Source organism: Amycolatopsis sp. WAC 04197 (assembly GCF_003947475.1).
Taxonomy (GTDB): domain Bacteria; phylum Actinomycetota; class Actinomycetes; order Mycobacteriales; family Pseudonocardiaceae; genus Amycolatopsis; species Amycolatopsis japonica.
This window is the reverse complement of sequence record NZ_QHJK01000002.1, coordinates 1,072,107-1,127,377: the sequence shown is the minus strand read 5'-3', so window position 1 is coordinate 1,127,377 and position 55,271 is coordinate 1,072,107. Positions and strand designations below refer to the sequence as shown.

Below are 55,271 nucleotides of genomic sequence, written 5' to 3'. Positions count from 1 at the left end.
GTGCTCGGCCAGCGCCCCGAGGGCCGCCGCCTGCTCGACGACGAAGGCATCTCCGCCGACAGCGACGAGGCCACGAAGATCGCCGAGGAGATCCGGCTGGAGGACTCCGAGCTCGCCGCGGTGATCGAGGAGAACGCGCCCGCGCTCGAGATCAAGAACCTCGTGCTGGAGTACCCCGGCCGCCGCGGCCAGGCGAAGAACCGCGCGGTGGACGACGTCTCGCTGAGCATCGCCAAGGGCGAGATCGTCGGCCTGGTCGGCGAATCCGGCTCCGGCAAGTCGACCGTCGGCCGCTGCGCGATCCGCCTGCTGACCCCGACCGCGGGCAGCGTGTCGATCGCGGGCAAGGACATCACGAACATGTCGAACAAGGAGCTGCGCCCGCTGCGCCGCTACTTCTCGATCGTGTTCCAGGACCCGGCGTCCACACTGGACCCGAAGATGACCATCGGCGAATCGATCGCCGAGCCGATGGTGCTGCACAAGTTCCTGCAGGGCAAGGCCCTGAACGAGCGCGTGGCGTCCCTTTTGGACAAGGTCGAGCTCGGCGGCCACTACCGCAACCGGTACCCGCACGAGCTGTCCGGCGGCCAGCGCCAGCGCGTCGCCATCGCGCGGGCGCTCGCGCTCGACCCGGCGCTGCTGATCGCGGACGAGCCGACCTCGGCGCTCGACGTGTCGGTGCAGGCCCGCGTGCTGGACCTGTTCCTGGACCTGCAGCGCTCGCTGCAGTTCGCCTGCCTGTTCATCAGCCACGACCTGGCGGTCGTCGACCTGCTGGCCGACCGCGTCGCGGTGATGCAGCACGGCAAGCTGGTCGAGGTCGGCACGCGTGACCAGGTGCTGCACTCGCCGCGCGAGGAGTACACCCGTCGGCTGCTGTCGGCCGCCCCGGTCGCGGACCCGGTGCTGCAGGCCGAGCGGCGTGCGGCCTGGGAGGCGGGCAAGCTGGCCCCGGTGGCCGACTGACGCTTACGTGAAGGCCCCCTTCGCCGCGCTAGACGCGGTGAAGGGGGCCTTCGTGTATCTGGACGGCACTCGCGTGTCTGGAGCCGTGTCACGCGTGATTGGAGCCGTATCTCGCGTGTCTTGAAACGCGTGAAGGCCCCCTTCCCGCGGCTGAGCCGAGGGAAGGGGGCCTTCACGCGCTAAAGGGGCCTTACGCCTTCATCTTGCGTTGCCGCGGGTCGAAAGCGTCCCGCAGGCCGTCACCGATGAAGTTGATCGTCAGCGAGATCAGCACCAGCACGATGAACGGGCCGAAGAACAGCGCCGGCCGCGCCTGCAGCTGCGCGTAGTTCTCGAGGATGACGCGGCCGAGCGAAGTGTCCGGCAGCTGCACCCCGAGCCCGATGAAGGACAGGGCCGCCTCGATCAGCACGGCCTGCGCGATCGCGAGGGTCGCGTTGACCGTGATGAGGCCGACCATGTTCGGCACCAGGTGCTTGAACACGATGTGGAACGTCCCGGCGCCGGACGCGCGGGCGGCGTCCACGAACTCGCGCTGGGACAGCGACATCGACTCCGCCCTGGCGATACGGGCGATCGGCATCCAGCCGAAGGCCGCCAGCACCATCGCGACGATGTACCAGCTACCACCGCCGAACACCTTCGCCAGGATGGCGGCCGCGGCGATCTGCGGGACGATCAGGAACAGGTCCGTCACGCGGGAGATCGCCGAGTCGGTGAAGCCGCGCAGGTACCCCGCCATGGCACCGAAAACGGTACCGATGGTGGTGGCGACGAGCGACACGATGAGCGCGATCAGCAGCGAGTACTGGGTGCCGCGCAGGATCTGCGACACCATTTCCTTGCCGACCTGCGTCGTCCCGAGCGGATACTCCGCACTGGGCTTGGCGAAGGACGGGAAGGAGCTGTCCTCGTAGCTGTGCGGCCAGAAGATCGGCATGATGATGACCGTCAGCACGAGCAGCAGCAGGACGCCGGTGCAGATCATGGCCAGCTTGTGCCGCAGGAACTTGCGCAGGACCAGCTTGCCCTGACTCTGGGGCTCGGGCAGCGCCTCTTCCGGGAGCGTGCCGTCGGCGGACTTGGAGCCTTCCGCCGCGATAAGGGAGTTCAAGTCAGCCAACGCGAATCCTCGGGTCCAGGATGCCGTACATCAGGTCGGCGATCAGGTTGGCGATGATGATGCTGCTGGCGATGAGTACCAGCCACCCCATCATCACCTGCGTATCGCTCTTGGTCACGGCTTCGACGAGCAGCTTGCCCATGCCATTCCAGTTGAACACCGTCTCGGTGATGATCGCGCCCGAGAGCACGGCACCGAAGTTGACGGAGAACAGCGTGGTCACCGGGATGAGCGCGTTCCGGAAGGCGTGGCGGAAGATGACCCGGCCGTTGGCGAGTCCCTTCGCACGCGCGGTCCGCACGTAGTCCGCGTTCAGCGTCTCCAGCATCGAAGCGCGCTGGAACCGGCTGTAGGCGGCGAAGCTGATGGCCATGATGGACAGTGTCGGCAACAGATAGGCGCCGACGTAACTGGCCAGGAATCCGCCTGGACCGTCGAAATTCAGCGATTCCGGACTCGTGGTGCGGATCCAGGGATTGCCGAGCACGTCGGACAGTCCCAGGTCGCGCACCCAGCCGTTGAACTCGATCGCGTACCGCTTGAGCACGATGGCGACACAGAAGATCGGCATCGAGAACAGCAGGAAGGCCAGCGTGGTGGCGATGTAGTCGATGATCGAGTACTGCTTGACCGCCGCGACCACACCGACGAGGACGCCGAGGATGAGCGCGAGGATCTCGGCTCCGACCACGAGCTTCAAGGTGACCTCGAACGCGGCCATGACCTTCGGGAACACCGGGGCCTGCGCGTTGCCCTGTGCGATGGACACGCCCCAGTCGCCGGTGACGAAGTTGCCGAGCCATGTGAAGTACCGGGGCACGATGCTCTGGTCCAGCCCGAGCTGAGAGGCCATCTGCGCGATGGCTTCCTTGCTCATCGCCGGGTTGCTCTTCATCTCGGCGAGCGGGTCACCGGTGCCGGCGACCATGACGAAACACAGGAAAGTCCCGACCAACAGGACGGGAATCGATATCGCCAGACGGCGAAGAATGTAGATCACCAGGTTCAACGAACTGCTCCTCATCCGGGCCTGGTCGCCGAAGTGCTGGACCGCTGCCCGGTTGTCCACCGTAGTGGCGGTAACCCTACGGTCAACAGCTACTTCCGGCGGGTACGGGGGCCCGGCTTGTGGCCGGGCCCCCGTACCACCAGGATCGCGTAAGCGAGTGGTGAAAAAGCGGGGCGGAAGGCCCTACTTCTTCTGCTCCCACTCACCGACGTTCCACAGGACACCGTTGTACGACTGCATGTAAGTGCGGTCGATGCCCTTGAACGCCCACATGGACGGGGTCTGGAACAGCGGCAGCGTCGCGTACTCGTCCGCGATCGCCTGGTCGGCCTTCTGGTAGTTCTCCAGCTGCACGGCCTCGTCGGTGGCCTTCACGGCCGCCTCGAAGGACGAGTCGATCGTCGGGTTCGACAGGCCCTGGTAGTTCTGGCTGCTGTCGTCGACACGGGTGATGTAGATCGACTTCTGCTCGGCCTTGAACGGAGCGGCGGACCAGCCGAAGAGCGCGGCGTCGTAGTCGCTGGCCGCGAGACGGCCACCCTTCAGGAAGTTGGCGTCCTGGTCGTCCGTGATCTCGATACCGGCGGCCTTGGCCTGTGAGATGATGATCTCGACGGTCTGCTGACGGCGGGTGTTCTGGTTGTGCGAGATCTTGAACGACGCGCGCTGGCCGCCCTTGGCGAAGATACCGTCGCCACCCTTGACCCAGCCGGCGTCGGTCAGCGTCTTGGCCGCGGCCTCGGCGCCCAGACCGGCCTTGCTGCTGTACAGGTCCTTGAAGCCCTGCTCGCCCGGCATGAACACGATGCTGTTCAGCGGGGTCGCGTCGGCCTGAACCTCCTTGAGGAGCTTGTCGGTGATCTCCTGGCGGTTGACGACCTCGAAGAACGCCTTGCGGAGGGCCTTGTCCTTGAACATACGACCGTAGTTGAGGTCGATGTGCTCGAAGGTCAGCTGCGAGGCCGAACCGTAGGTGATGCCCTGGGCGGAAAGGCCCTTCATGGTGTTGGCCGCGGTGGCGTCGGGCTGGGTCGAAGCGGCGACGTCGATCTCACCGTTCTGCAGCGCGGTCGCCATGGCCTTGGTGTCCTCCATCGCCTTCACGACGATCTTGGAGGGGCCACCCTTGCCACCGATCCAGTTCGGGTTCTTCTCGAGCGTGACGGCCTTCTGGTTGGCGTCGAACGCGGTGATCTTGTACGGGCCCGAAGCCGGCATGACGTCGGCCTTGAAGCCCTTGAAGCCGTTGGTCCAGAAGTCACCGGCCTTGGTGAGCTGGGCGGCGTCGCTGGTCGGGGTCAGCTTGGTGATGTCGGCGACGCCCGAGTTCTTCTCGACGATGTGCGCGGGCATGATCGCGGTCGAGTTGAACAGGCCCTTGTAGTCCAGGTACGGCTCGGTGTACTTGGTCTCGAAGGTCAGGTCGTCCTTGCAGGTCGCCTCGTTGATCAGCTGGTAGCCGGTCGTCGAAGCGGCGAGGAAGGCCTGCTTGCCGTCGGCGGTCTTCGCCTTGCCGGAGTGCGCCAGCCACGACAGGTACATGTCGTCGCAGTCGAACGCTTCGTTGTCCGACCACTTGACGTTCGGCTTGATCTTGTAGACGACGGTCTGCGGCGACTTGGAGGTGACCTCCCAGGAGTCGAACACGTCGTTGTTCAGCAGCACCTTGTTGTTGCCGTCGAGCACATCGGCGCCGGCGAGCACGGCGGTCAGGATGTAGGTGTTGTACGACGTGTTGGTGTCAGGCGTGTCGTTGTTGTAGCCCGAGTACCCGTCGTCGATGCCCACCGTGACGGTGCCTTCGTACCCCGGGGTGTCCGCGAGCTTGAAGTTTTCGCCGTTCTGCGCCTTGCCGACCGCCATGCTCTTGATGTCGGTCGACGACCCGTTCTGGTCGGTACTGCCGCTGTCGCCACCGCTGCATGCGCTCAGCACAAGCGCGGAGGCCGCGACCAGCGACCAGGCGGAGACTGCCTTGGACTTCCTCATGAAGTGTGCCCTCCTAGCACTGGGCTCCTGAGATCGGAACAGGACCCCACACCGCTCCGGTGAGATGGCCCGGAGCCTATGACACGCCAAGCGACACTCATTTGGCGCACTGCGGGTGCACGCTAGAAAGGAAATGCACGAACAGTCACCAGTTCCGGGGCGATCGTGACCAAAGGGTAACTTGCGGCTGACTTCAAGAAATACGCCGGTTACCTTGAGGAATCAGTCCGCCACTCGAACGTGCCGGGAAAGGTCACCCTCCAGGGTCGGACTCGGACTCGAAACGGCTACTTCGGACCCCTCGTCCAGTTCACCGCCGACCCGAAAGGGCCCACCATAGGAGGACCAGCGGTTACTCCGGAAATACCAGAGCCGATGGCGAGGGTATCGGCCAGCTGGAACAACGGAATGGCAACATTCCGGCGCCACAATTCCGGTTCGAGGGCCGAAAGCGCGTCCGCGACCGGGGTGGCGCCGGTCAGCGCGGCGTCGATCGACGGCTGCAGGGCCGGATCGCAGAAGCCCAGCGGGTTGCCGGGGACGACGGCCTTGGTCTTCTCGGTGAGCTGATCGGGTCGGCAGCCGAACGTGGACGCCAGCGCCGAAGCGACGTCCGCGCCCCCGGTGACCTGGCCGATCACCGCGATGTCGATGCCGACGTTGCCAGCGCCCTCCGGCGTCGTCTGCTGGACGCCGTTGAGCACCGGCATGGCCAGCAGGGTCGAGAACAGTTCCCTCGGCTGCGGCGCGATCGCGTTGACCTCGATCCCCGCGGCCACCAGTTGCGCCGTCAGTTCCTTGGCGATCGTCGCGTACGGCTCCTGCTTGGCGGGCGACGCGACGACCAGCGAAAGGTTCTTCCCGTTCTTCCGCCAGGTTCCGGCTTCCTTGGTGTATCCGGCGGATTTGAGCAGTTCCTCGCCCTTGACCGGGTCGGCGGCCGACGGCGGGCCCGGTGCCGGGATCGTCGGCTGGAAACCGGGGGCCGACGGGACGCGGGCCTGGGCGTCGGCGCGGAGCTTGTCCGACGGGCCGCCGTCGGTCGCCTCGGTGATCAGCTTGCCGCGGTCGATCAGCGCGGTGACGCCTTCGCGCACCTTCGGATCCGACAGCGTCGAACTCACCGGCCGCAGGAGGATCTGCGCGACCGTGGGACGCGCGACCGTGTGCAGCTGGACGGCGGAGCCGAGCTCACCGAGCCGTTTGAGGCCGTTGCCGTCGGTCCTGGTCATCACGAACTGGTCGTTGCCGCTGCGCAGCGCGGCCAGTGTGCCCTCCCGGTCGGCCGCACGGAGCACGATCCGGTCGAGGGCGGAGGGTTTCTCCCAATAGCGCTCGTTGCGCTCCAGGGTGACCTCTCCGCGCGCGGTGTCGAGGCCCTTGATCGAGTAGGGGCCGCCGACGGCCGGGAACGCCGTCGCCAGCGCGCCCTGCCACCCGTTCGGGGCGTCCTTGAGCAGATGGGCGGGCAGGAGGTTGTCGAAGAGCGTCTGCCAGCCCGGGTACGGCTTGGAGAAGGTGACCTCGACCCGTTTGCCGCCTTCGCGCGACTGGATGTCCGAGATCAGCCGGTAGCCGGCGGCGCCGATGACCCCTGGCTGATCACGCATCGCCTCGCGGAGGTATGCGAAGTCCTCGGCGGCGATCGGCGCGCTGTCGGACCAGGAGGCGTCCGGGCGGATCGTGTACGCGACCGTGAACGGCTGCTGCGAGACGACCTCGGCGGACTTCATCAGGTTCTTGTCCAGTTCGAAGCTGCCGTCGTCCTTGGGGCGGAACACCGACGGGAGCAGCAGCTGCGAGAGCGCCGACGTCACCTGGGACGCGTCGGCGAGGTTGTGGGGGTTGTAGCCGCCGAGGACGTCGTCGACACCCACGACGACCTGCGAAGGCGTCTTCGTGGTCGACGTGCTCACCGGGGAGGCTGAGGAGCTGACCACGGGCGGGGGCGGGGTGTTGCTGCAGGCGGCGAGGAGCACCGCCGCGCACGCCAGCATGGGTGCCGCTGTGGTCCGTGACCGCACGCCTGGATCCTCCTGGTTTGTCCCTCGCCCCGTCGCCATAGAGCTATCACGCCGGACATGGCCTCGGCAGCGAGATTCCCATATCGGCCCGGCCGTCGCCCGACCGGATGCCGTCCTCCCCCGGTGGACGTCCGGGAGCCCCTCGGGGTTCCTGCCGCGCCGGGGCTTTTCGGCGGCACCGGAGCGCGATACTCCGGCAATCGGTTCCGCAAACCCGGAACATTCCGGAACGGCGGCCGGAATGTTCGCCACCGCACGATTCACGGCCGAAACGATCGCGATCGCGAGTCCTATCCGGACGCGTTTAGGAACTTTTGTTTCGCGACGGTCCGGATCCGCATTCGGCGAACCGGCGCCGGCGGCCGCTCCGCCGTCGATCCGCCGCGTCCGTTCCGGTGTTGTGAACACCGTCCGAAAAGGAGGATCGGCTTTCCCTGGAATTGTACGGAAAGGACCTTTCTTTAACGAAGGACGCTCGATCGAATACGGTGCGTGACCGCATTCGGCGCCCGGAACGGCGAAGGGCGCCTACTCACGGTGAGTGAGCAGGCGCCCTTCGGCGTTGGGACGGCACGCGTGATCGGATGGACGGCTCGCGGTCCGGGCGGCTGGTCCGAAGTCCGTGAAGGCCTCCTTGAGGGACTCTGGGTCCCTTAAGGAGGCCTTCACGGAACGGGCTCACGGGCGGCGGCGTGAGCGAAGGCGTGACTCACGTGATCAGAGACGTGACTCGCGTGATTGGAGGCCGCACTCGGGGTGTTCCGCCGCCGATCACGCGAGTTCCGGCTTCGATCACGTGAGTGCGGTCTCGCAACCCACCTTGGCCGGTCGCGGACTCAGCCGCGGTTCTTCAGCTTGTTGCGCTCCTTGGCGCGCTGGTTGACGTCCAGCGTGACCTTGCGGATCCGGACGACGTCGGGGGCGACCTCGACGCACTCGTCGACGGAGCAGAACTCCAGCGCCTCTTCCAGACCCATCTTGCGCGGGCGGGCCAGCGTCTCCATCACGTCGGCGGAGGACTGACGCATGTTCGTCAGCTTCTTCTCCTTGGTGATGTTGATGTCGAGGTCCTCGGCGCGCGGGTTCTCCCCGACGACCATGCCCTCGTACACCTCGGCGCCGGGCTCGACGAAGAAGGTGCCGCGGTCGGCCAGCTGGATCATCGCGTACGCGGTGATCGGGCCGGAGCGGTCGGCGACCAGCGAACCGGAGTGACGGGTGCGGATCTCGCCCGCCCACGGGAAGTAGCCCTCGAACACGTGGTTCGCGATACCGGTACCACGGGTCTCGGTGAGGAAGTCGGTGCGGAAGCCGATCAGGCCACGCGCCGGGAGGACGTAGTCGAGCTTGATGCGGCCGGTGCCGTGCCCGCCCATGTGCTCCATGCGGCCCTTGCGGGCGGCGAGGAGCTGGGTGATGCCGCCGAGGTGCTCCTCCGGGGCGTCGATCGACAGGCGCTCGAACGGCTCGTGCAGCTTGCCGTCGATCGTCTTGGTGACCACCTGCGGCTTGCCGACGGTCAGCTCGAAGCCCTCACGGCGCATCTGCTCGACGAGGATGGCCAGCGCCAGCTCGCCACGGCCCTGCACCTCCCAGGTGTCGGGGCGCTCGGTCGGCAGCACCTTGATGCTGACGTTACCGATGAGCTCCTGGTCCAGCCGGGCCTTCACCAGCCGCGCGGTGACCTTGTCGCCGCCGCTGCGGCCGGCCAGCGGCGAGGTGTTGACACCGATGGTCATCGAGATGGCGGGCTCGTCGACGGCGATCCGGGGCAGCGCCTCGGGGTTCTCGACGTCGGCCAGCGTGTCGCCGATGGTGATGTCCGGGATACCGGCGATCGCGACCAGTTCGCCCGCGCTGGCCTCGGTCGCCGGGACGCGGGTGAGCGCCTCGGTGACGAGCAGTTCGGAGATGCGGACGTTCTGGATGCTGCCGTCCTCGCGCATCCAGGCCACGGTCTGGCCCTTGCGCAGGTTGCCGGAGTGGATGCGGATCAGCGCGATACGGCCGAGGAAGTTCGACGCGTCGAGGTTGGTGACCAGCGCGCGCAGCGGGCCTTCCTTGTCCGCGAAGGGCGGCGGCACGTGGCGCAGCAGGGTCTCGAACAGCGGGTCGAGGTTCTCGCTCTCGGGCACGGCGCCGTCGGCGGGCTGCTCGAGGCTCGCCTTGCCGGACCGGGCGGAGGCGAAGACGACCGGGAGGTCGAGGATCGCGTCGAGGTCGGCGTCCTCGATGTCGCCGGCCAGGTCGAGCAGGAGGTCGTGGGTCTCCTCGACGACCTCGGAGATCCGCGCGTCGGGCCGGTCGGTCTTGTTGACGACCAGGATCACCGGCAGGCCGGCCTCAAGGGTCTTGCGGAGCACGAACCGGGTCTGCGGGAGCGGGCCCTCGCTGGCGTCGACCAGCAGGACGACACCGTCCACCATGGCCAGTCCGCGTTCGACCTCGCCGCCGAAGTCCGCGTGGCCGGGGGTGTCGATGACGTTGATCGTCACCGGGCCGTTCTCGGTCTCGCGGTGGATCGAGGTGTTCTTCGCGAGGATGGTGATGCCCTTTTCCCGCTCGAGCTCCCCGGAGTCCATCACGCGGTCGACGAGTTCGGCGCGTTCCTCGAAGGCGCCGGACTGCCGGAGCATGGCGTCGACGAGGGTCGTCTTGCCGTGGTCGACGTGTGCGACGATGGCGACGTTGCGCAGGTCGGGCCGGGTCTTGCCGGACGAGCGGCCGGCATCGACTGCGGTGGCGCTGGCTGCGGGCACGCGAAGGCTCCAAAGGTTTCAAGTTCGGGTGTGGTGCCCGCGCTCGCGCGTTCGAGACACGCCTGGCCGACTTTGGCCATACGCGGACCACACCAGGATACCTGTAGCCCGACTGTGAGCAGCCCCACGCCCCCAGATCGGTTAGGCTCACCTAACGTGTAGAGGTCGCCGACACCGGTCGGAGAAGGAGCGCGCGTGGGCAAGAAACTACCCGACGACCCGCACAAGCTCGTGCGCAAATGGATGAAGTCCGGCAAGGTCAAGAAGAAATGCTGCCGGTCGAAGTCACGGTGCGGCAAATGCCCCGTTCTCGCACTGAAAAAGGCGAAAACGAAGATCGCGAAGGCCGCTTAGTAGATCGTCAGTGCACCACCGCCTCGTTGATGGCCCGCAGTTCCGGCGCGGTACGGGTTGGCGAGAACTCGATCACCTCGTAGGTGGCCATGTGCTTGATCGAGAAGGGGTCGGTCGCGAGGATCGCGTCCAGCTTTCCCCTGGCCATGGGCTTGGTGATGATGACGCCGCCGATGCGCGGGTTGCGCCTGCCGGAGGCGAGGAAATTGCCGTGTTCGTACTGTTTGGTCAGCCAGTCGGCGTGATCGGGCAGCACGTAGTCGATTTCTTCGATGGGCGCGGTGTAGGTCAGCAGGACGACAAACATGAGTTGAAGGTAGACCCGGATCTCCAATATGACGGACGTACTGGCCGGGCTGATATGAAGTGTTGACGCGCGGTGCCCGGAATGAGTGATCTGCCCTTCCTTTTCGGGCTGCGGTACGATCGTCGGCATGCGCGCGCAGAACGCCCAGTGGTGGCCGCCCTCCGGCGGCCCCGCAGTCCTGCGCTGAACCAGACGAGCGCACCACCAGGCCGCCCCACCGGGCGGCCTTTTTCGTGCCCGGACCCTGGGGCGGCCCGAATCCGGAAGGAAGAAGGCAGATGATCAGGTTGTCCGGGATCACCCCGTCCGGCCACGTCCACGTCGGGAACCACCTGGGGGCCATCCGGCGGTGGGCCGACGAGGGCGGGCCGGACGACCTGTACTTCGTCTCCGACCTGCACGCCATGACGAACGCGCACAATCCGTCGAAACTGCGCTCGATGGCGTCGGAGCAGCTGGCCGTGCTGATCGCGGCCGGGATCGAGCCGGATCGCGTGTTCGTGCAGTCCGACATAGCGCGTGAGCTGGGCGCCCTCAACTGGGTCCTGGAGTGCACCTGCAACTACGGCGAGGCCGCCAGGATGATCCAGTTCAAGGAGAAGTCGAAGGGCCGCGCCGGGGTCCGGCTCTCCCTGCTGACCTATCCGGTGCTGATGGCGGCCGACATCCTGCTGCAGGGCGCGGACGAGGTCCCGGTCGGCGAGGACCAGCGGCAGCACGTCGAGCTGGCGAGAACGCTGGCGAAGCGCTTCAACACCACCTACGGCGACGTGTTCACCATGCCGAAGGCGGTGGTGCCGCCCGCCGGCGCGCGGGTCATGGATCTGGCCGAGCCCACGCGGAAGATGTCGAAGTCGACGAAGGAAGAGGCCGGGGTGATCTTCGTCCTCGACGAGCCCGACCAGGTCCGGCGGAAGGTCAAACGCGCGAAGACCGACGGCGGGTCGAAGCCCGCCTACGCGCCGGAGACCCGTCCGGGGATGGCGAACCTGCTGGACATCCTCGCTGCGTGCACCCGCGAGAAGCCCGAGGTCCTCGCGGACCGGTTCGACTCCTACGGCCAGGTGAAGGAGGCCGTCGCCGAGGCGCTCATCGAGGAGCTGCGGCCGGTGCGGGAGCGCGCGCTGGCGCTGCTGGCCGACCCCGGTGAGCTGGAGCAGGTGCGCAAAGCGGGTGCCATCCGGGCCGCGGAGCGGGGTGAGCACCGGCTGCAGTCGGCGCTGCGGCTCATCGGCGCCGGCTGAAGTTCCGTGAAGGCCTCCTTCCCTACCTTGAGGGTAGGGAAGGAGGCCTTCACGGACTTGTGAGCAGGGCGTGCAGGGCGGGCAGGAGGATCCGGTCGGCGGGCAGCCAGTCGAGGTCGTCGAGTTCGCGCGCGGAGATCCACCGGACGTCCTTGTGCTCGACCGCCCGCGGCTCGTCCCCCGCGCTGACCAGCGAAGCGGCGTAGATCCGCAGCACCTTCCCCTTCGGCAGCGGCACGTCTTCGCCGACCCGGCCCGCGACCGTCACGGCGACGTCCAGTTCCTCCAGGCATTCCCGCGCCAGGGCGGCCTGGTCGCTTTCGCCGTCCTCAACGCGCCCGCCCGGCAGCTCCCATTGCCCGGCGTGGTCGGCGGGCCAAGCCCGCTGCTGTGCCAGCAACTGTCCGTCCCGCACGATGGCGGCGCCCACGATCACCACGCGGCACACCCTACTGACCGCGCGCCGCCTGCCAGACGATCTGGAAGCGCGCCCCGCCGTCGGGCGATTCGCCGACCCGGACCCGGCCTCCCCGGCGACGGACGGCCTCCGCGACCATCGCCAGCCCCAGTCCGGTGCCGCCGGAGGATCGCGCCCGCGAGTCGGACACGCGGTAGAAGCGGTCGAAGACGCGGTCCCGGTGTTCGGGGGCGATGCCCGGCCCGTCGTCGTCGACCACCACCCGCACGGTGGACCGCGCCGCGAGCACCGACACCACGATCTCGCTCCGCGCGTACCGGCAGGCGTTGCGCAGCAGGTTGCTCAGCACCAGTTCGACTTCGGCGTGCGTGGCCAGTGCCCACGCCGTTCCGACCGTGCCGCTCACCCGGATCTCGGGCGCGTCGGCGGGCATCCGCGCGACGGCGGCCCGTACCTCGCTCACCAGCTCGACCGGTTCCGCGGGCGGGACCTCCCCCGCGTCCGACCTCGCCAGCGCGAGCAGCCCGTCCAGCAGCGCGGAAAGCCGTTCCGACTCCTCCAGGATGTCGGAAAGCGTCTCCTGCGAGAGGTCGGGATCGGGGTTGGCGACGGCGACCTCGGCCTGCACACGGATCGACGCGACCGGCGAGCGGAGCTCGTGCGCGGCGTCCCCGGTGAACCGGCGGAGCCGGTCGGCGCCCTCCTCCTGCCGTGCCAGCAACGCGTTGAACTCCTCGGCCAGCGCGCGGAGTTCGTCGTGCGAATCCGGCAGCGGCAGCCGCGCGCCCGGCGGGAGCGCCCGGACCGATCCGCGCATCCGCGCGACCGGCCGCAGGGCGAACCGCACCAGCAGCCACGTCGCGATCCCCGCGCCCACCGCGCCGACCGACGCGACCACGAACAGCCACAACCCGCCGGAGTGCACGGCCGTCGCGAAGCCGACCAGGCCCGCACCCGCGACGACGAGCCGTTGCTGACCGTCGGGTGCGGTGACGACCGTGCCCACCCAGCGCCAGCTGTGCTCGCCGCCGGTCGTGATCGATTCGCCCGCCTTCAGCGCGCGGATCTCCGTCGGACCGAGGTTCGACGGCGGCAGGCCGTCCACCGGGCCGCCCGCGGTGTCGAGGACGCGGACGGTGACCGCCGACCCCGACGGTGTCCGCCCGGCCGAGACGTCGGCTTTCGCGGTCTCCAGCTGAGCGCTCAGCTCGTCGTCGACCGAACCGATGAGCAGCGGCTGCAGGTTGTCCCCGGCGACCGCCGCCAGCCCGAGCAGGAAGCCGAGCGTGACGGTGGCCGCGAGCAGGGTGATCCGGACCTGGAGCGAACGGCGGCGCCACCAAGACGGCGAGCCGATCACCCCTGTCCCGCCGGGGCGATCACTTCGTCGAGCTGCGGATCCGAGGCCAGGTATCCGTGCCCGCGCACGGTCCTGACCAGGGCGCCCGCGCCGACCGCGTCGAGTTTGCGGCGCACGTAGCCGACGTAGACCTCGACGACGTTGCGGGTCGCGGCCTGCTCGTCGCCCCAGACCGCGCGCAGCAGTTCGTCCTTGGTGACGACCGTTCCGGCCCGGCCGGCCAACACTTCCAGCAGGGCGAACTCACGGGGGCTGAACGCGACGTCGACGCCGTCGTAGCGGACCTGCCGCAGGCTCCGGTCGACTTCGAGCGCGCCGATGCGCAGCGGCCCGCGGGTCCCGTCCGGCGACGCCCGCCGCAGCACCGCGCGCACCTGCGCGACCAGCACGACGAACGAGAACGGCTTCACGAGGTATCCGTCGGCGCCGAGGTCGAGGCCGTCGGCCTGATCGACCTCGCCGTCCTTCGCCGAGATCATCAGCACCGGCGTGGTGACGCCGAGCGCGCGCAGCCGTTCGAGCACGCGGTAGCCGGAAAGCCCCGGAAGCATGATGTCGAGCAGGACGACGTCGAAGGAGCCCGTCTGCGCGAGCCGCAGGCCGCTGGGCCCGTCGGCCGCGGTGACCACGTCCATGTCCTCGGCGCGCAGCCCCCGCTGCAACGCCTTGCGCACGCCGGGTTCGTCGTCGACCACCAGTACTCGAGGTTTCACGCTCTTCATCATTCACGCTTTCACCAGCTCACGCGCGACCTCTCAGCGCCATCTCAGCCGGGGAGGCGGAGTCTGAGTGGTATCTCAGCGTTTCCGGGGAAGCGTTGTCGCCAAGACCCGAGCACACTGGGGTTCGGGGAAACAGGGAGAGACAGCATGGATCCGAAGAGGAAGGCCATCACCGCGGCGGTGGTGGGCACGGCGCTCGGTGTCGGCGGCCTCGCCGTCGTCGCGATGCCGGCCACCGCGGGCGACGCGCCCGTCCTGCCGCAGATCAGCGCCGAAGAGCTGGTGCAGTCGACGCTCAACGCGAAGCCGTCGGCGTTCGACGGGAAGGTCAAGGTCAGCAACGACCTCGGCCTGCCGCAGGTCGGCAGCACCCTGCCCGGCGTCTCGGCGCTCGACGTCGACTCGGCGCAGATTTCGACCGACGGGGCGGGCAAGAGCAAGGTCTCGCTCACCGAGGGCTCCAGCCAGCAGACCATCGTCCGGAACGGCCAGACCGTCTGGGAGTACAGCTCCAAGGACAACTCGGCCACCAAGGTGACCATCCCGGACGGGCTGGCCAAGGAGCACCAGGAGAAGAGCAAGGACGTCGACCCGGCCACGGTGGCGTCGGAACTGCTCGGCAAGGTGCGCGAGAGCAGCACGATCGCCGTCAGCGGGACGGCCTCGGTGGCGAACCGGTCCGCGTACGAACTGGTGCTGACCCCGAAGCCGACCGAGCGGACGCTCCTGCGCGAGATCCGCGTCGCGATCGACGACCAGACCCGGCTTCCACTGCGGGTCACGGTGCTGGCGAACGGCACTTCGTCCCCGGCGCTGGAGGTCTCGTTCAGCGAGATCAACTTCGCGGCCCAGCCCGCGTCGAACTTCGAGTTCACCCCGCCGAAGGGCGCGAAGGTGACCGAGAAGACTGCTGAGGTCGACCCGAAGAACCGTGAGCTGGCCGAGCAGGCGAAGTCCGACATCAAGGTCGTCGGCGACGGCTGGGACACCGCGATCACGGGCAAGATCCCGGCCGACGCGCTGACCAAGGCCGGTCAGGCCAAGGACGAGGAAGGCCGCCAGGTCGACCCGAAGGCGCTGCTTTCGCGGTTCGCCAAGCCGGTCAGCGGTGCCTGGGGCAGCGGCTGGCTGGTGACCACCAAGGTCGGCAGCGGCGTGCTGACCGACGACGGCCGCTACGCCGTCGGCGCGGTGCCGGAGCAGGTCCTCTTCGAGGCTTTGGCCGCGAAGTGACCACCACTTTCGAAGCCGGGACGGACGCCTCCCAGGAGGCGTCCGCTCCGGCGGTACCCATGGCGGCCCGCACCAGGGGCCTGCGCAAGGTCTACGGCCGCACGGTGGCCGTGGACCACGTCGATCTCGACGTTCCCGAAGGCGCCGTGCTGGGGATGCTCGGCCCCAACGGTTCGGGCAAGACGACGACCATCCGGATGCTGCTCGGTCTCGTGCGGCCCACGGAGGGCGAGGTCGAACTCTTCGGCAGGAAGATGCCCGACGAGGCGGCGCACGCGCTGCCCGATGTCGGCGCGCTCGTCGAAGGACCGGGTTTCCACCCTTTTCTCTCCGGGCGCGAGAACCTGCTGCGCGTGGCCGCGGCCGAACCGAGGCTGGCCTCGGCCGGGATCCCCGGAGCGGTCGACGCGGCGCTTGAGCGCGTCGGCCTGACCGACGCCGCCACCCGGCGCTACAAGGGGTACTCGCTGGGGATGAAGCAGCGGATGGGGCTGGCGAGCGCGCTGCTCGTGCCGCGGCGGATGGTCGTGCTCGACGAGCCGACCAACGGCCTCGACCCGGCGGGCACCAGGGAGATCCGCCGGATCATCGCCGAACTGCACGCCGACGGTGTCACCGTGCTGGTGTCGTCGCATCTGCTGGCCGAGGTCGAGGCGACCTGTACGCATGTCGCGGTGCTCCAGTCCGGGAACGTGATCGCCCAGGGCGAGCTTTCGGAACTGCTGGAGTCGGGGAACGCGGCGCTGCTGGTGCGGACGCCGGACGCCGAACTCGCGGTGGAGACGTTGCGGGAGAACAGGATCGGCAGCAGGCTCACCCCGGACGGCGTCCGCGTGGACCTCACCGCCGCCGAGGCGCCCGACGTACTGCGTCATCTGGTGACGGCCGGGGTGGCCGTGCACGAGGCGGCGCGGGCCCGGACCGGCCTGGAAGACCTGTTCGCCCGGCTGACCCAGCCGGAGTCCACTGTAGACGGTGAGGGGGAGTCGTGACCCACGCTCTGGCCGCGGCACCCGCGGCGAGGACCGGCCGGGACAGCATCGGCCTGCTCCGGCTGTATCGCGCCGAACTGCGCTGGATCTTCCGGCGCCCCCGCACGCTGGCCGTACTGGGCCTGCTCGCGCTGATCCCGATCGTGATCGGGGTCGCGCTGACGCTGGTCGACGCGTCCGAAGCGGAAGGCGGCCGGGACGGCGCACTGCTGGCCTCCGCGATGAACAACGGGTTCGTCCTGCCGGTCGCGGCGCTGACCATGACCCTGGCGCTACTCCTGCCGCTCGCTTCGGCGATGGCCGGGGCGGACGCGATCGCCGGTGAGACCGCGCACGGCACCTTGCGGGGCTGGCTCATCGCGCCGGTCGGCCGGGGCAGGCTGCTGGCGATCAAGGCGTTCGGCGTCGCCACCGTCTCGCTGATCGCGGTGCTGGCCATGACCTTCACCGGATTCGCCACGGGGCTGATCGTCAGTGGTGCCGATTCGATGTTCACGCTCACCGGCTCGACGCTGAGTGTGTGGGACGCGCTGGGCAGGCTGCTGGTGGTGGCGCTGTGGATCACCCTGCAGCTGTGGGCGGTCGGCGCGGTCGCGCTCGCGATCTCGTCGTTCACCGAGCATCCGATGCTGGTGGTCGCCTCGGTGCTGGCCGGCACGATCGTGTTCACCATCCTCGGCTTCCTGGACGCGGTCTCGTGGCTGCATCCGTTCCTGCTCAACAAGGATTGGGCGCAGGCTCCGGCCGCGGTGCTGATGGATCCGCTGGACCTGTCGATGCTCGGCGAGGGCGCCCTGCGGGCCGCCTGCTACATCGTCATCGGGCTCTCGATCGCCTACGCGCGCCTGACCACCCGGGACGGCTGACCCCCTCCCCTCGCGTTTCGTCCTCTGAATGCGGTCCTTGCACGCGCAAGTACCGCATTCAGAGGACTAAGTGCTAGCAGAAGACGGCCGTCGCCATGGAGACCACGGCTTCGGTGGACGGGTCCCGCTCGTGCGGGTTGAGGGACAGGGTCAGCGACTTGCCCTTCCCGTCGGTGAAGGCGACGGTGAGATAGCCGATCAGCTGTCCCGTGTGCCCCCACACCGGTTTCGGGCCGGTCGCACAAGGGATCGCGAACTCCTGCAAGCCCAGGCCGTACCGGAACAGCGGGACCGCTTCCCTCATCCGCCGCATCTCCGTCAGGCTCGCCTGGCTCGTCAGCCTGCCCTCGATCAGGGCGGTGACGAAGGTGGTCAGGTCGCGAGTGGTGGAGACCATCTCACCGGCCGCCCAGTCCAGTGAGGGATCCATGTCGGTGGCGTCCACGATCGACGGAGGGGTCGTGGGCAGCGGTTCGTAGCCGCGGGCGTGCGGAACGGGCAAGGACGAGCGGTGGCCCGGGACACTGGTGTGCGTGAGGTGGAGCGGGCGCAGGATCCGCCGTGTCACCTCCTCGCCGTACGGGCGTCCGGTCAGCTTCTCGATCAGCAGACCGGCGACGACGTAGTTGGTGTTCGAGTAATGCCAGGACTCGCCCGGGTTCTCGAAGTCCGGGCCTTTCGCGAACGCCACCTTCAGCAGTTGCGAAGGCGTGTAGTCGTCGAAGCGGGCATCGGCGCGCCAGCGGTTGGTCGAGTACCCGGGTTCACTCATGTAGTCGTGCAGGCCGCTGGTGTGCTGCAGGACGTGCCGGACGGTGACGCGACCGCCGTCGGGCACGACACCGGGCAGGTGGCGCTCGATCGGATCGTCGAGCGCCAGCCGTCCCTCGTCGGTCAGCTGCAGGAGGACGGTGGCCGCGAAGGTCTTGGTGACGCTGCCGATCCGGAAATGACCGCCGGCGACGGCGGGCGTGCCGGAGGCCAGATCGCGCACGCCCACCGCGTCCGACCACTGGCGGGTGCCGTTCCGGACGTGGATCAGCCCGGCGGTGATGTCCCGGCCGTCGGCGAGGGCGGTGAGCCTGCCGCGCAACTCGGCGACCGGGATGTCCGGCGTGGCCGGTGCGGCGGCCGGAACGACCGCGAGAACGAAGGACAAGATCGTCTTCAGGAGCATGGAGACGACGGTATGGCGGCCGAACCCCGCGGACACTGCGGAAAACCGCAGGTTTCGGCCAGGACTACCGCATTCAGCCGGCCTACCGCATCCAGAGGACTAAACGCGGAGTTCGCATCCAGAGGACTAAACGCGGAGTTGGGCGACGCCGTCCGGGTCCAGAGCGAGCCGGACGGTGTCCCCGGGACGCAGGTCGGCGGTCACCGGCGCGACCGCGTCCACTGTGGACAGATCGCCGCCGGGCGCGACCACGAGCCGGACGTGCTCCCGCCGGTGCACCACCGCGACGACCTCGCCTTCGACGCCGTCCGGAGCCACGCGGAGCCCGTGCGGCCGCAGCCCCAGCCGCACCGCGCCGTCCTCGACGTCGGGCAGAGCGACCTCGCCGAGCGAAGTCCGCACCACACCACCGGAAGCTTCGCCGTCGACGAACGTGGTCACGCCGAGGAACCGTGCCACGCCCTCGTCCACCGGCTGCCGCCAGACACGGCGCACCGCGCCCTCCTGCCGGATCTCGCCGTCTTCGAGCACGGCGACGCGGTCGGCGAGCGTGAACGCCTCTTCCTGATCGTGCGTGACCAGCAGCGCGGTGATCTTGCTGCGCCGCAGCAGGGCCGCGAGGTCGATCGCCAGCTGTTCCCGCAGTCCGGCGTCCAAACCGGACAGTGGTTCGTCCAGCAGCAGCAACCGCGGCTCCGGAGCCAGGGCACGGGCGAGTGCGACGCGCTGAGCCTGCCCGCCGGACAACTCGGTCACCCTCCGCCGCTCGTAGCCGACGAGCCCGACCAACTCCAGCAGCGCACGGACGCGGTCCGCGTGCTCCGCGCGCGGCACGTCGTGCATCCGCAGGCCGAACGCGATGTTCGAGGCGACGTCCTTGTGCGGGAACAGCTGGCCGTCCTGGAAGACCAGCCCGAATTCCCGCCGGTGCACCGGGACCCCGGCGAGATCCTCGCCGTCCCACCGCACGGTGCCCGACGTCAGCGGCTCCAGCCCGGTGATCGCCCGCAGCAGTGTCGACTTCCCCGAACCGGACGGGCCGAGCAGCGCCAGCACCTCGCCGTCGGCGATGTCCAGCCGGGCGTCCTTCACCGCCGCGAAGGATCCATAGTGGACGGTCAGATCCCGTACCGACAGCGACACTAGAACTCCCCTACCGAATTCTGCCCGCGGACCGCGCCGAACCGGTCGATCAGCACCACCGCCACCACGGTCACGATCATGAGCAGCGCGCAGGCCGCGTAGGCCATCTGGTTGTTCAGCTCCCCCGGCCGCGAGATCAGCGTCGCGACGGCGACCGGCAGCGTCGGCGCGTCCGGCCTGGCCAGGAAGCTCGTCGCGCCGAATTCGCCGAGCGCGACCACGTAGCCGAACCCGGCCGCCGCGACCAGCGAACGCGCCGTCAGCGGGAGATCGATCTCGCGCCACACCCGGCCGGGGCTCGCGCCGAGTGTCGACGCGGCCTGCCGCAGCCGGACGTCGACCGACCGCAGCACCGGCAGCACCATCCGCACGATCAGCGGGATGATCACCAGCGCCTGTGCGAGCGGCACCAGCAGCGGCGACGTCCGCAGATCGCCCGGCAGCGCGTCGAGCGTGACGAGATAACCGAAACCGACGGTCACCGCGGAAACACCCAGCGGCAGCATCAGCGCGGCGTCCATCGTCTCGCCCATCCCCCGCGCCAGCCTGCCGGGCGTGCGGCGCAGCGCCACCAGCACGACCGAGGCCAGCACCCCGACGATCATCGCGAGCGTCGTCGCGTCGAACGCCGTCCGCAGCGACATCGACGCCGCGTCCCAGCCCGAGATCTGGAGCGCGTTACGCGAGCCTTGTCCGGCGAGCGCTTCGTACCCGGCGAGGCTCCAACCGTCCGAAGTGGACACGGATTCGACCAGCAGCGCCACGATCGGCGTCATCAGGAGCGCGATCACCGCGAGCCCGGCGGCCACCGCCCACCACTCGCCGCCCCTCGGCCTCCGCGCGGTTTCGCTCCGCGAACGCAGCCGCACCGCGTTCTCCCGGCGCCGCCTCGCGAGCGCGCCCACGACGAGCGCGGCGACGACGGCGGCGAACTGCACCAGCGACAACGCGGCCGCGCCGGAGAGGTCGAGCAGTTCGACCGTGCGCAGGTAGATCTCGGTCTCCAGCGTGCGGTACTTCGCCCCGCCGAGGATGAGCACGACCCCGAAGCTGGTGGCACAGAACAGGAAGACCACCGCGGCCGAGGACGCGACGGCCGGCGCGAGCGCGGGCAGCGTCACCGAACGGAAGGCCCGCCACGGCGACGCGCCGAGCGCACGGGCCGCGTCCACCGTGCGCGGGTCGAGATGGCTCCACAGCCCGGAAACCGTGCGCGCGACGACGGCGACGTTGAAGAAGGCGTTGGCCAGCACCAACGGAAGCAGTCCGCCATCGGGCCAGAGCGCGCGGAACGCCAGACCGACCACGACGGTCGGCAGCACGAACGGCACCAGCACGAGCGTCCGGACCAGCGAGACCCCCGGCAGCCGCACCCGCGCGAGCAGGAACGCGACCGGCAGCCCCGCCAGCACCGCGACGATCGTCGAAACCCCGGCGCTGGCGACGGTGAATCCGGCGAGTTTCCAGGTCAGTGGGTCCCCGATGGCCGTGCCGACGCCGCCGGAGCCGAAGCCCCGGCCGATGATCGCCGCGACCGGCCAGGCGAAGAACACCACGAGGAAACCGAGCGGCAGCACGGCGAGCGCGGCCAGCCCGGTCCCTCGGAAAGTCGGCCTTGAGGAACTCAGCCTTCGAGTAGCGTGCGCCACTGCGCGATCCACTGCTCGCGCCCGGCCTGGATCTTGGCCGGGTCGAGCGTCTTCGGCTGCTGCGGCAGCGGCGCGGCCTGCGCCCAGCCCTGCGGGAGCTCGACCCCCTGACGGGCCGGGTACACGTACATGTTGCTCGCCACGGTGACCTGGAACTGCTGCGACAGCAGGAAGTCGACGACCTTGCGGGCCTTCTCGACCTGCTTGCCGCCCGCCAGCACACCCGCGTACTCGACCTGGCGGTAACAGGTGTCCAGCAGCGCCTTCGTCCGCGGCTTGCCGTCGTCGCCGATCTCGGCGGCGGGCGAGGAGGCGTAGGAGACGACGATCGGACGCGGGCCCTTGCCCGAGGAGCCGGAGAACTCCTTGGAGTAGGCCTCCTCCCAGCCGCTGACCGTCTTGAGCCCGTTGGCCTTCAGCTGCGTCCAGTACCCCTGCCAGCCCTGCTCGCCGAACTGGGCGACGGTGCCGAGCAGGAAGGCCAGCCCCGGCGACGACGTCGCTGGGCTCTCGGCGACCATCAGGTCCTTGTACTTGGCGTCGGTCAGATCCGCGAACGACTTCGGCTCCGGGATCCCCTTGTCCACGAAGTACCGGGTGTCGATGTTGACGCAGACGTCGCCGAGGTCGACCGCGGAGAGCCGGTGGCCGGGGTCGACGGAGTAGCGCTGCGGGCCGCGATCCGCTTCCGGGCTGGTGTACTGCTCGAAAACGCCCTCGGTGAGCGCCCGCGAGGCGAACGTCGAGTCGATGCCGTACGCGACGTCACCGATCGGATTCGCCTTGGTGAGCACCAGTTTGTTGGTCAGCGCGCCCGCGTCACCCTGTTTGAGCACGGAGATCTTGATCCCGGACTGCCGCTCGAACGCGTCGAGGACGTCCTGGGGCGCGAGCCACGAGTCGTGTGTCACGAGCGTGACCGTCGCCGGCGCCTGCGGGTCGTTCCCCGTGTTCCCGGAGAGCGAGCAGCCCGCGACGAGGGCGGCCACCGTGCCAGCCGCAACGACCGTGCGGAGGGCGCGTTTCATCTAGCCTCCTGCGTTCTTCAAGGGGGGACCCGTGGCAAACGTGCAGCGTAGCCGACGGCGTACCACCATGGAGTCATGGCGGAAATCTTGAACGACCAGCAGGCCGACGAAGCCGTGACCAAGCTCTCCGGCTGGACCCGTGACGGCGTGACGATCGAGCGGACGGCGAAGCTGCCGAGCTTCCCCAAGGCCATCGAAGCGGTGGACAAGGTGGCCGAACTGGCGGAGGCGGCCGACCACCATCCCGACATCGACATCCGCTGGCGGACGGTGACGTTCCGGCTCAGCACGCACTCCGCCGGAGGGCTGACGGAGAAGGACTTCTCGCTTGCGTCGCAGATCGACGAGGTACTCGCCGGCCTGTGACGTCCGCTACGACCGCGCCACAACCCCGCTTCTCGGACGTCACCCCGGTAGGGACACAACGAGAAAGGACGAGTGATGACGCAGGCGATCGTGGTGGGGTTCTCGGCGTTCGGCGCGATGGTGGCGGCGGCCGCCGGAGTGCTCTGGTACACCGCGCGCGAACGGCATCACCAGCACGATCAGTGATCTTGATCACACCGGCGCTTCGAAGGTAACGCGGAGCCTGATCAACGCGCTGTTCCGGGCGGACCTGTCGCTTCTCTCCCCCGGGGAACCGCCGTGAACAACGCCTCCATCACCGCCGCCCAGCGCGCCTGGGTGACCACCTTCGCCGCCGCCATCACGCTGCTGACGATCGTCGTACTGGGCCTCCTCGGCTAGCCGGAGTACGCCTCACGGGCGGCGACGAGCTCCGGAAGGTGCTCCGCCGCCCATTTGCGGCACGCCTCCATCGGCTCGAACAACGTCCGGCCGAGCGGGGTGAGCTCGTACTCCACCCGCGGCGGCGTCTCGTCGTACGCCGTCCGCGTGATCATGCCGTCGCGCTCCAGAGCCCTGAGGGTCTCCGTGAGCACCTTCGACGTGACTCCCCTCAAGGGCACCCGCAGCTCGGAGAACCGGCGCGGCCCTTCTTCCAGGCACTGCACGACCAGGCCCGCCCATTTGTCGCCGATCCGGAACGGGGTCAGGTTCGACGGACAGCCGGGCGCGAACATGTCGGGACTCAACGGCTTCACCCGTTCGAAGTTACCCTCGCCCACGCCGCCAGTTCGACAGCCGCTTCGCGGTAGGTGCGCGAGCCGGTGGACATCGCGATGACCAAGTCTTACGCGGCGCGCTGCGGCCTCTTTGGTATCAGGAGGTCGTACGCAAAACCGCGTAGGCCTGATTGCCGCTTCCGGGCCGACGCCCCCAGCCGCCGTGAGCGGGACTCTTCAGTGGTCTTGAACCCAGTGAGGAGCTCGCCATGAACCGTTCCACCGCCGCCGTCGCCAACGCCTTCTTCCTCTTCGTCGGCGTCGCCGGCCTGATCATCCAGATCGTTTCGGGCGTCCCGGGGTTCCCGGACATCCCGCCCGGCCCGTTCATCCTCGGCGTGACCGGGATCCTCGTGCTGACGCTGGCCGCCAGGTACCGGTGGATCCTCTTCCTCGGCGTCGCCGCGCCTACGTTCATCCTCGTCGGCGCGCTGCTCGAAGGGTCGTTCTGGGGACGGCTTGCCAACGTCGGCGACTTCGGGCCCTTCGTCGGGACCGTGCTGCTGATCGGCGGGGTGATCGCCGCGGCGGTCTCCGGCGTCGTCGCCGTCTCGGCGGCCTACCGCCGGGCCGCCGTGCGCTGAACCGGAAAAAGGGGACGATCGGAGGTTGCTCCGGTGACCGGCGCGCTATTGGCTACTCGGACGAGTTTCTTCGAGAAGTGAGGGGTGTTCCATGGCAGGTCTGCGCAGACGTGAGGTGCTCGCGGGCGCGGTGGCACTGGCGGGCGCGGCGACGATCGGGTTGAACCCCGGCACCGCCGCCGCGGCCACGCAACAACGTCCGGGCGCGCAGTTCCCGCCGTCGCTGGACTTCGGCGACTATCCCGTGATCGCGCGGGTGCGGGCGCGGCGGGCGCTGGAGCATCTGCGGGTGCTCAGCGACAAGATCGGCCCCCGGATCGCCGGCACCGAAGGCGAACTGCGGGCCAGGGACTACATCGCGAAGGTGCTTCGCGATCTGCGCTACCAGGTGACGTTGCAGCCGTTCCCGATCGCCGACAAGTTCCTCGGCGGCCTGACGATCGGACGTGACAGCTGGCAGACCGGCTCGTCGCCGCAGGGCGCGCAGGACGTCACCCGCGAGGCCGTCGTCGTCGACGCCGGTGACGGCAGCACCCTGCCCGACGACCTGACCGGCAAGATCGTGCTGATCGCCGCCGTGGCGAACAAGGCCGACGCGTACCTGACGGCGGCGCAGCGCGGAGCGGACGCCGTGCTGCTCGGCCGGATCGGCGCCGACCCGGCCCGCAAGCTGTCCGCCTTCTCCCCGACGCTCGCCACCCCGGTCACCATCCCGGTGCTGGGCCTGGCCCAGGTGCAGGTGGAGCGCCTGCGCGAACGGCTCGCCAAGGGCTCGGTCACGGTCAAGGCGACGGCCACGCACCACAAGAACCTGACGTCGTACAACGTCATCGCCGAGCGGTCCGCCACGTTCCCCGGCAAGGACGAAGGCGTGGTCATGGTGACCGCGCACTACGACAGCGTCCCCGGTTCCCCCGGCGCCAACGACGACGGCAGCGGCACCGTGCTCTGCCTGGAGCTGGCGCGCGTCCTGCGGTACCTGCCGACGAACAAGACGCTGCGGTTCGCGCTGTGGGGTTCGGAGGAGTACGGGCTGATCGGCTCGCGGCACTACGTCAAGAACCTGTCCGACCCGGAGGCGCAGCGGATCGCGGGCTGCTTCCAGAACGACATGGTCGCCACCAGCTGGGACCCGGCCGTCACCTACTGGCTGCTTTCGGTCGACGGTGCGGACAACGCCACGACCGCGGCCGTCAACGCCGCCGCCAAGCGGCTCGGCTACGACCCGCGGGTCAAGGGCCCGGTGGCGCGCGGTTCGAGCGACCACGTGCCGTTCTTCGAACGCGGGATCGCTTCGGGCAACTTCAGCTGGCGTGGCGAAACCGGCCCGGCGCTGCTGGAGCCGACCTACCACACGCCGGAAGACACCATCAAGGACAACGTTTCCCTTGAGCGGCTTCAGGTTTCGCTGGAGCTGATCGGTTCCGCCGCGTACAGCCTGCTGCGGAAGTGAGGCTCGCCGGGTGTCCTCATCGGGGGCACCCGGCACTCCTCAGCGTGTGTAGTCCACCGCTCCCAAGGCGATCGGGGCCGGATTCTTCGCGACCCAGGCGACGGCGAGTTCGCTCAAGCGATCGAGGTGGTCGTCCGCCCCGCGGCCCGATCGGATCTGCTTGGCGATCTCCTTGGCCTCTCGGAGTTCTTCCTCACCGAGAGGTTCGCCCTGCGCGAGGAAACCCGGGAACGCGTCGGCCATCGCGCGATAGGCACGATCCCAGTTCGCCCCGCCGTTGCGGAACATCTCGTCGGAGATCCGGCCGGTGACGCGGATGGCCTCGCACTGCACCGTCGCGCCCGCACCGCTCGACGGCACGAGAAGCTCCCACAGCGCTTTGTGCCGCTCCTGCCAGGATCCGTCGGGCACGACGATCGGCGAAACTCCGTCGTGCTTCGACCGCCGCGCGACCGGCTCGACCTCGAAGATCCGGTACAGCTCGCTGAGCGCGGCCTCGGTCTCTTCGAGGAAATCCCGGTTGAAGGTCTCGCGGTGGAACTCGAAGCCACTACCGATCCGCTCGACCTTCTCGCGCATCTCGGCCGTGATGCTCGCTCCGTGGTCGAGCAGCAGCTTCGCGATCTCGGCGGACTCGCGGAGGTAGGCGTTTTCCGTACTGATCAGGCATCGCATCAGCAACGAGTCACCGCGCCTGTCGTGAATCGCGGTCGACGCCCCGTGCTCGATCAGCACTCGCACGGACTCGGCCCTCAGCCTCTCGACCGCCACCTGAAGCGGCGTTTTCCCGGAGGTGTCGGCCGCATCGATGTCCGCGCCGAGCGAGAGCAGCAAAGGAATCTGCTTCGTAACGCCGCGGGAAGCCCGCGCGTGAAGCGGTGTCCTGCCGTAGCTGTCCGGGGTGTCGACGGCGAGCCCCTGCCCGGTCAGCCAGACGACGAGCTCGTCCGGGCACTCCGGAAAGCCGATCGCGGTCCCTTTGCTGTAGCCGCCCCGCGCGTCGATCTCGCATTTGCCGAAGACGGCTTTGAGTTCGTCCACCGATGCCGAGGTCAGCATCTCCTGGAAGTCCTTGGGAAGGGTCTTTCGCTTTCGTGCCATCGTCTTCGCCTTTCAGCCGAGCTTCGGGCGCAGCTGTTCGCGCATCGTCCGGAAGTTCTTCGGCTTCACGGCCCAGCGATCCTCGTCGGTGTCCTCGAACGTCACCTCGTACTTACCGGCCGTCCGGTCGAACTGCACGAGGATCTTCACCGGCAGCTTGTCGCCGGGGCGGTAGTAGCCGCCCCGGTACGCGTCCACCGCGGCTCCCGTGGCATCGACCAGCGATCTGACGAGATCGACGGTGTCGTCGTTCGGCACTGTTCTCCTCGGATTCGGTTACCGCGCGGCTGCGGAGATCCTACGATCCCGGCCATGAACGGCGTGCTGACCAGCGTGGTCGCGATCTCCGGCACCTTGGCCGGTTCGACCCTCACGTACCTGCTCGGATTGCTGAACACGCGGCGAACGGAGCGGACCGCGCACTGATCCGGCAAACGCGGGGCGACGGCCGATCACGCGCGGCTCCCCCTGCATCGAGCTCCGGATCTCGCCGCCGTGAAACAGTATGAAGAACGCAGCCAGGAAACCTTGTCCGTGTTCATCCGAACCGCCGGGCGGCAAGTCCGGGGCCTTCCCTGACGAGGTCACGACCAGCGCTCGAGCTCGGCGTCGATGCGGGGGTCGGTGCGGACCCACACTTCCCCGGTGGGGGCGCCGGGCGGGGCGTCGACGCGCTCGAGTCCGAGTGTCCGGACCAAGGCCAGGAGCTCGTCCCGCGCCTCACCCGCGTCCTCGACCGTGTCGCCGTCGAAGAAGACGTAGTGCACGTCCCAACGATCGTTGTACCCGGAGTCGGCCCAGATCTTGCAGAGGCGATCCACCGTCTCCTGGTCGAACGGCGCGGGCTGTTCCCGCGGGGCCGCGGCGAACCCCTTCTCGATGTCCTCGTCGCTCCACCACGCCACTTCCTCCGCGACCGCGGCGGGGGTGAAGTCCTCCAACGAGAGAAGACCTTCCAGCAACCAGCCGACCCCGGTCTCCCCGAGGTCCAGTCGCGACTCCTGCAGCCGGGCCACCAGTCCTTCCGACATGGCGCATGGTCCCGAGAAGGTGAAGATGCCACCGGCTGCCACCAGGCCGCCGACCTCGAGCGTCGTTTCCGTCTCGGGCGCGTCCTTCACCATGGCGAGGAGGTCCGCCGGCACGCCGTCATACAGGTCGGCCTGCGCCTGCGGGTCTTCGTAGAAGTTGAGCGCGCTGGTGTGGTCGAAGGTCGTCACCAGGCCGCGTCCGTCGGCGGTGAACCAGGCGTTGACCGTGTCGCCGCCGCCGTTGCCGAAGCCGAAGTGCGTGACCCCGTCGACCGTCGTCGGCTCGTGTCCGTCGATGACGGTCAGGATCTCGAGACGACGGCGCAGCTCGCGCGGGTGGGTCCGCCGGAGCACGGACCCGTCGAACTCGAAGCGCAGCCTCGCCCGGTCGAGGGACGCGACGTCCGGCAACCACGGCCCGCTGCGGTCGAGCGCGGCCGAACCCCCGCGGACGAAGTTCGCCACCTGGCTCCGGTAGTCGCCGCCGTTGGTGACGAGGCGGTACTCGACCCGCGAGTCCTGCGCGCCCTTGATCCGGCAGATGGTGCCGGCGTCGTACATGAGCAGCAGCGCCTCTTCGTTCTCCTCGTCCTCGATGCAGAACGTGGCGTTGTCTTCGGCACGGTGCCGGCCGACGAACTCCCGGAACGCGTCGGGCGCGGATCGCGCACCGCCCGGCACCCACTTCTGCTCGTTTTCCTTGTCGTCACTGAAGGTCAGTGGCCTCATCGTCGTCCTTCCGAACACGGCGGGAAACTCATCGGGCGCGCCCACGGTTGGCGTCGTACCGCTGGACGAGCGACCAATCGGACCGCTCGGTCGCGGAACCCAACGCGGCGAAGAGCCGTCCGCGCCCGAGCAGTTCGACGTCCGCGCCCTGGGCGACGAGCCGCCGTACGTCCCAGCGGATGTCCTGGAAGAACAGCTCCACTTCGGCGGGCGCCCCGAGGAGGATCGGGTCCAGCAAGGCGACCGCCGCGCGTTCGTCGAGCGGCCGCCGGATCCCGGCGGCCGAGCAGAGCGGCAGGATCGCGCTCCACAGCAGCAGATGCCGGACCAGATCGCCGCGGATCACCGCGAAATGGGCTTCCGAGATCGGGAGGGTGAACCTGCGGGGATCATGGTTGGCGTCGGCTCCGGCGCCGAGTTCGAGGACGAGCTCGCCGTTCTCGCGGATCACTCGCGGGATCCAACCGTTCTCACGGGAGAAGAGGACCTCGGTCATGACGCCCAGCCTCGGGCGACCTGGCCGAGAACGTCGACGATCTCGCGCGACACGACCTCCAGCTGACCGCGGCTGCCGATGATCGGCCGAGGGTAGGGCGGGTCCGGTTCCGGCTCGCCACGGGAAAGGCGGATGGCGCGCGCGATCGCGTGCGGCATCTCGGGCTCCCCCTGCCGCTCGCCGCTAGCGAGCACCGCCAGGCGGCACTCCTGGGAGTCGAGTCCGCGTCCGAGCTGGACCGTCAGGCTGCACACGACACCGCCGGCGGTCAGCAGGGCGGGGCTCGTCATGCGGTTCATCCTCGGTCCGTGGCGGCGTGCTCGAATGGCCGCATGAAGAAGACGAAACGGCGGCCGTTGCGGTTCCTCGTGATCGCGCGCACGGCGCCCGGCCACCACCCGCACCCCATGGAAATGGCCGTCAACCCGGCAGGCGCCGCTTCCCGTTTCTCGATCTCGGTGGGCCCGCATCCGGTGAACGCGGGCGGACAGGTTCCGCTCTCCGCTGTGCTCGACGAGACGCGGACCGGGCTCAATCCGCTCTGGGAAAAGGACTTCGACGCCGCCGAGCTGCACTGGGCGGTTCCGTTCCTAGTCCGGCTTCAGGCCGGTGAGGACGTGGCGGACGAGATCGTGGCGGCCTACACAGCGCGGCACGGCGAGGCACCCGCGACGATGTTCCAGGACCGCTACGGCGTGTGATTCACCCGTCGGACTTCCAGGAGCGTGCGCGAAGAGCCTCGAAGTCGCCGTCGATGAACTCCTTGGCGATCGCGAGCGCCTCGTCGCGGTCGGCGTAGTCGAGGGTGCCGACGACCTCCCCGCCGCGTTCCGCCTGCTGGAAACAGACGGAGCGGCGGGTGAACTCGACGAACCAGTCGTCGCTGTCGTTGATGTCGACGACGACGTGCTCGGCATCGTCATCGTCGTTGAGCGCGTCGAGCAGGGCGCCGAAGGCCTCGACGGAGATGTCGTCTTCGATCTGGACGCCCCAGCGATCGATGAACGAGACGTCGCGATCGGCACTCATGCCCTTGACTCCTCGGGGAATCAGACGTTGAAGCGGAACTCCACCACGTCGCCGTCCGCCATGACGTAGTCCTTGCCCTCCATGCGCACCTTGCCGGCGGACCGGGCGGCGGCCATCGAGCCGTTCTCGATCAGGTCGTCGAACGAGACGACCTCGGCCTTGATGAAGCCGCGCTCGAAGTCGGTGTGGATGACGCCCGCGGCCTGCGGGGCGGTCGCGCCCTGCGGGATCGTCCAGGCGCGCGACTCCTTGGGCCCGGCGGTCAGGTACGTCTGCAGGCCGAGGGTGTGGAAGCCGGCGCGCGCGAGGGAGTAGAGGCCCGGCTCGTGCTGGCCGACGGACTCCAGCAGCTCGCGCACGGACTCCTCGTCGTCCAGTTCCAGCAGCTCGGCTTCGACCTTGGCGTCGAGGAACACCGCGTCGGCCGGGGCGACCAGCTTGGCCAGCTCCTCGCGGCGCGACTCGTCGGTGAGGATGCCTTCGTCGGCGTTGAAGACGTAGAGGAACGGCTTCGTGGTGAGCAGGCTCAGCTCGCGCAGCGCCTCGAAGTCGACCTCCTTCTGCGCCTGGAAGAGGGTGCGCCCGGCGTCGAGGATCTCCTTGGCCTTGACCGCGTTGTCGAGCGCGGGCTTGTTCTCCTTCTTCGTCCGCGCTTCCTTCTCAAGCCGCGGCAGCGCCTTCTCCAGGGTCTGCAGGTCGGCGAGGATCAGCTCGGTGTTGATCGTCTCGATGTCGCTGCCCGGGTCGATCCGGCCGTCGACGTGGATCACGTCCGGATCGTCGAACACGCGGATGACCTGGCAGATCGCGTTGGCCTCGCGGATGTTCGCGAGGAACTTGTTGCCGAGGCCCGCCCCCTCGGACGCGCCCTTCACGATGCCCGCGATGTCCACAAAGGACACGACGGCGGGCACGGTCCGCTCGGAGCCGAAGACCTCCGCGAGCTGGTCCAGCCGCGGGTCCGGCAGCGGGACGACGCCGACGTTGGGCTCGATCGTCGCGAACGGGTAGTTCGCCGCGAGCACGTCGTTGCGGGTCAGCGCGTTGAACAGGGTGGACTTGCCGACGTTGGGCAGGCCGACGATGCCGAGGGTGAGACTCACGGGCCAGAAGTCTACGTGCCGCCCGCCGCCCCATCCGCCGAGGCCTTGATCGCCGTGTCGGATTTCCGCCAGCCACGCCTCCGACCTGGTGGCACGATCGATGTCATGACCGAGCAGACCCTGGCCGAACGGGCCGTGTGGCGCGACACCGAACGGTGTTACCGCGCCGTCGCCGCCCGTGATTCCCGGTTCGACGGCCAGTTCATCATGGCCGTCGCCACCACCGGGATCTACTGCCGTCCGTCCTGCCCCGCGTCGACGCCGAAGCAGCAGAACGTCCGCTTCTACCCGACGTCGGCGGCCGCGCAGTCGCACGGCTTCCGCGCCTGCCGCCGCTGCCTGCCCGACGCGGTCCCCGGCTCGCCCGACTGGGACATCCGGGCCGACCTCGCCGCACGGGCGATGCGGCTCATCTCGGACGGCACCGTCGAACGCGACGGCGTCCCGGGGCTCGCGCGGCGGCTCGGCTATTCCGAACGCCAGCTCGGACGCGTCCTCACCGCGGAACTCGGCGCGGGTCCGCTGGCGCTGGCCAGGGCGCACCGGGCGCACTCCGCGCGGCTGCTGATCGAGATGTCCGGGCTTCCGCTGACGGACGTCGCGTTCGCGGCCGGGTTCTCCAGCGTCCGCCAGTTCAACGAGACGATCCGAGAGGTCTTCGCGACGACGCCTTCGCAGCTTCGGGCGGCGAGCCTGCGGCGTCGCAAGGCCGAGGAGCTGCCGACCGGGACCCGGCTGAGCCTGCGGCTGCCGTTCCGGAAGCCGTTCGACGCGGACGGGGTGCTGGACTTCCTGGCCGACCGGGCCGTCCCCGGCGTCGAGCACGTGACGCGCGACGATTCCGGGGTGACCGGCTATGGCCGCACGCTGCGGCTCGCGCACGGCACCGGCGTGGTGTGGCTGACGGCGAAGGACGACCACGTCCGCTGCGACCTGCGGCTCACCGACCTGCGTGACCTGAGCAGCGCGGTCGCGAGGGTGCGGCGGCTGCTCGACCTCGACGCCGACCCCGAGGCGGTCTCGCGGGTCCTCGGGGCCGACCCGGCCCTCGCACCGCTGGTCGAGGCGATCCCCGGCATCCGGGTGCCCGGCGCGGTCGACGGCGACGAGCTCGTGCTGCGCGCGATGCTCTCCCCCGCCGAGACCGCCGCGCTCGCCGAGAACCTCGGCGAACGCGTGCCCAACTGCGACGAGTCACTCGAAGGGCTGACCACGGTGTTCCCGACGGCGGCCCAGGTCGCCGAACACGGCCCGGAACGGGTGGCCGCGGTGGCCCGCGCGCTGGCGGACGAGGTATTGGTCCATGTCGGCCGCGATCCCCTGGAGCTGCGGGCGGAGCTGCTGGAACTCCCGGGAATCGGGCCGGAGATCGCGGACTACGTCCTGATGCGGGTGCTCGGCGCGCCCGACGTCCTGCTGACCGGGGATCCGGCGCTGCGCCGTGGAGCGGCGGCGCTGGGCATCCCCGACGACGAAAAGACGCTGGCCGAACGCGGACGGGCCTGGCAGCCCTGGTCCTCGTACGCCGGCATGTACCTACTGCGCGCTTGAAAGGAAAACCATGAGCATCGCGTATTGGTCCACAATGGACACGAAGATCGGTCCGTTCACCGCCGTCGTGGCGGGTGACGGGGCCGTGCTCGCCTCGGGCTGGACCGGCGACGTCGCCGAACTGACGCCGCTGATCTCGCCGTCGCTCGCCCCCGGCGAGGTGAAGGAGCGACGGGATCTGGGGCCGGTGAGCACCGCGATCCGCCGGTACCACGACGGCGACCTGGACGCCGTCGCCGATGTCGAGGTGCGGCAACGGTCCGGCGCTTTCCGGGAGCACGCTTGGGAAATCCTGCGGAAGGTGCCCGCCGGAGAGCCGGTGAGCTACGCGGAGTACGCGGCGCTGGCGGGGAATCCGGCGGCGGTGCGGGCGGCCGCGTCGGCGTGCGCGAAGAACGCGGCGGCGTTGTTCGTGCCGTGCCACCGGGTGGTGCGGACCGGCGGCGGTGTGGGGAACTTCCGGTGGGGTGTTCCGGCGAAGCAGTGGCTGCTGACCCACGAAGCGGCCTGATCTCGCGCGTCCCGAGTGTCATGAAAGGGTCGTTCAGGACAAAAGATGTCCTGAACGACCCTTTCATGACACTTCAAGGAGCGGGTCAGGCGGCGTGGATCTCCACCGAAGAGCCCGTACGCGCCTTCCGCACGCGTAGCCGCGTCGGGATCCGCTGCCGCAGCTCCTCCACGTGCGACACCAACCCGACCACTCGCCCTCCAGCACGAAGCTCGTCGAGGATGTTCATGACGATGTCGAGCGTCTCGGCGTCCAGCGTGCCGAAGCCCTCGTCGATGAACAGGGTGTCCAGCAGCGCTCCGCCGGTTTCGGCGGCCACGACGTCGGCGAGCCCCAGGGCCAGCGAGAGCGACGCGAGGAAGGACTCGCCGCCTGACAGCGTCTTCGCGGGCCGGATGGTGCCGGAGTAGTCGTCGAGCACGTCGAGCCCGAGGCCGCCGCGGGTGCCCCGCGCGCCGGCCGCATCGGAGTGCACGAAGGAGTAGCGGCCCTGGCTCATCGTCCGCAGCCGCGCGGTCGCCGCGACCGCGACCTCCTCCAGCCGCGCGGCCAGCACATAGGAGCGCAGCGACATCTTCCGCGCGTTCTGGCCACGCCCGTTGACCACCTCGGCCAGCGCCTTCAGTTCCAGGTACCGCTCTTCGACCGGCGCCAGATCCGCCATCAAGGACGTCATCCGCTCGGCCAGTTTCGTCAGGTCGGCGTGCCGTGACGTGGCCGTTCGCAGCGCCACGAGCGCCTGCTCGGCCTCGCCTCGCGTGTCCCGCGCCGCGTCCGCCGAAGCACCGACGTCGATCTCGTCCTCCGGCGAGATGCCGAACAGGTCGGGCTGCGCGAGTTCCTCGCGGGCGGCCCGCTCCATCACCTTCGCGTCGGCGAGGCTGGCCTCCAGTTTCGTGATCTGCTCGTCCGGCCGCGCGGCGGCGCGCATCTCGTCGAGATCGGCGAATCCCTTGGCCAGCAACGCTTCCTTGACCAACTTCGCTTGCTCGTCCCGCCGCTCACGGGCACCCGCGACACTTAGCCGCGCTTCGGCGAGCGCATCGAGGCGGGTCGCGACGCCGAGCAGATGCCGCCGCCGGGCGGCGACGTCGGCGAACTCGCCGCGTGCGCTCTCCAACCGCCGCTCGCGTTCGGTCAGCCGCTCCGTCAGACCGCGTACCTCGGTCGCGATCTCGACCGCGCGACGCTCGGCCGCCCCGCGCTGTTCGGTCAGCTGCTCGATCTTCCGTTCCAGGGCGACGACCTGTGTCTCGAGCTCGGGCCGTCGGCGTGCGGTTTCCGACAGCGTGGCGACCAGAGCGCGCGCCTCGCCGAGTTCGGTCCGCAGGGTCTCGGCGGTGTGGTCACCCAGCCGCTCGATCAGGACGGTCAGGCGGCTTTCGGCCTCCTGCAACGCGGCTTTCGCCTTCTCACGCCGCGTATGCGCCTGCTGTTCCGCGATTTCGGCGCGGCGTTCGTCCTCGGGATCGACCAGGCCACCGGTATGCGTCGCCGGCGACGGGTGGTCCGTCGCGCCGCAAACCGGGCAGTCCTCGCCGTCGTGGAGACCGGCGGCGAGTTCGGCCGCCATCCCTTCGAGACGCCGCTCCCGCAGGTCCAGCCGGTGCTGCCGGGCCTGCTGATGGCCGTCCACGGCCTCGCTAACCGTCACCCGGGCCCGCTCGACGACCTGCTTCACCCGAGGCATCTCGTCGGCGTCGCGGGCCAGCGCGGTCAGCTCGTCGACACGAGCGCGAGCGCCGTCGAGCCTCGCTTCGGCTTCGGCGGCAGCGGCCGCTTCGGCACGCAAAGCCGTGACCTTCTCCGGCGCGGCACCCAGTTCGGCGGCGAACTCCTCGGCCTGCTTCTCCGCCTTACCCGCGGCGGCCGTCAGCTGCTCACGCCGGACCAGATCCTGTTGCTGCTGCTCGCTTTCCGCCACGAGTTCGGCGAGCGCGCCCGCCTCTTCCCGTAAAACACCCGCCCGAGCGCGCAGTTCCGCGGCGGAGCTGTCCGCCGCGTCAGGAACCTCCTTGGCCCGAAGAGCCTCGGCGGCTTCGGCCTCCGCGAGCTGGTCCAGCCTGCGTTCGAGGAGATCGGCCTCGGCGACCACCCCGGCCGCGCGATGGGCCGCCTCGACCTCTTCCGCCCATTCCGCCCGTTGGTCCGCCTGCTCGGCGATCACCGAAAGCCGCGTGTACGCGGTGCGCACGCGGCGGATCCGTTCAGCGGTCGACCGGTTCTCCTGCCAGACGGCCTCGGCCTTCTTCGCCGCAGCACGGGCCTTCGTGTCACGTTCCTGTGCCTCGCCGACGCGGCGCGCCGATTCGGCCAGCACCTCGTCGACCCACTCGGCCTGCCCCTCTTCGGGCGCTTCCTGCCCCGCGACCTGCGCGAACCGGGCGACCCATTCCCGCAGCGACTGCTGCCGGGCCTGCAACTCGCGGCCGCGTTCGGCACGCAGGTTCGCGAACCAGTCCTCGACGTCCGAGAAGCGCTCGGTGCCGAACAGACGCTCCAGCAGCTCCTCGCGCTCGGCGGTGTTCGCGCGCAGGAACCGTGCGAATTCGCCCTGCGGCAACAGGACCACCTGGAAGAACTGCTCGTGCGTCATGCCGATGAGCCGTTCGACCGTGCGCGCGACCTCGTCGATCCGTGTGATGCCCTCGGCCACGTGGCCGGCGGGTACCGTGCCGACCCAGCTGAGCACCGCCTTCGCCTGCTGGACGGTCATCCCCTCGCCCCGGCGCTTGGGCCGCTGGTACTCGGGGTTGCGCGCGATCCGCATCCGCTGGCCCTGCACGGTCAGTTCGAGGACGACCTCGGTGACCTGATCCGGCTCGGCGAGGTCGCAGCGCAGCCGTTTGACCTCGCCGCGAGCGCCGGGAACGGTGCCGAACAAGGCGAACGCGATCGCGTCGAGCAGCGTCGTCTTCCCCGCGCCGGTGTCACCGTGCAGCAGGAACAGCCCGTCCGCGCCGAGTGCGTCGAAGTCCACCACCTCGCGGCCCGCGTACGGACCGAAAGCGGCGACCTCCAAGCGGTGCAGTCTCATACTTCGCGCTCCCTGCCCGCCGCGCCCAGCGCCGCCAGCACCAGCCGCTCCTCGCTCTCCGACGGCGCGGAGCCCCGGCAGTCCTCCAGGAAGCTGCGGGTGATCTCGACGTCGGACCGCCCGCGGACGGCTTCGGCGTATTTCAGCGCGGCCCCGTCGTGCCCGCCTTCCGGCTGCCAGTCCATGTGCACCGCGTACGGGAACCGCTCACGCAGTTTGCGCATCGCGTCGATCGGGCGGACCCGATCGGTGACCGTGAAAGAGAGGAAGTGTTCGGTGAGGCCGTCGTGCTCCGGATCCGAAAGCAGCTCCGCCAGCTCGCCGCGCAGCATCGCGAGATGCCGCGGCACCGGCAGTTCGTGGCGCCGGACCTCGGCCAGCCCGTCTGCGCCGAGTTCCACGAGCCAGACCGATTTCCGTTGGCGTGTCTCGGAAAACGAGTACGCCAGCGGGCTGCCCGAATAGCGCAGGTGCTCGGCGAGGGTCTGCGGGCCGTGCAGGTGGCCGAGCGCGACGTAATCGACGCCGTCGAACACCGAACCCGGCACCTGCTCGACGCCGCCGACCGCGATGGTCCGCTCGGATTCGGTCGGCTCGCCGCCGGTGACGAAGGCGTGCGCGAGCACCACCGACCGCGTCCCGGACGGCCGCCCGGCGAGATCCTCCCGGATCCGCCGCATCGCTTCGGTGAGAACGCCGGTGTGGCCGCGGGCCTCGGGGACGCCGAGGGCGTGGCGCGCGGGCTCCGGTTCCAGATACGGGATGCCGTAGAGGGCGACCTCGCCGTGTTCGTCGGGCAGCAGCACCGGCTCGGCGAGCCCGTCGATCGTGGCGCGCAGATGCAGCCCGCCCGCCGCGGCGAATTCGGCGAACGCGCCCAGCCGCGGCGCGGAGTCGTGATTGCCCGGGGTCATCACCAGTTTCGCCCCGGCCTGCCGGATCCGGCCCAGCGCCGTGGTGGCCACGCGGACGGCCTCCGCCGAGGGCACCGCACGGTCGTAGATGTCGCCGGACACGAGCACGACGTCGACCGACTCGGCGACCACGAGCTCGGCGAGATGACCCAGCACGGCTTCCTGTTCGGCGAGCAGATCGGCGCCGTGGAAGGTGCGGCCGATATGCCAGTCGGAGGTGTGCAGGAGCTTCACGCAGCCCAAGGTAGGGCCGCACACCGGCCGGACAGCGGAGGCGCGCCCTTGGCGGCACTGCGCTTTCCGACACGCCGGGGACGACGCAGGTCAGATACGGAGCGCGACCGCGCCGCTCCGGTTTTGTCGGTGGGTTCCGCCATGATGTCCTCCGACTCGGATCCGGAGGGGAGGTACCGGTGGCGACGGTGATCACCACCGCGGCCGTCGTGCTCGCGTTGCTGCTGCTCGCGGCCGTCGCGCTGCTGTGGCGGCTGTACAACGACGGCATGCGGCGGGCGGACGCGGCGGCGAAACAGGTCGCGGCCGAGCGGGCGAAGGCGGATCAGCAGCAGCTCGCGCTGCGCCGGTACGAGGTCGCGTTCGCCTCGATCAGCGGCCGGGGCGAGCTGGGCGAGCAAGTGCTCCTGGAGACCGCACGCGCGCTCGGGCTCCGCGAGGAGCTGCACTTCACTTTGCAGACGGATCTGGCGGGCGGCGGTGCCGCGAAACCGGACATGGTGCTGCGGGTCGGCGGCGGCCGGACGGTCCCCGTCGACGCGAAGGCGAGCATGGCCTGCTGGGCCGAGGCCGTCGAGACCGACGACCCCGAAGAACGGCTGGACGCGCTGCGCGTCCACGTCCGGCAGCTCCGGTCGCGGGCGGCCGAGCTGGCGGGCAAGGGCTACCAGCGCTGGGCCGACGCGATTTACGGGACGATCATGTTCGTCCCGTCCGACGCGGCCGTCGTGGCCGCGCTGGACACCGACCCGGAACTGCTGCGCTGGATGCTGGACCGGCGGGTCTTCCTGTGCGGACCGACGGGATTCGCCGTACTGGCCTCCGCCGCGCTGTTCGCCGCGACCGAACGGGCACTGGTCGAGGACGTCGAGCAGGTGCGGGCGGGCGCCGCGGCCGCGCACCGGGCCGCGGGCAACGCGGTCGACGCGCTGAACCTGTCGAGCACCCACCTGCAGCGTTTCATCTCGGCTCGGCGGCGCGAACTGGAGGCGCTCGAGAGCTTCCGGAGCACGGTCTCGCCGCTGACGGACGCCGCGGGCAGCCCGGCGCCGGTGCCGCTGATCAGAAAGGCGGACGAACTCCCCGCGTCGTGAGGTGCGGACTGTGCTTGGTCCAGGTCCGCCTTTCCCAAGTACATGAAGGCCCCCATCCTTGCGCCTAGGTACGGGAAGGAGGCCTTCATGTACCGCAGGTACGCAGCACACCGACCGCACCGCCCCCACCAGCGGTTTCCGGAATCGCAAGCTCCGTTTCAGCCCGGAAGACAACCTTGTCGCCCGCTTACTCGTAGTACTTCCGGTAAGTGCCCGGACGGTCCGTCCGGGTGGTCCGGAATGACCACTACCAGGCGATAGACACACCGCCTGTTGGCGGTATGCCCGCAGCTTGGATATACGGTGGAGCCTGTGACCGCGATTCGCGATCGCCAGAGCGATCCTGATGCCGACGACGTCCCCGTTGCCTGGGACGAGCGTCCGCTCGTCGGCGCCAGGCGCGGGCTGCCCTGGTGGGCGGCCGTCCTGGTGGGCTTCGGGCTCGCCATCCTTGGCGCCTTCGTCGACATGATGATGCAGAAGGACCTGGGCCTGCTGTTCAAGGCCTGCTACGCGCTCGGCGCGGTGGCCGCGGTGGTGGCCGTCCAGCGCCGCGGGCTGTTCGGCCCGATGGTGCAGCCGCCCCTGGTCCTCGCCGTGACCGTCCCGGGAGTCATCCTCCTGACCTCGGACGGCAGCAAGGGCACGGATCTTCTTTCGAGAGCCTTCGACGTCGGCACGCCGCTGATCAACGGCTTCCCGACGATGGCCATCACCACCGGCATCACCTTGGCGATCGGCATCTTCCGGATCTACCGCGAGCGCGATCCCGAGGCCCCGGTGAAGGTCAAGCCGGGCACCAAACCGGAACGTCGCGACGAGGCCAAGCCCGCCGCCCGTCCCGCCGCGGCCGCCGCGCCGGGCCGTGGCCGTCCGGCGTCCCGGACCGGTCAGACCCCGCCCCCGCCTTCCCGCCGCGGTGCGCCCCGGGACGCCGCGCCGCGAGACGGTGCTCCGCCTCGCCGCCGTCCGGTCGACGACGAGCGCCGTCCCCGCCGCGACGCCGAACCCGGCGCCCGCAAACCGCCGCCCCCGGGACGTCAGCCCCGGCGGCCGCGTCCGGAAGACGGCGAACCGCGCCGCCGCGATCCCCGTGGCGAAAGCGCCCCCGGTGCCCCGCGCCGCCGCCCGCCGCGTGCCGACGACCCACGCCGCGGAGGGCAGCCGCCCCGCCGCCGGCCGTGGGACGACGAGCGGTGAAGCAAGGGACCTTTGCTCCCACTTGAGCCGCTGACCAGCGAAAAGGGCCGCCCGAGGACTTCCTCGGACGGCCCTTTCCCGTAAGGAACGTCAGGCCTTCGCGGCCTTGCGCAGCTCGTGCGGAAGCGCGAACGCGATCTTCTCGTTCGCGGTGGTGACCTCGTCGACGCTGTCCCAGCCGCGCTCGGCCAGCCACGCCAGCAGGTCCATCACCAGCACGTCCGGCACGGAAGCGCCGCTGGTGACACCGACGGTCTCGACGCCTTCGAGCCAGGCTTCATCGACCTCGTGCGCGAAGTCGACCAGGTGCGACGCGCGCGCCCCCGCCTTCAGCGCGACCTCGACCAGCCGCTTCGAGTTGGACGAGTTCGTCGAGCCGACCACCAGTACCAGGTCGCACTCGGCGGCCATGGCCTTGACCGCGACCTGGCGGTTCGTGGTGGCGTAGCAGATGTCGTCGCTGGGCGGGTCGGCCAAGCCGGGGAACTTGTCCCGCAGCTGATCCACGCGCTCCATGGTCTCGTCCACCGAAAGGGTGGTCTGCGACAGCCAGATGACCTTCGACGGGTCGCGGACCTGGACCTTGTCGACGTCCTCGGCGGTGTCGACGAGCTGCACCTTGTCGGGAGCCTCGCCGGCGGTGCCTTCGACCTCTTCGTGGCCTTCGTGGCCGATCAGCAGGATGTCGTAGTCGTCCTTCGCGAACCGGTTGACTTCCTTGTGCACCTTCGTCACGAGCGGGCAGGTCGCGTCGATGGTCCGCAGGTTGCGCTCGGCCGCCTCGGCGTGCACCGCGGGCGAGACGCCGTGCGCGGAGAACACCACCAGTTCGCCCTCGGGCACCTCGGAGGTCTCGTCGACGAAGATCACGCCGCGTTCGCGCAGGGTCTCCACGACGTGCCGGTTGTGCACGATCTCCTTGCGCACGTACACGGGTGCGCCGTAGAGCTCGAGTGCCTTTTCGACGGCGATGACCGCGCGGTCGACACCCGCGCAGTAGCCGCGAGGCTTGGCGAGCAGGACACGTTTGCCACCTGCCGGCACACCGGACTCGGTGATCGTCGGACTGCCGGCGGGCGTGATTCCGGGACTCGCAGAACTCATGCCCCCAGGGTACGGGCTGCCCCGGGGGCTCCTCGCACTCACGTTCAGGTGACCAGCGAACCCCTCCAAAGTATGTGCGGGGAGTCACGTCCTGTGAGCCGACACACCCGTTCGGTTGGGCAGGATGGGCCGGATACGGCAGGCTAGACGCATGAAGCCTCTCCCGCTCCCCCTCCGGGTCGCCGCGGGCCTCGCCGTCACCACCGCCGAGCGGGTTCGCGAACTTCCCAAGCAGCTCACCGGGCTCCCCGTCACGGTGGTCAGCCAGGTGCTCCAGTTCTCCATGCGCGTCCAGCAGCACGTCACCGAGCTCGCCATCAAGGGCGACGACGCGCTGTCGGGCCTTCGCCCGGTCGAGGACACGCCCAGCTGGGCGACCTTCGACGAAGACCTCCCGCCGGACCTGGGTGAACGCCGGTACGAACGCGACTCGTGCGTCATCCCGCTGAGGGAGGACGCCGAGGTTCCCGAGCCGCGTGCCGAGACCAACGGCCACCTCCACGACCTCGAAGCGCTCACCGAAGACCCGTGGGCCGAGGAGGAGCGCGCGCTCGCCGAGGAGCACCCCGACGGCGAGTTCGACAGTGCCGCCGGTGCGAGCGCGCCCGTGACCTCCGGTCCGGCCGGGCTCGACGACTACGACACGCTCACCTTGCCGCAGCTGCGCGCCCGTCTGCGCCGGTTCGACCTCGCTCAGCTGGAAGAGCTGCTGACCTACGAGAAGGCGAACGCCGACAGGGCGTCGTTCGTCGGCATGCTCGCGCGGCGCATCGGGAACGTGAAGAAGGCCGACGGCGACGGCGCGGAAGGCCAGTGAGCGCCGAACCCACCTCAGCGGCCGGTCCGTCCACCACCGCCGAAAACCCGTGGCCGGTCCGCACGGTCGCCCGCAAGGTCGGCGAGTGGATCAACCGGCTCGGCGCGGTCTGGGTCGAGGGGCAGGTCACGCAGATCTCGGCCCGCCAGGGCACCAACACCGCGTTCCTGACCCTGCGCGACCCGTCCGCGGACGTCTCGATGTCGGTGACCTGCCCGATGGGTCTGTTGCGCACGATCGAACCGCCGCTGCGCGAAGGCGCGAGCGTCGTCGTGCACGCGAAGCCGACGTTCTTCATGAACCGCGGTTCGCTGAGCCTGCGCGCCAACGAGATCCGCGCCGTCGGCATCGGCGAGCTGCTCGCGCGGATCGAGCGGCTGCGACGGCTGCTGGCCGCCGAGGGCCTGTTCGCGCCGGAGCGCAAACGCAAGATCCCGTTCCTGCCCAAGGGAATCGGGCTGATCACCGGACGCGCCTCCGCCGCCGAGCGCGACGTCCTGGTGAACGCGCAGGCCCGCTGGCCGCATGTCGCGTTCAAGGTGATCAACACCGCCGTCCAGGGTTCGCTCGCCGTCCCGCAGATCCTCCAGGCACTGTCCAAATTGGACCGTGACCCGGACGTCGACGTCATCGTGATCGCGCGCGGCGGCGGCAGCGTGGAAGACCTGCTGCCGTTCTCCGACGAAGCGCTGTGCCGCGCCGTCTCCGCGGCCGGGACCCCGGTGGTCAGCGCCATCGGGCACGAGCCGGACACCCCGCTGCTCGACCACGTCGCCGACCTCCGCTGTTCGACGCCGACCGACGCCAGCAAGCGCATCGTGCCCGACGTGCGCGAGGAGACCCAGCGCGTCCGCCAGATGCGCGACCGGGGCCGCCGCGCCCTGCACGGCTGGGTGGACACGCAGGTCAGGCTGCTGAACCAGATGCGCAGCCGCCCCGTGCTCGCCGATCCGCTCGGCCCGATCCAGCGGCGCTCCGACGACGTCGAGATCCATCGCGAACGCGGTCGCCGCGCGATGCTCACGCTGCTCGCGAAGGACCAGGCCGAGATCGCCAGCGCCCGCGCGCGGCTGACCGCGCTCGGCCCGGCGGCGACCCTCGAACGCGGCTACGCCGTGGTGCAGTACACCGATTCCGAAGGCAACCTCCAGGTACTCCGGTCCGTCTCCGAGGTCGTGGACGGCGCGAAACTGCGCGTCCGCGTGGTCGACGGCGCGCTCGGCGCCGTCGTCTCGGGAGAGCCGGAGGAGGGGCGTTGACGGCGAGTTTCCTGCCTTTGACCATCGACGCCGCGAGACGGGCCGACGCCCCCGAGGTGCTGCGCAACGCGCTGCTGACCGACCACGCGGCCGCCGAATGCTGGACCGTGCTGCTGGCGGGGTGTGAGTTTTCGACAAAGCGGGGTCTCGACGCCCAGCTGCGGAAACTCTCCGAAGCGACGGGCGAGCACGTCGGCACCCGATGGTGGTTCGCGGACGGTTCCGTGCACCGCAAACGGGTGGCGCGGGCGCAGGAGAACCTCGTCGCGGCGATCGCGGAGGGTGACGGCCAGGAGTTCGCTCTCGCCTTCGTGGGTTACGACAACGCCATGGCCGGCGCGGTAGTGTGCGCGGGTATCGGCAAACACCGACGTCCGGTAGAAGGAAGCACAGCGTGAGCGAGACCGCCGAACTCGGCTACGAGCAGGCCCGCGACAAGCTGGTCGAGGTCGTCCGCGAGCTCGAAGCGGGCGGGCTGTCCCTGGAACAGTCGCTCGCCCTGTGGGAGAAGGGCGAGCAACTGGCGAAGGTCTGCGAGCACCACCTCGAGGGCGCGCGCGAGCGGATCGAGGCCGCGCTGTCGTCCGTCGAGGACGAGGCCGGCGACGGTCAGTGACGTTCACCATGCTCCTGCGCCACCGAACCACCGTGGGTATCTGAGAGACTGGGACCCCGCCGAGTTCCTGACCCGGGAGGCCGCATGCCCACCCCCACCTCGTCCGCCAGCTCTTCGCGACGTCCTGAAGCCCCCGATCGCAACCTCGCGATGGAACTGGTCCGCGTGACCGAAGCCGCCGCGATGGCCGCGGGCCGCTGGGTGGGCCGCGGGGACAAGATCGGCGGGGACGGTGCCGCCGTGGACGCGATGCGCCAGCTGGTCTCGACCGTGTCGATGCGCGGTGTCGTCGTCATCGGCGAGGGCGAGAAGGACGAAGCCCCGATGCTGTTCAACGGGGAAGAGGTCGGCAACGGCGACGGGCCGGACTGCGACGTCGCGGTCGACCCGGTCGACGGGACGACCCTGATGGCCAAGGGCATGCCGAACGCGCTGGCCGTGCTCGCGGTCGCCGAACGCGGCGCGATGTTCGACCCGTCCGCGGTGTTCTACATGGAGAAGCTCGCCGTCGGCCCGGACGCCGCGGGCAAGGTCGACCTGGCCGCCCCGATCGCGGAGAACATCCGCCGGGTCGCGAAGGCCAAGAACTCCAGCGTCTCCGACGTCACCGTGTGCATCCTCGACCGGCCGCGCCACGAGCAGCTGATCAAGGAGGTCCGCGAGGCCGGCGCCCGGATCCGGTTCATCTCCGACGGCGACGTCGCGGGCGCGATCGCCGCGGCCCGGCCGAGCACCGGCGTCGACATGCTGCTCGGCATCGGCGGCACCCCCGAAGGCATCATCGCGGCCTGCGCGATGAAGTGCCTCGGCGGCGAACTGCAGGGCCGCCTGTGGCCGAAGGACGACGCGGAGCGCGAAAAGGCACTGGCCGCGGGCCACGACCTCGACCGCGTGCTCGGCAACGACGACCTCGTCCGCGGCGACAACGTGTTCTTCTGCGCCACCGGCGTCACCGACGGCGACCTGCTGCGCGGCGTGCACTACCGCGCGGGCGGCGCCACGACCCAGTCGATCGTGATGCGGTCGAAGTCCGGCACGGTCCGGATGATCGACGGTTACCACCGGCTGACCAAACTCCGCTCGTACTCGTCCGTCAACTTCGACGGCCACCTCGACGACACACTGGACGACGACGTCGTTCCCCCGCTCCCGTAAGGAGAAACCGTGCTCAAGCGCGTGCTCGTGGTCCTGCTCGCGGCGATGGTCCTCACGCCGGTCGGGCAGGCCACGGGCGCGGGCGACCTCGTCGGCGGCAGAGAGGCCGACGAGCCGTATCCGTTCATCGTTTCGCTGCATTCGGCCTCCGGCAAGGCTTTCTGCGCCGGGACGCTGATCGCGGCGGACTGGCTCGTGACGGCGGGGCACTGCGTCGAGGGCAAGAACCCGGCGAATCTGGGCGCGCGGGCCGGCAGCAACGACAACACCCAGGGTGGCGAGACCGCGAAACTCGCCGAGATCGTGGTGAATCCGTCCTACAACCCCGAACCCGAGCACGCGGGCGGCGATCTCGCGCTGGTGCGGCTGGCCGCCCCGGTGAAGACGGCGCCGATCGCGATCGGGGCCGTCGTGGCGCCCGGGACGGCGACGCGGCTGCTCGGCTGGGGCCAGACTTGCCCGACTTCGGGCTGTGGCAAGGGTCCCGCGAAGCTGCAGCAACTGGACACGAAGATCGTCGAAGGCACGCGCTGCACCGCGAAGTTCGACGGCGCCGTCGAGTTGTGCACCGACAACCCCGGCGGGAACACGGGTTCGTGCTACGGCGATTCCGGTGGCCCGGAGATCGCCAAGGTCGACGAGAAGTGGGTGCTGCTGGGCACGATCAGCCGTCCGGGCAACGCGGATCCGGTGTGCGCGACCTCGCCGTCCATCGCGACTTCCGTGGTGGCGTACGCGCAGTGGATCGCGGAGAAGATCACGCCGCCTACGCCCGCTCCGCCCGCCTGACGTGCAATGAAAGGACCTTTCCTTGCGAAATTTGCAAGGAAAGGTCCTTTCATTGCACGCGCTACTCGGCGTTGCTGGAGTGACCGGGGAACAGATGCGCCTCCGGATTCAAAGCGACCGCGATGTTGTTCACCGCCGTCGCCGCTTCCCCGAACCCCGTCGCGATCAGCTTCACCTTCCCCGGATACGCCGCGACGTCGCCCGCCGCGTACACCCGCTCCCGCGGCGTCGCCATGGTCGAGTCGACGGCGATCGCCCGGTGGTCGATCTGGAGTCCCCAGCTTTCGATCGGCCCGAGATCCGCGGTGAACCCGAGCGCGGCGACCACCGTGTCCGCGCGCAGCACCTCGGGCTCGGCGCCCTTGCTCTGGATCTCGACCTCGGCCAGCGTGCCGTCGCGGTCGAGGAACCGGGTGACTTCGGCGTCGGTGACGATCCGCACGCCGAGTTCGCGCGCCTGCCGCACGATCGACTCGGCCGCGCGGAACTTCGCGCGCCGGTGCACGAGGGTGACGCTCGCGGCGACCGGATGCAGCGCGAGCACCCAGTCGAACGCCGAGTCCCCGCCGCCGACGACGACCACGTGCTGCCCTTCGTGCGCCTTCAACGACGGCACGAAATGAACCATGCCACGGCCGAGCCAGCCGTCGCCCGCGGGCAGCGGCCGCGGGGTGAACTCGCCGATCCCGGCGGTGATCAGCACCGCGCCGGCGCGCAGGACCTGCCCGCCGTCGAGGGTGATGGTGACGCCGCCTTCGACGCTTTCGAGCTTTTCGGCCTTGCGTCCGAGCAAGTACACGGGTTTGAACGGCGCCGCCTGGTCGAGCAGGCCCCGGACCAGATCGCGGCCGCGGACCTCGGCGAATCCGCCGACGTCGTAGATCATCTTTTCGGGGTACATCGCGGTGACCTGACCGCCCGCTTCCGGCAGAGAATCCACGACGGCCATCGAAAGGCCGCGGAATCCCGCGTAGTAGGCGGCGAAAAGACCTGTCGGACCTGCCCCGATGATGACGAGGTCGTACGACGTTTCCCCAGCGGACTCGCTCATTCGGCACTCTCCCGGCCGGTGGTGGGCGGCGTGATCGAGAACACATTCGATCCTAGCCCTCGCGTGCCGAAAGACACGGAGCGCGCCGAGAGACGCTGCGCGAGACTTGGGGTATGGCTGAACAGGAATACCGGATCGAACACGACACCATGGGCGAGGTGCGCGTCCCCGTCGACGCCCTCTACCGCGCGCAGACGCAGCGCGCCGTCGAGAACTTCCCGATCTCCGGCCGTGGCCTGGAGCGCGCCCAGATCCGCGCGCTCGGCCTGCTGAAGGCCGCCGCGGCGCGGGTCAACGCGCGGCTCGGCGTGCTGGACGCCGAGGTCGCCGAGGCCATCGCGAAGGCCGCCGACGAGGTCGCCGAGGGCGAGCACGACGCGCACTTCCCGATCGACGTGTTCCAGACCGGTTCCGGGACCTCGTCGAACATGAACGCCAACGAGGTCATCGCGACGCTCGCGTCGAAGGCGCTCGGCCGCGACGTGCACCCGAACGACCACGTCAACGCTTCGCAGTCGTCGAACGACACCTTCCCGACGACGATCCACGTCGCCGCGACGGAAGCAGTGCTCTCCGATGTGATCCCCGCTCTGGAGTACCTGGCGACCGCCATCGAGACGCGGGCGACCGAATGGGCGGACATCGTGAAGTCCGGTCGCACCCACCTGATGGACGCCGTGCCGATCACCTTCGGCCAGGAAGCCGGCGCGTGGGCGTCGCAGGTCCGGTTCGGGGTCGAGCGGCTGAAGTCGGGTCTGCCGCGGCTCGGCGAACTGCCGATCGGCGGGACCGCGGTCGGTTCCGGGCTGAACGCGCCCGAGGGCTTCGGCGCGGCCGTTTCGCAGGAACTCGCTTCGGTGACCGGCCTTCCGCTGACCGAGGCGCGAGACCACTTCGAGGCGCAGGCGACGCAGGACAGCGTCGTCGAGACGTCCGGGCATCTGCGCACGGTCGCGGTGTCGCTGAACAAGATCGCGAACGACCTGCGCTGGCTGGGATCCGGCCCGCGCACCGGGCTCGCCGAACTGGCGCTGCCGGATCTGCAGCCGGGTTCGTCGATCATGCCGGGCAAGGTGAACCCGGTGATCCCGGAGGCGACGCTGCAGGTGGTCGCCCAGGTGATCGGGAACGACGCGGCGGTCGCCTTCGCGGGCGCGGCGGGCAACTTCCAGCTCAACGTGAACCTGCCGGTGATCGCGCGCAACGTGCTCGAATCGGCGCGGCTGCTCGCCGCCGTCTCGCGGCTGCTGGCGGACAAGGTGTTCGCGGGCGTCACGGTGAACGACGACCGCGCGCGCGAGTACGCCGAGGGGTCGCCGTCGATCGTGACGCCGCTCAACAAGTACATCGGCTACGAAGAGGCCGCGGCCATCGCGAAGCAGGCCCTCAAGGAGCTGAAGACGATCCGCGAGGTCGTGATCGAACGCGGTCACGTCGCGAACGGCAAGCTCACCGAAGCGCAACTGGACGAAGCACTCGACGTCCTCCGCATGGCGCGCGGAGGCCGCTAAGCACCGAGAGCGACCACAGCCGCGTGAAGCGGTGAGGCGAGCGAAGCCGCCAGCCCACCCGAAGGCGGTGTCTCGGTGAACAGGTGCAGCCAGGTCAGCACCGGACCGAGCAGGATCGCGTGCACGAGAGCCGGATCGGGCCGTCGTGGGAGTTCCCCTCTCGCGACGGCCCGATCCAGCATCTGGACCAGATAGCCGCGTTCGCGGCCGAGGAAGACCTCGCCGAACCGGGCCTCGAGCACCGGATCCGCCCGGACGTCGGCGAGCAACGACGGCAACGCCTGCCGCAGTTCCACACCGTCCAAAGAGGACTGGATCACTTCGAGGACCGCCGCCACGTCGCCCCGCAGCGAGCCGGTGTCCGCCGGCGGTTCGAGTTCGGCCGGATGGATCACCGCGGCGAACACGAGTTCCGCCTTCGACCGCCATCGCCGGTACACCGCGGCCTTGCCGACGCCCGCGCGCGCCGCGACCGCGTCGACCGTGCAGCGCTGGTAACCGGTTTCGGTCAGCAACGCCCGCACGGCCTCGCGGACCGCGTCGTCGATTCCTTCTTCCCTCGGCCTGCCTCTCGCCATGACCACAGTTTACGAGACTGACAGTTCCATATATCGTCCGGGTATGACCTGGACGAGAATCTCCCGCGAAATCCTTCCCTTTCCGCCGTCGGCGCTCTGGTCCTTGCTGGCCGACTTCAGCCGTTGGCCGGACTGGGATCCCGACCTCAGCGCCGCCGAACTGCACGGCCCCGCCGCGACGGGGACGACCGGTTTCCTCGTCCCGAACGGTTTTCGCGGCCGCGTGCACTCACGGGTCGCCGAGCCGTTCACGATCACGTCCCTGATCCAGGACCGCGAGATCGCCCTTCGCCAGCCGATTCCCTTCGGTGCCATGGATCTCGTGCTGCGGCTGACCGCCGTCGACGGTAGGACGGAGTTCGTCCAGGAGATCACCCTCGGCGGGCCGATGCGCGCGGTCATGGTCGCGGTCATCGGCGGCGACGTCGTGAAGCATTTCGACGTCAAGTGCGCCAGGCTCGTCGAACTGGCGGCGGCGCAGGCCGATCACGACGCCTGACGAAACGAGCGCCACCCCGATCACCTGCGAGAAGCGGAAATCCTGCATTCCCAGCAGGAGTGAAACGGCGAGCCCGGAGACCGGCATCAGGCCGACCAGCACCCCGGCCCGGTCCGCGCCGAGCACGGAAACCGCCGAGTACCAAAGAAGAAACGCGATCGCGGTGACGACGACCGTCAGGTAGCCGAGCGCGATCAGTTCACGCCCGTCCGGCCACGCCCAGGCGCCGGACGGGTCGGCGATCGTCCCGACGACCGCGCCGCCGGTGCCCGCGGCGAAACACCCCCAGGTCGCGGTCGCCAACGGCCCGAGCCTTTCGAGCACGCCGACGGCGAGCAGCGTGAAGAGCGCTTCGCACACCATGGCCAGCGCCGCGAGCACCAGCCCTTGCCAGCGCGCCGCACCACCGCCGGAGAGCACCGCGATCCCGAGCCCCGCGAGTACCGCTCCGGTCACCGGCGCCCACGACGGCCGTTTCCCCTTCGCGAGCGGACCGGCGAGCGCGAGCACGAGCGGTGTCCCGCCGAGGAAGGCGGCGACGAGGCCGGGTTCGGCGTAGCGCTGCGCGAACAGCAGGCACGCCTGGAATCCGATCATCCCGGTCGCCGCGAGGGCGATCAGCGACGGCAGGTCGCGGGCGCCCGGCAACGGCAGCGGGCGCCCGCTCAGCCGCGCCCACGCCAGCAGGAGCACTCCCGCCAGCGCGTAGCGCAGCGCCTGTCCGGTGATGACGGGGTAGCCGTCGAGCATTCCCGTCACCGGCACGGACGCGCCGACGATCAGCACCCCCAGTACGCCGATCGTCACGGCTCTTCTGTCGTTGTCCATGCCTTTCACGATGGCGGGTTTTTGGCCCTGAGCGAAGATCCAAACTGACGTTGTCGAACTGGACCAAAAGTCCGTGAAGGCCCCCATCCCTCGGCTCAGCCGAGGAAACTCACCCTTCACACCTTGCCGAGTACGTGAAGGCCCCCTTCACAGCATCTAGCGCAATGAAGGCCCCCTTCATGTACTTCCGGCGGCGGTGAGCGGCCGGCCGGGTGGGTCTGCCAGGACCAGGCAACCACCCCATGAGATCCGGGATACTCGAAGACATGACCGAGACGGCCGGACTGGGCGAATTCCTCAAGGCACGCAGGGCCGCGCTGGATCCGGCGGACCTAGGCCTGCCGACGGGGTTCAACCAGCGGCGGGTCGCCGGGCTGCGGCGCGAGGAGCTGGCGCAGCTGGCCGGGATCAGCGTCGACTACTACACGCGCCTGGAGCAGGGCCGGGCACGCAACGTGTCCGACTCCGTCCTCGATTCGCTGAGCCGCGCGCTGCGGCTGCACCGGGACGAGGACACCTACCTGCGCAATCTGGCCACCCCGAAACGCAAACGCGTCGCGCGGCCGAAGGCTCAGCGGATCCGGCCGGAACTCCAGCTGATGCTGAACGCCATCCACTCCCCGGCGATCGTCCTCGGTCGTTACGGCGACGTACTCGCCTGGAATTCTTTGGGCGGCTCGCTCTCCTTCGATCTGGCCTCGCGGCCGGCGGGCGAGCGCAACATCCCGAAGATGTTCTTCCTCGACGAGCACGCCCGCGAGCTGCATCCCGAGTGGGAAACCGTGGCGAAGGAGATCGTCGCGAACCTGCGCTCCGAGAGCGGGCGGTATCCGGACGACCCGTACCTCGCCCAGCTGGTCGGCGAACTCTCCCTCGGCAGCGAGGACTTCCGGAAGCTGTGGGCGAAGCAGACCGTGCGCGAGAAGGCGCACGCGTGGAAGGTGATGGTCAACCCGATCGTGGGTGAGCTCCGGCTGCGTTACGAGACGCTGCGCCTGCCCGACGATCCCGACCAGGCCCTGGTGATCTACACCGCCGAGCCCGGTTCCGACAGCGACCGCGCGCTGCGCCTGCTCGCCAGCTGGGTCACCGATCCCGCGCACGCTTGAACGCGAAACTGTCGGTGTCCGGGTCCATGATGGATCCATGTTGCTCACCGCGGTGGTGACCGCTTCGGCCGAACTGGCCGCCACGAGGTCCAGGAAGGCGAAGATCGCCACCCTGGCCGCGGTCCTGCGCGCCGCGGGCGAACTGGAGCTCCCCGCGGTCATCGCGTTCCTCACCGGGCAGCTGACCCAGGGCCGTATCGGCACCGGTTGGCGGACGCTGGCCGCGCTGGACGCGACCCCGGCCGCCGAGCCGTCGTTGACCGTGTCCGAGGTCGACACGGCCTTCGACACGGTGGGGGCGGCGTCGGGTTCGGGGTCGGTGAAGCTGCGCGCGGACACGCTGCGGGCCCTGCTCGTCAAGATGACCAAGGAAGAGCAGGAGTTCCTGTTCAGGCTGATCAGCGGCGAGCTCCGGCAGGGCGCGCTCGAAGGGATCATGGTGGACGCCATCGCGGCGGCGTCCGGGATCCCGGCCGAGGACGTCCGGCGGGCGTTCATGCTGTCCGGGCAGCTCCCGGTGACCGGCCTGGCCGCGATGACGGGCGGCCGCGAGCGGCTGGCCGAGTTCAAACTCGCGCTGGGCAGGCCGATCCGTCCGATGCTGGCCTCCCCGGCGGAGTCGCTCGACGAGGCGGCCGCCGAACACGCCGAGGCGCTGGTCGAGTACAAGATGGACGGCGCGCGGATCCAGGTCCACCGCGAAGGCGACGAGGTGCACATCTACACGCGGACCCTGCGGGAGATCACCGGCAGCGTCGGCGAACTGGTGGACCTGGTGCGGTCCCTGCCGTGCACGTCGGTGGTGCTCGACGGCGAGACCCTCGCGCTGACGGACGACGGCAGGCCCAGGCCGTTCCAGGAGACGATGAGCCGGTTCGGCAGCAGCCGCGAGGAGCAGGTCAAGGCCCTGTTGCTGCGGCCGTACTTCTTCGACTGCCTGCACCTCGACGGCGTCGACCTGCTGGACGCGCCGCTCTCCGAACGGAACGCCGCCCTGCGCCGGGTCGCGGGCGAGCACGTCATCCCGGGCGAGGTCAGGCCCGCCTCGGCCGAGGGAGTGCTGGAAGCGGCGATGGCCGCCGGGCACGAAGGCGTGATGGTCAAAGACCTCAATTCGCCGTACGCGGCGGGGCGCCGGGGCCGCGCCTGGCTCAAGGTGAAACCGGTGCACACGATCGATCTGATCGTGCTCGCCGCGGAATGGGGGCACGGCAGGCGCACCGGCACGCTGTCGAATCTGCATCTCGGCGCCCGCGACCCCGACGGCGGTCCGCCGATCATGGTCGGCAAGACGTTCAAGGGCATGACCGACGAGCTGCTGGCCTGGCAGACGAAAACGTTCCAGGAGATCGAGACCCATCGCACGGACTGGGTGGTCCACGTGCGGCCGGAGCTCGTCGTCGAAATCGAACTCGACGCGGCCCAGGTGAGCACGCGGTATCCGGGCGGGCTGGCGCTGCGCTTCGCACGCGTCGTGCGCTACCGGCCGGACAAGGAGGCCGCGGACGCCGACACCATCGACACCGTGCGCGGCCTCCTGAAGCCCTGACCCCTCCCCGCATTTAGTCCTCTGGATGCGATCCTTGCGCGTGCAACGACCGCATCCAGAGGACGAAACGCGTCAGTAGCAGCGGTCCGACGAGATCTTGTAGGTGTAGTTGTTCGAGAGGTTGGAGGTCACCTCGAAGCGGATCTTGTGATACACCGGCGGTTCCCCGAGCACGCCGTGCTTGACGGTGCGCTCCTTGCCCGGCGCGATGGCCCCGCTCCAGAGGCCCTTGTCGAAGACGTCGTCGATGATCTGGACGAGCATCCCCCGGTAGTCGTGGTTGTGCACGGTGATGTCGATGCTCTGCCCCGCGCTCACCTCGACGACCTTCGTCTTCCCGCCCATCAACGGTCCGCCCTCACAGACCTTCGACGCCGCCGAAGCGGACGGCGCCATCAGCAGGGTGCCGGCCAGCGCGACCGGGACGACGGCGAACAGTTTCTTCTTCATCGGTTCCCCACAACGGTCTTGACGACATTGGACTGGACGGCCAGGTCGAGGCCGATCTTCATGTTTCCCCCGCAGTAGGCCTTCTCGCCGTTCTTGAAATGCACCGTCAGATCCCCGGCGCATTCGAACACCTTGACGTCCCAAGTGCGCGTGCCCGGCTTGAGGCAGATCGCGTCCTTCCCGGCCCGGCGCATCCAGCCGTGATAGCCGGATTCGCAGGTGATGATCGGATCACTGCCCGAAGCGGGCGCCGGAGCCGCCTGTGCGGCGGTGACCGGCAGGAGCGCCACGGTGAGCGTGGCCCCGGCCAGTGCGGCGACCTTGACGTACGGACGCATGGATTCCCTTTCCGCAAATAATGTGAGAGTGTTTCGGAAAATCCCCGTCCGGAATTCCCGGACGCCGATGACGTTAAAGCCCGCCGAAGCCACTCCGGAAGCGATTCACGACCGCGGAATGGCCATGGCCGAACGGATAATGTCCGCGCAGGTCAGCGCTTTGGCCACCGGCCCGGAAAGTCAAATGACGCGGACCGAGAAGAACACGGCGCGGGTGTTCGGCAGCAGGATGTGGCCCTGTTCGTCGGCCATCTTCCAGTACACCTGGCAATGCCCGGGACGGTCGGGCGCGCGCACCTCGACGGAGACGCGGACATGCTCGCCGGGAGCGGTCTGCGGAACGGGGACACGTTCGGGCGTGACGCATTCGCCCGGATTCCCGAACGATCCGGCGCGGACCAGATAGCGCCCGATCCATCCGACCGTTCCCGCGTTGCGGAACTCCCAGGTCTTCACGAAGACCGATCCGGCCGCGACCTCGCTGCCGTCGGGCACGGTCACGTCGGCGACGAATTCCGACGCGTCACCGGCCGGCGCGGCGGGCTCCGAACCGAACGGGACGGCGAAGACGAACACCAGCGCCGCGACGAGGACGAGCGCCACGGCACCGGCGAGGACGAACGCCGTCCGCCGTGACCGCTCCGGCGCGGGCCCGGGCGCGGGTTCCGGCACGGCGCCGGCGGTCAGCGCGTCCCGCGCGCGTTCCCACTCGCCGCGCCAGTCGTGGCGGACCTCGTCCTCGTCGCCGCCGAGCACGCCGACGGCCAGCACGCGGACGAACTCCCAGGACGTTTCCCAGCTGGGCAGCCGCTCCCCGCGGGCCGCGGCCGAAAGCGCCGATTTCGACGCGAGCGCGCCGTACTCGTCACGCATCCGGTCGTAGGAAGGGTCACCGGCGGCCCGTTTCAGTTCCCACAGCCGTCGCGCGAACCCGGCGACGGGTCCGCTGTCCTCCGCCGGACCCCGCGCGACCCGGCCGCGGCGTCCGGGCCTCCGCTCGACGTCCATCGGTGCCCACGATATGACCCGATGGGCGGGAAGACCCGGCGGCGTCCCGCCCCCGATCGAGTGGCGGCGTGCGGTGGTGACGGGACGTCGCCACCCGATCACCCATAAAGTGGGCGAATGCAGGCTTCCAAGATCGCGCGTGCCTGGTTCGGCCTGACGGCGCTGGTGGTGATCGCCGGGCTCGCCGCGCAGATCCCGGTCTCCGCGGGCACCACCGGCGGCACCTTCCACACCCCGGCCGGCCGGGTGGCCAACCTGCTCGCGTTCTTCACCATCGACTCGAACATCCTGGTCGGCGTCGGCAGCCTGCTGCTCGCGCTCGGCGTCGCGGGCCGGTCGACGTTGTTCGGCGTGCTGCGGCTCACCGGCCTCGTCGGCATCACCGTGACCGGGGTCGTCTTCCAGGTCGCGCTCGCCGATCTCTACGAACTGCACGGCTGGGCGGTGTTCGCCGACACGATGCTGCACAAGGTGTCGCCGTTGATGTGCGTCGCGGGCTGGCTGCTGTTCGGGCCGCGCGGCCAGCTGTCGTGGCGGGTGCTGTGGTGGTCGCTGCTGTACCCGCTGGCCTGGCTCGCCGTCACGCTGGTGCGCGGCGCGATCATCGGGTTCTACCCGTACCCGTTCGTCGACCCGGGCATCAACAGCTACGGCGGTGTCGCCTTCAACTGCGTGCTGATCGGTGTGCTGTTCATCGGTCTCGCGGCGGCCGCGGTCGGCTTCGACCGCACGTTCAGCCGCCGCGACGAGCCCGACGACTACCTAGCCCCGGACCCGGCGGAAAGCGTTGAGCGGATCCGCGACGCCGGCACGTACTAGCGTCCGCACCGCCCCGAGCCGCCGGTCCACCGGTTTCCCGGCGGCCACCCGGTGCATCTGCTGGGTGTGCCACTGGATCTCGAGCAGGCTGTCGGCCAGCCTGATACCGGTCTTCGGCGCCGTGCGCTGGGCACGCACCTCCTCGCCGTCGAGCAGCCGCCCGGGCAGCGCCGGGTCGACGATCAGCGGCCTGCCGAGGCCGATGACGTCCAACGCCCCGGAACGCAGCGCCTC

55 protein-coding genes and 1 pseudogene (2 of these 56 cut by a window edge) are annotated in these 55,271 nt (G+C 69.5%); 25 read left to right on the top strand and 31 right to left on the bottom strand.

The features are described 5' to 3' along the window. A protein-coding gene (locus DMC64_RS12725; protein WP_052120758.1) for an ABC transporter ATP-binding protein crosses the window boundary here: on the top strand, positions 1-969 show its 3' portion. It extends 813 nt beyond the left edge of the window; only the last 969 of its 1,782 coding nucleotides appear in the window; its start codon lies off the left edge, out of view; the stop codon is at positions 967-969. Between the two features lie 190 nt (positions 970-1,159). Here DMC64_RS12725 and DMC64_RS12720 read toward each other — a convergent pair whose 3' ends face one another. The 5 genes from DMC64_RS12720 to typA form a co-directional block, all read right to left on the bottom strand. Then, on the bottom strand, positions 1,160-2,092 hold the full coding sequence (locus tag DMC64_RS12720) for an ABC transporter permease (protein ID WP_125733609.1): 933 nt from the start codon (positions 2,090-2,092) through the stop codon (positions 1,160-1,162). Further along, complete coding sequence (locus DMC64_RS12715; RefSeq protein WP_037342474.1) at positions 2,085-3,101, bottom strand: ABC transporter permease; 1,017 nt, start codon at positions 3,099-3,101, stop codon at positions 2,085-2,087. The genes DMC64_RS12720 and DMC64_RS12715 overlap by 8 nt, the downstream gene beginning before the upstream one ends. 183 nt (positions 3,102-3,284) lie before the next feature. After that, positions 3,285-5,090: an ABC transporter family substrate-binding protein gene (locus tag DMC64_RS12710; protein WP_037340957.1), complete on the bottom strand. Its 1,806-nt coding sequence runs from the start codon at positions 5,088-5,090 to the stop codon at positions 3,285-3,287. A 287-nt stretch (positions 5,091-5,377) separates the two neighbouring features. Further along, on the bottom strand, positions 5,378-7,087 hold the full coding sequence (locus DMC64_RS12705; RefSeq protein WP_125733714.1) for an ABC transporter family substrate-binding protein: 1,710 nt from the start codon (positions 7,085-7,087) through the stop codon (positions 5,378-5,380). Between the two features lie 863 nt (positions 7,088-7,950). Next, the gene (typA, locus tag DMC64_RS12695) at positions 7,951-9,873 is read right to left on the bottom strand and encodes a translational GTPase TypA (RefSeq protein ID WP_037340955.1); all 1,923 of its coding nucleotides are present in this window, start codon (positions 9,871-9,873) and stop codon (positions 7,951-7,953) included. Positions 9,874-10,068: 195 nt separating this feature from the next. Here typA and DMC64_RS42955 point away from each other — a divergent pair, with 195 nt between their 5' ends. Further along, positions 10,069-10,227: a hypothetical protein gene (locus DMC64_RS42955; RefSeq protein WP_007028942.1), complete on the top strand. Its 159-nt coding sequence runs from the start codon at positions 10,069-10,071 to the stop codon at positions 10,225-10,227. Between the two features lie 7 nt (positions 10,228-10,234). On the opposite strand, the gene DMC64_RS12690 is transcribed toward DMC64_RS42955, so the two are convergent. After that, complete coding sequence (locus DMC64_RS12690; RefSeq protein ID WP_037340953.1) at positions 10,235-10,534, bottom strand: YciI family protein; 300 nt, start codon at positions 10,532-10,534, stop codon at positions 10,235-10,237. Between the two features lie 278 nt (positions 10,535-10,812). On the opposite strand from DMC64_RS12690, the gene trpS reads away from it, so the two are divergent. Further along, a complete protein-coding gene (gene trpS / locus DMC64_RS12685; protein WP_125733607.1) occupies positions 10,813-11,778 on the top strand; it encodes a tryptophan--tRNA ligase in 966 nt (321 codons plus the stop codon). 49 nt (positions 11,779-11,827) lie between these two features. Here trpS and DMC64_RS12680 read toward each other — a convergent pair whose 3' ends face one another. The 3 genes from DMC64_RS12680 to DMC64_RS12670 are packed head-to-tail and all read right to left on the bottom strand — an operon-like array spanning position 11,828 to position 14,281. After that, positions 11,828-12,217, bottom strand: a complete 390-nt coding sequence (locus DMC64_RS12680) for a (deoxy)nucleoside triphosphate pyrophosphohydrolase (RefSeq protein ID WP_125733606.1) — start codon at positions 12,215-12,217, stop codon at positions 11,828-11,830. A gap of 10 nt (positions 12,218-12,227) precedes the next feature. Then, positions 12,228-13,556 (bottom strand): ATP-binding protein, encoded by a 1,329-nt coding sequence (locus DMC64_RS12675; protein ID WP_125733605.1) that lies wholly within the window; start codon positions 13,554-13,556, stop codon positions 12,228-12,230. Beyond that, positions 13,553-14,281: a response regulator transcription factor gene (locus DMC64_RS12670; protein ID WP_037340943.1), complete on the bottom strand. Its 729-nt coding sequence runs from the start codon at positions 14,279-14,281 to the stop codon at positions 13,553-13,555. The genes DMC64_RS12675 and DMC64_RS12670 overlap by 4 nt, the downstream gene beginning before the upstream one ends. 144 nt (positions 14,282-14,425) lie before the next feature. Here DMC64_RS12670 and DMC64_RS12665 point away from each other — a divergent pair, with 144 nt between their 5' ends. From DMC64_RS12665 to DMC64_RS12655, 3 genes are read left to right on the top strand one after another with little or no spacing between them, the layout of a single operon-like run. Continuing rightward, the gene (locus DMC64_RS12665; protein ID WP_125733604.1) at positions 14,426-15,511 is read left to right on the top strand and encodes a DUF2092 domain-containing protein; all 1,086 of its coding nucleotides are present in this window, start codon (positions 14,426-14,428) and stop codon (positions 15,509-15,511) included. Then, positions 15,508-16,503: an ABC transporter ATP-binding protein gene (locus DMC64_RS12660; protein ID WP_037340939.1), complete on the top strand. Its 996-nt coding sequence runs from the start codon at positions 15,508-15,510 to the stop codon at positions 16,501-16,503. The genes DMC64_RS12665 and DMC64_RS12660 overlap by 4 nt, the downstream gene beginning before the upstream one ends. Then, complete coding sequence (locus DMC64_RS12655) at positions 16,500-17,369, top strand: ABC transporter permease (protein WP_125733603.1); 870 nt, start codon at positions 16,500-16,502, stop codon at positions 17,367-17,369. The genes DMC64_RS12660 and DMC64_RS12655 overlap by 4 nt, the downstream gene beginning before the upstream one ends. 73 nt (positions 17,370-17,442) lie before the next feature. On the opposite strand, the gene DMC64_RS12650 is transcribed toward DMC64_RS12655, so the two are convergent. From DMC64_RS12650 to DMC64_RS12635, 4 genes are all read right to left on the bottom strand, one after another. After that, positions 17,443-18,546 carry a serine hydrolase gene (locus DMC64_RS12650; RefSeq protein ID WP_125733602.1) on the bottom strand — a complete coding sequence of 368 codons (1,104 nt, stop codon included), beginning with the start codon at positions 18,544-18,546 and terminating at the stop codon, positions 17,443-17,445. Positions 18,547-18,672: 126 nt separating this feature from the next. Next, positions 18,673-19,689, bottom strand: coding sequence for an ABC transporter ATP-binding protein (locus DMC64_RS12645; protein WP_073844757.1), 1,017 nt, complete (start codon positions 19,687-19,689; stop codon positions 18,673-18,675). Beyond that, positions 19,689-21,338 (bottom strand): ABC transporter permease, encoded by a 1,650-nt coding sequence (locus DMC64_RS12640; protein WP_370323811.1) that lies wholly within the window; start codon positions 21,336-21,338, stop codon positions 19,689-19,691. Before DMC64_RS12640 ends, DMC64_RS12645 begins: the two co-directional genes overlap by 1 nt. Beyond that, complete coding sequence (locus tag DMC64_RS12635; protein ID WP_125733601.1) at positions 21,314-22,366, bottom strand: thiamine ABC transporter substrate binding subunit; 1,053 nt, start codon at positions 22,364-22,366, stop codon at positions 21,314-21,316. Before DMC64_RS12635 ends, DMC64_RS12640 begins: the two co-directional genes overlap by 25 nt. 75 nt (positions 22,367-22,441) lie before the next feature. On the opposite strand from DMC64_RS12635, the gene DMC64_RS12630 reads away from it, so the two are divergent. Then, positions 22,442-22,732, top strand: a complete 291-nt coding sequence (locus tag DMC64_RS12630) for a 4a-hydroxytetrahydrobiopterin dehydratase (RefSeq protein WP_125733600.1) — start codon at positions 22,442-22,444, stop codon at positions 22,730-22,732. Between the two features lie 377 nt (positions 22,733-23,109). On the opposite strand, the gene DMC64_RS12625 is transcribed toward DMC64_RS12630, so the two are convergent. Then, positions 23,110-23,448, bottom strand: a complete 339-nt coding sequence (locus tag DMC64_RS12625) for a helix-turn-helix domain-containing protein (RefSeq protein ID WP_037342472.1) — start codon at positions 23,446-23,448, stop codon at positions 23,110-23,112. Positions 23,449-23,699: 251 nt separating this feature from the next. On the opposite strand from DMC64_RS12625, the gene DMC64_RS12615 reads away from it, so the two are divergent. Next, positions 23,700-24,074, top strand: a complete 375-nt coding sequence (locus tag DMC64_RS12615) for a hypothetical protein (RefSeq protein WP_125733599.1) — start codon at positions 23,700-23,702, stop codon at positions 24,072-24,074. Positions 24,075-24,165: 91 nt separating this feature from the next. Further along, entirely contained in the window at positions 24,166-25,527 is a 1,362-nt protein-coding gene (locus tag DMC64_RS12610) for a M20/M25/M40 family metallo-hydrolase (RefSeq protein ID WP_125733598.1), read from the top strand. A 39-nt stretch (positions 25,528-25,566) separates the two neighbouring features. Here DMC64_RS12610 and DMC64_RS12605 read toward each other — a convergent pair whose 3' ends face one another. The 5 genes from DMC64_RS12605 to DMC64_RS12580 form a co-directional block, all read right to left on the bottom strand. Beyond that, entirely contained in the window at positions 25,567-26,628 is a 1,062-nt protein-coding gene (locus DMC64_RS12605) for an ankyrin repeat domain-containing protein (protein ID WP_125733597.1), read from the bottom strand. A 12-nt stretch (positions 26,629-26,640) separates the two neighbouring features. Continuing rightward, positions 26,641-26,886 (bottom strand): hypothetical protein, encoded by a 246-nt coding sequence (locus DMC64_RS12600; protein ID WP_125733596.1) that lies wholly within the window; start codon positions 26,884-26,886, stop codon positions 26,641-26,643. Between the two features lie 326 nt (positions 26,887-27,212). Continuing rightward, positions 27,213-28,388 carry a DUF6357 family protein gene (locus tag DMC64_RS12590; protein WP_125733595.1) on the bottom strand — a complete coding sequence of 392 codons (1,176 nt, stop codon included), beginning with the start codon at positions 28,386-28,388 and terminating at the stop codon, positions 27,213-27,215. Positions 28,389-28,416: 28 nt separating this feature from the next. Then, positions 28,417-28,884 carry a DUF6357 family protein gene (locus DMC64_RS12585; RefSeq protein WP_125733594.1) on the bottom strand — a complete coding sequence of 156 codons (468 nt, stop codon included), beginning with the start codon at positions 28,882-28,884 and terminating at the stop codon, positions 28,417-28,419. Next, the gene (locus tag DMC64_RS12580; protein WP_125733593.1) at positions 28,881-29,174 is read right to left on the bottom strand and encodes a hypothetical protein; all 294 of its coding nucleotides are present in this window, start codon (positions 29,172-29,174) and stop codon (positions 28,881-28,883) included. Before DMC64_RS12580 ends, DMC64_RS12585 begins: the two co-directional genes overlap by 4 nt. Positions 29,175-29,216: 42 nt before the next feature. On the opposite strand from DMC64_RS12580, the gene DMC64_RS12575 reads away from it, so the two are divergent. Further along, positions 29,217-29,585 carry a hypothetical protein gene (locus tag DMC64_RS12575; protein WP_125733592.1) on the top strand — a complete coding sequence of 123 codons (369 nt, stop codon included), beginning with the start codon at positions 29,217-29,219 and terminating at the stop codon, positions 29,583-29,585. 1 nt (position 29,586) lies between these two features. On the opposite strand, the gene DMC64_RS12570 is transcribed toward DMC64_RS12575, so the two are convergent. Together DMC64_RS12570 and ychF are read right to left on the bottom strand one after the other, a co-directional pair. After that, a complete protein-coding gene (locus DMC64_RS12570) occupies positions 29,587-29,913 on the bottom strand; it encodes a hypothetical protein (RefSeq protein ID WP_038508474.1) in 327 nt (108 codons plus the stop codon). A gap of 20 nt (positions 29,914-29,933) precedes the next feature. Beyond that, complete coding sequence (gene ychF, locus DMC64_RS12565; RefSeq protein WP_037340910.1) at positions 29,934-31,016, bottom strand: redox-regulated ATPase YchF; 1,083 nt, start codon at positions 31,014-31,016, stop codon at positions 29,934-29,936. 105 nt (positions 31,017-31,121) lie between these two features. On the opposite strand from ychF, the gene DMC64_RS12560 reads away from it, so the two are divergent. Both DMC64_RS12560 and DMC64_RS12555 read left to right on the top strand, forming a co-directional pair. Beyond that, positions 31,122-32,567, top strand: a complete 1,446-nt coding sequence (locus DMC64_RS12560; protein WP_125733591.1) for a DNA-3-methyladenine glycosylase 2 family protein — start codon at positions 31,122-31,124, stop codon at positions 32,565-32,567. Positions 32,568-32,577: 10 nt separating this feature from the next. Continuing rightward, positions 32,578-33,078, top strand: a complete 501-nt coding sequence (locus DMC64_RS12555; protein ID WP_125733590.1) for a methylated-DNA--[protein]-cysteine S-methyltransferase — start codon at positions 32,578-32,580, stop codon at positions 33,076-33,078. Positions 33,079-33,163: 85 nt separating this feature from the next. On the opposite strand, the gene DMC64_RS12550 is transcribed toward DMC64_RS12555, so the two are convergent. Next, positions 33,164-36,115, bottom strand: coding sequence for an AAA family ATPase (locus DMC64_RS12550; protein ID WP_125733589.1), 2,952 nt, complete (start codon positions 36,113-36,115; stop codon positions 33,164-33,166). Then, positions 36,112-37,263, bottom strand: a complete 1,152-nt coding sequence (locus tag DMC64_RS12545; protein WP_037340902.1) for an exonuclease SbcCD subunit D — start codon at positions 37,261-37,263, stop codon at positions 36,112-36,114. Before DMC64_RS12545 ends, DMC64_RS12550 begins: the two co-directional genes overlap by 4 nt. Before the next feature lie 179 nt (positions 37,264-37,442). On the opposite strand from DMC64_RS12545, the gene rmuC reads away from it, so the two are divergent. Both rmuC and DMC64_RS12535 read left to right on the top strand, forming a co-directional pair. After that, positions 37,443-38,357, top strand: coding sequence for a DNA recombination protein RmuC (rmuC, locus tag DMC64_RS12540; protein ID WP_016337155.1), 915 nt, complete (start codon positions 37,443-37,445; stop codon positions 38,355-38,357). A 312-nt stretch (positions 38,358-38,669) separates the two neighbouring features. Then, positions 38,670-39,557, top strand: a complete 888-nt coding sequence (locus DMC64_RS12535) for a DUF6542 domain-containing protein (protein WP_125733588.1) — start codon at positions 38,670-38,672, stop codon at positions 39,555-39,557. Between the two features lie 90 nt (positions 39,558-39,647). Here the strand turns inward: DMC64_RS12535 and DMC64_RS12530 are convergent, their stop codons facing one another. Beyond that, positions 39,648-40,661 carry a 4-hydroxy-3-methylbut-2-enyl diphosphate reductase gene (locus DMC64_RS12530; RefSeq protein WP_037340897.1) on the bottom strand — a complete coding sequence of 338 codons (1,014 nt, stop codon included), beginning with the start codon at positions 40,659-40,661 and terminating at the stop codon, positions 39,648-39,650. Between the two features lie 151 nt (positions 40,662-40,812). Between DMC64_RS12530 and DMC64_RS12525 the strand changes: the two genes are divergently transcribed. The 6 genes from DMC64_RS12525 (at position 40,813) to DMC64_RS12500 (ending at position 45,297) form a co-directional block, all read left to right on the top strand. Further along, positions 40,813-41,478 (top strand): lipid droplet-associated protein, encoded by a 666-nt coding sequence (locus DMC64_RS12525; RefSeq protein WP_125733587.1) that lies wholly within the window; start codon positions 40,813-40,815, stop codon positions 41,476-41,478. Next, entirely contained in the window at positions 41,475-42,737 is a 1,263-nt protein-coding gene (gene xseA / locus DMC64_RS12520; RefSeq protein ID WP_016337159.1) for an exodeoxyribonuclease VII large subunit, read from the top strand. The genes DMC64_RS12525 and xseA overlap by 4 nt, the downstream gene beginning before the upstream one ends. Next, complete coding sequence (locus DMC64_RS12515; protein WP_125733586.1) at positions 42,734-43,135, top strand: hypothetical protein; 402 nt, start codon at positions 42,734-42,736, stop codon at positions 43,133-43,135. The genes xseA and DMC64_RS12515 overlap by 4 nt, the downstream gene beginning before the upstream one ends. Beyond that, positions 43,132-43,353, top strand: a complete 222-nt coding sequence (locus DMC64_RS12510; RefSeq protein WP_037340891.1) for an exodeoxyribonuclease VII small subunit — start codon at positions 43,132-43,134, stop codon at positions 43,351-43,353. The genes DMC64_RS12515 and DMC64_RS12510 overlap by 4 nt, the downstream gene beginning before the upstream one ends. Positions 43,354-43,437: 84 nt before the next feature. Beyond that, positions 43,438-44,508, top strand: a complete 1,071-nt coding sequence (gene glpX / locus DMC64_RS12505; protein WP_199754956.1) for a class II fructose-bisphosphatase — start codon at positions 43,438-43,440, stop codon at positions 44,506-44,508. A 9-nt stretch (positions 44,509-44,517) separates the two neighbouring features. Continuing rightward, complete coding sequence (locus DMC64_RS12500; RefSeq protein ID WP_125733585.1) at positions 44,518-45,297, top strand: trypsin-like serine protease; 780 nt, start codon at positions 44,518-44,520, stop codon at positions 45,295-45,297. 61 nt (positions 45,298-45,358) lie between these two features. On the opposite strand, the gene DMC64_RS12495 is transcribed toward DMC64_RS12500, so the two are convergent. After that, positions 45,359-46,348 (bottom strand): NAD(P)/FAD-dependent oxidoreductase, encoded by a 990-nt coding sequence (locus DMC64_RS12495; protein WP_125733584.1) that lies wholly within the window; start codon positions 46,346-46,348, stop codon positions 45,359-45,361. 113 nt (positions 46,349-46,461) lie between these two features. On the opposite strand from DMC64_RS12495, the gene DMC64_RS12490 reads away from it, so the two are divergent. After that, a complete protein-coding gene (locus tag DMC64_RS12490) occupies positions 46,462-47,859 on the top strand; it encodes a class II fumarate hydratase (protein WP_125733583.1) in 1,398 nt (465 codons plus the stop codon). Here the strand turns inward: DMC64_RS12490 and DMC64_RS12485 are convergent. Further along, positions 47,856-48,437: a TetR/AcrR family transcriptional regulator gene (locus tag DMC64_RS12485; RefSeq protein ID WP_125733582.1), complete on the bottom strand. Its 582-nt coding sequence runs from the start codon at positions 48,435-48,437 to the stop codon at positions 47,856-47,858. The genes DMC64_RS12490 and DMC64_RS12485 overlap by 4 nt on opposite strands. On the opposite strand from DMC64_RS12485, the gene DMC64_RS43660 reads away from it, so the two are divergent. Further along, positions 48,436-48,936, top strand: a complete 501-nt coding sequence (locus tag DMC64_RS43660) for an SRPBCC family protein (protein WP_125733581.1) — start codon at positions 48,436-48,438, stop codon at positions 48,934-48,936. The genes DMC64_RS12485 and DMC64_RS43660 overlap by 2 nt on opposite strands. Here the strand turns inward: DMC64_RS43660 and DMC64_RS12475 are convergent. Beyond that, a pseudogene (locus DMC64_RS12475) lies at positions 48,934-49,764 on the bottom strand (DMT family transporter); the annotation flags it as partial. The gene DMC64_RS43660 and the pseudogene DMC64_RS12475 sit on opposite strands and share 3 nt — an antisense overlap. Before the next feature lie 266 nt (positions 49,765-50,030). On the opposite strand from DMC64_RS12475, the gene DMC64_RS12470 reads away from it, so the two are divergent. After that, complete coding sequence (locus DMC64_RS12470) at positions 50,031-50,873, top strand: helix-turn-helix domain-containing protein (protein ID WP_125733580.1); 843 nt, start codon at positions 50,031-50,033, stop codon at positions 50,871-50,873. Positions 50,874-50,910: 37 nt separating this feature from the next. After that, on the top strand, positions 50,911-52,422 hold the full coding sequence (locus DMC64_RS12465; protein ID WP_125733579.1) for an ATP-dependent DNA ligase: 1,512 nt from the start codon (positions 50,911-50,913) through the stop codon (positions 52,420-52,422). Positions 52,423-52,494: 72 nt separating this feature from the next. On the opposite strand, the gene DMC64_RS12460 is transcribed toward DMC64_RS12465, so the two are convergent. From DMC64_RS12460 to DMC64_RS12450, 3 genes are all read right to left on the bottom strand, one after another. Further along, a complete protein-coding gene (locus DMC64_RS12460) occupies positions 52,495-52,872 on the bottom strand; it encodes a hypothetical protein (RefSeq protein WP_037340871.1) in 378 nt (125 codons plus the stop codon). Next, positions 52,869-53,210 (bottom strand): hypothetical protein, encoded by a 342-nt coding sequence (locus DMC64_RS12455; RefSeq protein ID WP_093936600.1) that lies wholly within the window; start codon positions 53,208-53,210, stop codon positions 52,869-52,871. The genes DMC64_RS12460 and DMC64_RS12455 overlap by 4 nt, the downstream gene beginning before the upstream one ends. A gap of 180 nt (positions 53,211-53,390) precedes the next feature. Next, the gene (locus DMC64_RS12450) at positions 53,391-54,218 is read right to left on the bottom strand and encodes an NBR1-Ig-like domain-containing protein (protein ID WP_125733578.1); all 828 of its coding nucleotides are present in this window, start codon (positions 54,216-54,218) and stop codon (positions 53,391-53,393) included. A 117-nt stretch (positions 54,219-54,335) separates the two neighbouring features. Here DMC64_RS12450 and DMC64_RS12445 point away from each other — a divergent pair, with 117 nt between their 5' ends. After that, on the top strand, positions 54,336-55,037 hold the full coding sequence (locus tag DMC64_RS12445) for a Pr6Pr family membrane protein (RefSeq protein WP_043848380.1): 702 nt from the start codon (positions 54,336-54,338) through the stop codon (positions 55,035-55,037). On the opposite strand, the gene DMC64_RS12440 is transcribed toward DMC64_RS12445, so the two are convergent. Beyond that, positions 54,981-55,271: the end of an NADH:flavin oxidoreductase/NADH oxidase family protein gene (locus DMC64_RS12440; RefSeq protein WP_125733577.1), read on the bottom strand. The gene runs 939 nt beyond the window's last position; only the last 291 of its 1,230 coding nucleotides appear in the window; its start codon lies off the right edge, out of view — the gene reads right to left on this strand; it ends in the stop codon at positions 54,981-54,983. The genes DMC64_RS12445 and DMC64_RS12440 overlap by 57 nt on opposite strands.

Excerpts from the sequence above, each read along its gene's own strand:
- DMC64_RS12710 (WP_037340957.1), bottom strand. The coding sequence starts at position 5,090 with ATGAGGAAGTCCAAGGCAGTCTCCGCCTGGTCGCTGGTCGCGGCCTCC.
- DMC64_RS12705 (WP_125733714.1), bottom strand. The coding sequence starts at position 7,087 with ATGCTGGCGTGCGCGGCGGTGCTCCTCGCCGCCTGCAGCAACACCCCG.
- DMC64_RS12690 (WP_037340953.1), bottom strand. The coding sequence starts at position 10,534 with ATGTTTGTCGTCCTGCTGACCTACACCGCGCCCATCGAAGAAATCGAC.
- trpS (WP_125733607.1), top strand. The coding sequence starts at position 10,813 with ATGATCAGGTTGTCCGGGATCACCCCGTCCGGCCACGTCCACGTCGGG.
- DMC64_RS12670 (WP_037340943.1), bottom strand. The coding sequence starts at position 14,281 with ATGATGAAGAGCGTGAAACCTCGAGTACTGGTGGTCGACGACGAACCC.
- DMC64_RS12665 (WP_125733604.1), top strand. The coding sequence starts at position 14,426 with ATGGATCCGAAGAGGAAGGCCATCACCGCGGCGGTGGTGGGCACGGCG.
- DMC64_RS12650 (WP_125733602.1), bottom strand. The coding sequence starts at position 18,546 with ATGCTCCTGAAGACGATCTTGTCCTTCGTTCTCGCGGTCGTTCCGGCC.
- DMC64_RS12635 (WP_125733601.1), bottom strand. The coding sequence starts at position 22,366 with ATGAAACGCGCCCTCCGCACGGTCGTTGCGGCTGGCACGGTGGCCGCC.
- DMC64_RS12630 (WP_125733600.1), top strand. The coding sequence starts at position 22,442 with ATGGCGGAAATCTTGAACGACCAGCAGGCCGACGAAGCCGTGACCAAG.
- DMC64_RS12625 (WP_037342472.1), bottom strand. The coding sequence starts at position 23,448 with ATGTTCGCGCCCGGCTGTCCGTCGAACCTGACCCCGTTCCGGATCGGC.
- DMC64_RS12615 (WP_125733599.1), top strand. The coding sequence starts at position 23,700 with ATGAACCGTTCCACCGCCGCCGTCGCCAACGCCTTCTTCCTCTTCGTC.
- DMC64_RS12610 (WP_125733598.1), top strand. The coding sequence starts at position 24,166 with ATGGCAGGTCTGCGCAGACGTGAGGTGCTCGCGGGCGCGGTGGCACTG.
- DMC64_RS12605 (WP_125733597.1), bottom strand. The coding sequence starts at position 26,628 with ATGGCACGAAAGCGAAAGACCCTTCCCAAGGACTTCCAGGAGATGCTG.
- DMC64_RS12590 (WP_125733595.1), bottom strand. The coding sequence starts at position 28,388 with ATGAGGCCACTGACCTTCAGTGACGACAAGGAAAACGAGCAGAAGTGG.
- DMC64_RS12585 (WP_125733594.1), bottom strand. The coding sequence starts at position 28,884 with ATGACCGAGGTCCTCTTCTCCCGTGAGAACGGTTGGATCCCGCGAGTG.
- DMC64_RS12580 (WP_125733593.1), bottom strand. The coding sequence starts at position 29,174 with ATGACGAGCCCCGCCCTGCTGACCGCCGGCGGTGTCGTGTGCAGCCTG.
- DMC64_RS12575 (WP_125733592.1), top strand. The coding sequence starts at position 29,217 with ATGAAGAAGACGAAACGGCGGCCGTTGCGGTTCCTCGTGATCGCGCGC.
- DMC64_RS12570 (WP_038508474.1), bottom strand. The coding sequence starts at position 29,913 with ATGAGTGCCGATCGCGACGTCTCGTTCATCGATCGCTGGGGCGTCCAG.
- DMC64_RS12560 (WP_125733591.1), top strand. The coding sequence starts at position 31,122 with ATGACCGAGCAGACCCTGGCCGAACGGGCCGTGTGGCGCGACACCGAA.
- DMC64_RS12555 (WP_125733590.1), top strand. The coding sequence starts at position 32,578 with ATGAGCATCGCGTATTGGTCCACAATGGACACGAAGATCGGTCCGTTC.
- DMC64_RS12550 (WP_125733589.1), bottom strand. The coding sequence starts at position 36,115 with ATGAGACTGCACCGCTTGGAGGTCGCCGCTTTCGGTCCGTACGCGGGC.
- DMC64_RS12530 (WP_037340897.1), bottom strand. The coding sequence starts at position 40,661 with ATGAGTTCTGCGAGTCCCGGAATCACGCCCGCCGGCAGTCCGACGATC.
- DMC64_RS12525 (WP_125733587.1), top strand. The coding sequence starts at position 40,813 with ATGAAGCCTCTCCCGCTCCCCCTCCGGGTCGCCGCGGGCCTCGCCGTC.
- glpX (WP_199754956.1), top strand. The coding sequence starts at position 43,438 with ATGCCCACCCCCACCTCGTCCGCCAGCTCTTCGCGACGTCCTGAAGCC.
- DMC64_RS12495 (WP_125733584.1), bottom strand. The coding sequence starts at position 46,348 with ATGAGCGAGTCCGCTGGGGAAACGTCGTACGACCTCGTCATCATCGGG.
- DMC64_RS12490 (WP_125733583.1), top strand. The coding sequence starts at position 46,462 with ATGGCTGAACAGGAATACCGGATCGAACACGACACCATGGGCGAGGTG.
- DMC64_RS43660 (WP_125733581.1), top strand. The coding sequence starts at position 48,436 with ATGACCACAGTTTACGAGACTGACAGTTCCATATATCGTCCGGGTATG.
- DMC64_RS12485 (WP_125733582.1), bottom strand. The coding sequence starts at position 48,437 with ATGGCGAGAGGCAGGCCGAGGGAAGAAGGAATCGACGACGCGGTCCGC.
- DMC64_RS12470 (WP_125733580.1), top strand. The coding sequence starts at position 50,031 with ATGACCGAGACGGCCGGACTGGGCGAATTCCTCAAGGCACGCAGGGCC.
- DMC64_RS12465 (WP_125733579.1), top strand. The coding sequence starts at position 50,911 with ATGTTGCTCACCGCGGTGGTGACCGCTTCGGCCGAACTGGCCGCCACG.
- DMC64_RS12460 (WP_037340871.1), bottom strand. The coding sequence starts at position 52,872 with ATGAAGAAGAAACTGTTCGCCGTCGTCCCGGTCGCGCTGGCCGGCACC.
- DMC64_RS12455 (WP_093936600.1), bottom strand. The coding sequence starts at position 53,210 with ATGCGTCCGTACGTCAAGGTCGCCGCACTGGCCGGGGCCACGCTCACC.
- DMC64_RS12450 (WP_125733578.1), bottom strand. The coding sequence starts at position 54,218 with ATGGACGTCGAGCGGAGGCCCGGACGCCGCGGCCGGGTCGCGCGGGGT.
- DMC64_RS12445 (WP_043848380.1), top strand. The coding sequence starts at position 54,336 with ATGCAGGCTTCCAAGATCGCGCGTGCCTGGTTCGGCCTGACGGCGCTG.